This window comes from Nocardia sp. NPDC060249, assembly GCF_042728755.1.
Classification (GTDB): Bacteria; Actinomycetota; Actinomycetes; order Mycobacteriales; family Mycobacteriaceae; genus Nocardia.
Genome location: NZ_JBHXAQ010000013.1, coordinates 56,982 through 111,135 on the forward strand (window position 1 = coordinate 56,982; position 54,154 = coordinate 111,135).

General features: G+C 68.0%; 60 protein-coding genes, 1 pseudogene and 1 riboswitch (2 of these 62 only partly in view). Of the genes and pseudogenes, 36 read left to right on the forward strand and 25 right to left on the reverse strand.

The window, feature by feature from the left end; genetic code table 11:
* A protein-coding gene (locus ACFWFP_RS29940) for a DUF3151 domain-containing protein (protein ID WP_379300579.1) crosses the window boundary here: on the forward strand, positions 1-279 show its 3' portion. The gene continues 156 nt to the left of window position 1, outside the view; 279 of the gene's 435 nt are visible here — the last part of the coding sequence; its start codon lies off the left edge, out of view; the stop codon is at positions 277-279.
* 25 nt (positions 280-304) lie between these two features.
* Positions 305-1,471, forward strand: a complete 1,167-nt coding sequence (locus tag ACFWFP_RS29945; protein WP_379300581.1) for an aromatic acid exporter family protein — start codon at positions 305-307, stop codon at positions 1,469-1,471.
* A gap of 2 nt (positions 1,472-1,473) precedes the next feature.
* Here ACFWFP_RS29945 and ACFWFP_RS29950 read toward each other — a convergent pair whose 3' ends face one another.
* The 3 genes from ACFWFP_RS29950 to ACFWFP_RS29960 are packed head-to-tail and all read right to left on the reverse strand — an operon-like array spanning position 1,474 to position 3,783.
* On the reverse strand, positions 1,474-2,328 hold the full coding sequence (locus ACFWFP_RS29950) for a glycosyltransferase family 2 protein (RefSeq protein ID WP_379300583.1): 855 nt from the start codon (positions 2,326-2,328) through the stop codon (positions 1,474-1,476).
* A gap of 40 nt (positions 2,329-2,368) precedes the next feature.
* A complete protein-coding gene (locus ACFWFP_RS29955; RefSeq protein ID WP_379300585.1) occupies positions 2,369-3,157 on the reverse strand; it encodes a site-2 protease family protein in 789 nt (262 codons plus the stop codon).
* Positions 3,154-3,783 (reverse strand): hypothetical protein, encoded by a 630-nt coding sequence (locus ACFWFP_RS29960; protein WP_379300587.1) that lies wholly within the window; start codon positions 3,781-3,783, stop codon positions 3,154-3,156. Before ACFWFP_RS29960 ends, ACFWFP_RS29955 begins: the two co-directional genes overlap by 4 nt.
* A 266-nt stretch (positions 3,784-4,049) precedes the next feature.
* Here ACFWFP_RS29960 and ACFWFP_RS29965 point away from each other — a divergent pair, with 266 nt between their 5' ends.
* The 3 genes from ACFWFP_RS29965 to ACFWFP_RS29975 all read left to right on the forward strand — a co-directional run bounded on the left by ACFWFP_RS29965 (position 4,050) and on the right by ACFWFP_RS29975 (position 6,807).
* Positions 4,050-5,339 (forward strand): adenylosuccinate synthase, encoded by a 1,290-nt coding sequence (locus ACFWFP_RS29965; RefSeq protein WP_379300589.1) that lies wholly within the window; start codon positions 4,050-4,052, stop codon positions 5,337-5,339.
* Between the two features lie 229 nt (positions 5,340-5,568).
* On the forward strand, positions 5,569-6,450 hold the full coding sequence (locus ACFWFP_RS29970; RefSeq protein WP_379300591.1) for a hypothetical protein: 882 nt from the start codon (positions 5,569-5,571) through the stop codon (positions 6,448-6,450).
* Positions 6,451-6,513: 63 nt separating this feature from the next.
* Positions 6,514-6,807 carry a hypothetical protein gene (locus tag ACFWFP_RS29975; protein ID WP_379300593.1) on the forward strand — a complete coding sequence of 98 codons (294 nt, stop codon included), beginning with the start codon at positions 6,514-6,516 and terminating at the stop codon, positions 6,805-6,807.
* Here ACFWFP_RS29975 and ACFWFP_RS29980 read toward each other — a convergent pair whose 3' ends face one another.
* The 3 genes from ACFWFP_RS29980 to ACFWFP_RS29990 all read right to left on the reverse strand — a co-directional run bounded on the left by ACFWFP_RS29980 (position 6,808) and on the right by ACFWFP_RS29990 (position 8,678).
* Positions 6,808-7,626, reverse strand: a complete 819-nt coding sequence (locus ACFWFP_RS29980; protein WP_379300595.1) for an alpha/beta fold hydrolase — start codon at positions 7,624-7,626, stop codon at positions 6,808-6,810.
* A 187-nt stretch (positions 7,627-7,813) separates the two neighbouring features.
* A complete protein-coding gene (locus ACFWFP_RS29985) occupies positions 7,814-8,377 on the reverse strand; it encodes a methylated-DNA--[protein]-cysteine S-methyltransferase (protein ID WP_379300597.1) in 564 nt (187 codons plus the stop codon).
* 37 nt (positions 8,378-8,414) lie between these two features.
* The gene (locus ACFWFP_RS29990; protein WP_379300599.1) at positions 8,415-8,678 is read right to left on the reverse strand and encodes a hypothetical protein; all 264 of its coding nucleotides are present in this window, start codon (positions 8,676-8,678) and stop codon (positions 8,415-8,417) included.
* A gap of 62 nt (positions 8,679-8,740) precedes the next feature.
* On the opposite strand from ACFWFP_RS29990, the gene ACFWFP_RS29995 reads away from it, so the two are divergent.
* Entirely contained in the window at positions 8,741-10,240 is a 1,500-nt protein-coding gene (locus tag ACFWFP_RS29995; protein ID WP_379300601.1) for a PLP-dependent aminotransferase family protein, read from the forward strand.
* Here the strand turns inward: ACFWFP_RS29995 and ACFWFP_RS30000 are convergent.
* Both ACFWFP_RS30000 and ACFWFP_RS30005 read right to left on the reverse strand, forming a co-directional pair.
* Complete coding sequence (locus tag ACFWFP_RS30000) at positions 10,227-10,598, reverse strand: hypothetical protein (RefSeq protein WP_379300603.1); 372 nt, start codon at positions 10,596-10,598, stop codon at positions 10,227-10,229. The two genes, ACFWFP_RS29995 and ACFWFP_RS30000, sit on opposite strands and share 14 nt — an antisense overlap.
* A 78-nt stretch (positions 10,599-10,676) precedes the next feature.
* The gene (locus tag ACFWFP_RS30005; RefSeq protein WP_379300605.1) at positions 10,677-11,774 is read right to left on the reverse strand and encodes a CaiB/BaiF CoA transferase family protein; all 1,098 of its coding nucleotides are present in this window, start codon (positions 11,772-11,774) and stop codon (positions 10,677-10,679) included.
* A 128-nt stretch (positions 11,775-11,902) separates the two neighbouring features.
* Here ACFWFP_RS30005 and ACFWFP_RS30010 point away from each other — a divergent pair, with 128 nt between their 5' ends.
* On the forward strand, positions 11,903-12,385 hold the full coding sequence (locus tag ACFWFP_RS30010) for a DUF456 domain-containing protein (protein ID WP_379300719.1): 483 nt from the start codon (positions 11,903-11,905) through the stop codon (positions 12,383-12,385).
* Between the two features lie 14 nt (positions 12,386-12,399).
* Here ACFWFP_RS30010 and ACFWFP_RS30015 read toward each other — a convergent pair whose 3' ends face one another.
* Together ACFWFP_RS30015 and ACFWFP_RS30020 are read right to left on the reverse strand one after the other, a co-directional pair.
* On the reverse strand, positions 12,400-13,251 hold the full coding sequence (locus ACFWFP_RS30015) for an amidohydrolase family protein (protein WP_379300721.1): 852 nt from the start codon (positions 13,249-13,251) through the stop codon (positions 12,400-12,402).
* 203 nt (positions 13,252-13,454) lie between these two features.
* Complete coding sequence (locus tag ACFWFP_RS30020) at positions 13,455-14,843, reverse strand: FAD-dependent oxidoreductase (RefSeq protein ID WP_379300607.1); 1,389 nt, start codon at positions 14,841-14,843, stop codon at positions 13,455-13,457.
* Between the two features lie 189 nt (positions 14,844-15,032).
* On the opposite strand from ACFWFP_RS30020, the gene ACFWFP_RS30025 reads away from it, so the two are divergent.
* From ACFWFP_RS30025 to ACFWFP_RS30035, 3 genes are all read left to right on the forward strand, one after another.
* A complete protein-coding gene (locus ACFWFP_RS30025; RefSeq protein ID WP_378996041.1) occupies positions 15,033-15,491 on the forward strand; it encodes a hypothetical protein in 459 nt (152 codons plus the stop codon).
* A gap of 45 nt (positions 15,492-15,536) precedes the next feature.
* Positions 15,537-15,656, forward strand: a riboswitch (SAM riboswitch).
* A gap of 17 nt (positions 15,657-15,673) precedes the next feature.
* Positions 15,674-16,090, forward strand: a complete 417-nt coding sequence (locus ACFWFP_RS30030) for a rhodanese-like domain-containing protein (protein ID WP_067450341.1) — start codon at positions 15,674-15,676, stop codon at positions 16,088-16,090.
* A gap of 10 nt (positions 16,091-16,100) precedes the next feature.
* Positions 16,101-17,309, forward strand: coding sequence for an O-succinylhomoserine sulfhydrylase (locus ACFWFP_RS30035; RefSeq protein WP_379300609.1), 1,209 nt, complete (start codon positions 16,101-16,103; stop codon positions 17,307-17,309).
* A gap of 65 nt (positions 17,310-17,374) precedes the next feature.
* Here the strand turns inward: ACFWFP_RS30035 and ACFWFP_RS30040 are convergent, their stop codons facing one another.
* From ACFWFP_RS30040 to fgd, 4 genes and pseudogenes are all read right to left on the reverse strand, one after another.
* The gene (locus tag ACFWFP_RS30040; protein WP_379300611.1) at positions 17,375-17,776 is read right to left on the reverse strand and encodes a PIN domain-containing protein; all 402 of its coding nucleotides are present in this window, start codon (positions 17,774-17,776) and stop codon (positions 17,375-17,377) included.
* Positions 17,777-17,871: 95 nt separating this feature from the next.
* A pseudogene (locus ACFWFP_RS30045) lies at positions 17,872-18,021 on the reverse strand (type II toxin-antitoxin system Phd/YefM family antitoxin); the annotation flags it as partial.
* A 66-nt stretch (positions 18,022-18,087) separates the two neighbouring features.
* Positions 18,088-18,432, reverse strand: a complete 345-nt coding sequence (locus ACFWFP_RS30050) for a hypothetical protein (RefSeq protein ID WP_379300613.1) — start codon at positions 18,430-18,432, stop codon at positions 18,088-18,090.
* 99 nt (positions 18,433-18,531) lie between these two features.
* Complete coding sequence (gene fgd, locus ACFWFP_RS30055) at positions 18,532-19,542, reverse strand: glucose-6-phosphate dehydrogenase (coenzyme-F420) (protein WP_379300615.1); 1,011 nt, start codon at positions 19,540-19,542, stop codon at positions 18,532-18,534.
* Positions 19,543-19,702: 160 nt separating this feature from the next.
* On the opposite strand from fgd, the gene ACFWFP_RS30060 reads away from it, so the two are divergent.
* The 4 genes from ACFWFP_RS30060 to ACFWFP_RS30075 all read left to right on the forward strand — a co-directional run bounded on the left by ACFWFP_RS30060 (position 19,703) and on the right by ACFWFP_RS30075 (position 22,874).
* On the forward strand, positions 19,703-20,461 hold the full coding sequence (locus ACFWFP_RS30060; protein WP_378996145.1) for an HAD-IIA family hydrolase: 759 nt from the start codon (positions 19,703-19,705) through the stop codon (positions 20,459-20,461).
* Between the two features lie 77 nt (positions 20,462-20,538).
* The gene (locus tag ACFWFP_RS30065) at positions 20,539-21,630 is read left to right on the forward strand and encodes an LLM class flavin-dependent oxidoreductase (RefSeq protein ID WP_379300617.1); all 1,092 of its coding nucleotides are present in this window, start codon (positions 20,539-20,541) and stop codon (positions 21,628-21,630) included.
* A gap of 52 nt (positions 21,631-21,682) precedes the next feature.
* Positions 21,683-22,297, forward strand: a complete 615-nt coding sequence (locus ACFWFP_RS30070; RefSeq protein WP_379300619.1) for an FMN reductase — start codon at positions 21,683-21,685, stop codon at positions 22,295-22,297.
* A gap of 28 nt (positions 22,298-22,325) precedes the next feature.
* The gene (locus ACFWFP_RS30075) at positions 22,326-22,874 is read left to right on the forward strand and encodes a YceI family protein (protein WP_379300621.1); all 549 of its coding nucleotides are present in this window, start codon (positions 22,326-22,328) and stop codon (positions 22,872-22,874) included.
* 62 nt (positions 22,875-22,936) lie between these two features.
* Here ACFWFP_RS30075 and ACFWFP_RS30080 read toward each other — a convergent pair whose 3' ends face one another.
* Entirely contained in the window at positions 22,937-23,386 is a 450-nt protein-coding gene (locus tag ACFWFP_RS30080) for a MarR family winged helix-turn-helix transcriptional regulator (RefSeq protein WP_379300623.1), read from the reverse strand.
* Positions 23,383-24,009 (reverse strand): DJ-1/PfpI family protein, encoded by a 627-nt coding sequence (locus ACFWFP_RS30085; RefSeq protein WP_379300625.1) that lies wholly within the window; start codon positions 24,007-24,009, stop codon positions 23,383-23,385. Before ACFWFP_RS30085 ends, ACFWFP_RS30080 begins: the two co-directional genes overlap by 4 nt.
* A gap of 121 nt (positions 24,010-24,130) precedes the next feature.
* On the opposite strand from ACFWFP_RS30085, the gene ACFWFP_RS30090 reads away from it, so the two are divergent.
* Positions 24,131-24,349, forward strand: a complete 219-nt coding sequence (locus tag ACFWFP_RS30090) for a hypothetical protein (RefSeq protein ID WP_378633666.1) — start codon at positions 24,131-24,133, stop codon at positions 24,347-24,349.
* Positions 24,350-24,361: 12 nt separating this feature from the next.
* Entirely contained in the window at positions 24,362-25,459 is a 1,098-nt protein-coding gene (locus ACFWFP_RS30095; protein WP_062986140.1) for a flotillin family protein, read from the forward strand.
* Between the two features lie 56 nt (positions 25,460-25,515).
* Here the strand turns inward: ACFWFP_RS30095 and ACFWFP_RS30100 are convergent, their stop codons facing one another.
* Positions 25,516-25,938, reverse strand: coding sequence for a Rid family hydrolase (locus tag ACFWFP_RS30100; protein ID WP_379300627.1), 423 nt, complete (start codon positions 25,936-25,938; stop codon positions 25,516-25,518).
* A gap of 94 nt (positions 25,939-26,032) precedes the next feature.
* On the opposite strand from ACFWFP_RS30100, the gene ACFWFP_RS30105 reads away from it, so the two are divergent.
* The gene (locus tag ACFWFP_RS30105; RefSeq protein ID WP_379300629.1) at positions 26,033-26,536 is read left to right on the forward strand and encodes a MarR family winged helix-turn-helix transcriptional regulator; all 504 of its coding nucleotides are present in this window, start codon (positions 26,033-26,035) and stop codon (positions 26,534-26,536) included.
* Between the two features lie 9 nt (positions 26,537-26,545).
* Here the strand turns inward: ACFWFP_RS30105 and ACFWFP_RS30110 are convergent, their stop codons facing one another.
* Positions 26,546-27,052, reverse strand: a complete 507-nt coding sequence (locus tag ACFWFP_RS30110; protein ID WP_379300631.1) for a nitroreductase/quinone reductase family protein — start codon at positions 27,050-27,052, stop codon at positions 26,546-26,548.
* A gap of 74 nt (positions 27,053-27,126) precedes the next feature.
* Between ACFWFP_RS30110 and pta the strand changes: the two genes are divergently transcribed.
* Both pta and ACFWFP_RS30120 read left to right on the forward strand, forming a co-directional pair.
* A complete protein-coding gene (gene pta / locus ACFWFP_RS30115) occupies positions 27,127-29,205 on the forward strand; it encodes a phosphate acetyltransferase (RefSeq protein WP_379300633.1) in 2,079 nt (692 codons plus the stop codon).
* Positions 29,202-30,401: an acetate kinase gene (locus ACFWFP_RS30120; RefSeq protein ID WP_379300634.1), complete on the forward strand. Its 1,200-nt coding sequence runs from the start codon at positions 29,202-29,204 to the stop codon at positions 30,399-30,401. Before pta ends, ACFWFP_RS30120 begins: the two co-directional genes overlap by 4 nt.
* A 2-nt stretch (positions 30,402-30,403) precedes the next feature.
* Here the strand turns inward: ACFWFP_RS30120 and ACFWFP_RS30125 are convergent, their stop codons facing one another.
* The 3 genes from ACFWFP_RS30125 to ACFWFP_RS30135 all read right to left on the reverse strand — a co-directional run bounded on the left by ACFWFP_RS30125 (position 30,404) and on the right by ACFWFP_RS30135 (position 35,726).
* Positions 30,404-32,716 carry a serine/threonine-protein kinase PknG gene (locus ACFWFP_RS30125; RefSeq protein WP_379300723.1) on the reverse strand — a complete coding sequence of 771 codons (2,313 nt, stop codon included), beginning with the start codon at positions 32,714-32,716 and terminating at the stop codon, positions 30,404-30,406.
* 575 nt (positions 32,717-33,291) lie between these two features.
* Positions 33,292-34,248, reverse strand: coding sequence for a glutamate ABC transporter substrate-binding protein (locus ACFWFP_RS30130; RefSeq protein WP_379300636.1), 957 nt, complete (start codon positions 34,246-34,248; stop codon positions 33,292-33,294).
* Entirely contained in the window at positions 34,245-35,726 is a 1,482-nt protein-coding gene (locus tag ACFWFP_RS30135) for a hypothetical protein (protein WP_379300638.1), read from the reverse strand. The genes ACFWFP_RS30130 and ACFWFP_RS30135 overlap by 4 nt, the downstream gene beginning before the upstream one ends.
* Positions 35,727-35,854: 128 nt before the next feature.
* Here ACFWFP_RS30135 and ACFWFP_RS30140 point away from each other — a divergent pair, with 128 nt between their 5' ends.
* Complete coding sequence (locus tag ACFWFP_RS30140; RefSeq protein ID WP_379300640.1) at positions 35,855-36,493, forward strand: NUDIX domain-containing protein; 639 nt, start codon at positions 35,855-35,857, stop codon at positions 36,491-36,493.
* 59 nt (positions 36,494-36,552) lie between these two features.
* Here ACFWFP_RS30140 and thiE read toward each other — a convergent pair whose 3' ends face one another.
* Entirely contained in the window at positions 36,553-37,251 is a 699-nt protein-coding gene (thiE, locus tag ACFWFP_RS30145) for a thiamine phosphate synthase (RefSeq protein WP_379300642.1), read from the reverse strand.
* Positions 37,252-37,329: 78 nt separating this feature from the next.
* On the opposite strand from thiE, the gene thiO reads away from it, so the two are divergent.
* The 6 genes from thiO (at position 37,330) to ACFWFP_RS30175 (ending at position 42,260) form a co-directional block, all read left to right on the forward strand.
* Complete coding sequence (gene thiO, locus ACFWFP_RS30150) at positions 37,330-38,421, forward strand: glycine oxidase ThiO (RefSeq protein WP_379300644.1); 1,092 nt, start codon at positions 37,330-37,332, stop codon at positions 38,419-38,421.
* The gene (thiS, locus tag ACFWFP_RS30155; protein ID WP_379300646.1) at positions 38,418-38,633 is read left to right on the forward strand and encodes a sulfur carrier protein ThiS; all 216 of its coding nucleotides are present in this window, start codon (positions 38,418-38,420) and stop codon (positions 38,631-38,633) included. The genes thiO and thiS overlap by 4 nt, the downstream gene beginning before the upstream one ends.
* Positions 38,626-39,384 (forward strand): thiazole synthase, encoded by a 759-nt coding sequence (locus tag ACFWFP_RS30160; protein ID WP_379300648.1) that lies wholly within the window; start codon positions 38,626-38,628, stop codon positions 39,382-39,384. Before thiS ends, ACFWFP_RS30160 begins: the two co-directional genes overlap by 8 nt.
* 85 nt (positions 39,385-39,469) lie before the next feature.
* Positions 39,470-40,405, forward strand: a complete 936-nt coding sequence (locus ACFWFP_RS30165; protein WP_379300650.1) for an ABC transporter ATP-binding protein — start codon at positions 39,470-39,472, stop codon at positions 40,403-40,405.
* The gene (locus tag ACFWFP_RS30170) at positions 40,405-41,166 is read left to right on the forward strand and encodes an ABC transporter permease (RefSeq protein WP_379300652.1); all 762 of its coding nucleotides are present in this window, start codon (positions 40,405-40,407) and stop codon (positions 41,164-41,166) included. The genes ACFWFP_RS30165 and ACFWFP_RS30170 overlap by 1 nt, the downstream gene beginning before the upstream one ends.
* Before the next feature lie 245 nt (positions 41,167-41,411).
* A complete protein-coding gene (locus ACFWFP_RS30175) occupies positions 41,412-42,260 on the forward strand; it encodes an adenylate/guanylate cyclase domain-containing protein (RefSeq protein ID WP_379300725.1) in 849 nt (282 codons plus the stop codon).
* Here ACFWFP_RS30175 and ACFWFP_RS30180 read toward each other — a convergent pair.
* Positions 42,243-42,581 (reverse strand): hypothetical protein, encoded by a 339-nt coding sequence (locus ACFWFP_RS30180; protein WP_379300654.1) that lies wholly within the window; start codon positions 42,579-42,581, stop codon positions 42,243-42,245. The two genes, ACFWFP_RS30175 and ACFWFP_RS30180, sit on opposite strands and share 18 nt — an antisense overlap.
* A 49-nt stretch (positions 42,582-42,630) precedes the next feature.
* Complete coding sequence (locus ACFWFP_RS30185) at positions 42,631-42,774, reverse strand: hypothetical protein (RefSeq protein WP_379300656.1); 144 nt, start codon at positions 42,772-42,774, stop codon at positions 42,631-42,633.
* Between the two features lie 84 nt (positions 42,775-42,858).
* Between ACFWFP_RS30185 and ACFWFP_RS30190 the strand changes: the two genes are divergently transcribed.
* The 10 genes from ACFWFP_RS30190 (at position 42,859) to ACFWFP_RS30235 (ending at position 53,493) form a co-directional block, all read left to right on the forward strand.
* Complete coding sequence (locus tag ACFWFP_RS30190; protein ID WP_379300658.1) at positions 42,859-44,574, forward strand: acyclic terpene utilization AtuA family protein; 1,716 nt, start codon at positions 42,859-42,861, stop codon at positions 44,572-44,574.
* A complete protein-coding gene (locus ACFWFP_RS30195; RefSeq protein WP_379300660.1) occupies positions 44,571-45,722 on the forward strand; it encodes an acyl-CoA dehydrogenase family protein in 1,152 nt (383 codons plus the stop codon). Before ACFWFP_RS30190 ends, ACFWFP_RS30195 begins: the two co-directional genes overlap by 4 nt.
* Complete coding sequence (locus ACFWFP_RS30200; RefSeq protein WP_379300662.1) at positions 45,719-47,317, forward strand: acyl-CoA carboxylase subunit beta; 1,599 nt, start codon at positions 45,719-45,721, stop codon at positions 47,315-47,317. The genes ACFWFP_RS30195 and ACFWFP_RS30200 overlap by 4 nt, the downstream gene beginning before the upstream one ends.
* An 8-nt stretch (positions 47,318-47,325) precedes the next feature.
* Positions 47,326-49,320, forward strand: coding sequence for an acetyl/propionyl/methylcrotonyl-CoA carboxylase subunit alpha (locus ACFWFP_RS30205; RefSeq protein ID WP_379300664.1), 1,995 nt, complete (start codon positions 47,326-47,328; stop codon positions 49,318-49,320).
* Positions 49,317-50,477 (forward strand): acyl-CoA dehydrogenase family protein, encoded by a 1,161-nt coding sequence (locus tag ACFWFP_RS30210; protein ID WP_379300666.1) that lies wholly within the window; start codon positions 49,317-49,319, stop codon positions 50,475-50,477. The genes ACFWFP_RS30205 and ACFWFP_RS30210 overlap by 4 nt, the downstream gene beginning before the upstream one ends.
* A 61-nt stretch (positions 50,478-50,538) precedes the next feature.
* On the forward strand, positions 50,539-51,321 hold the full coding sequence (locus tag ACFWFP_RS30215; RefSeq protein WP_379300668.1) for an enoyl-CoA hydratase family protein: 783 nt from the start codon (positions 50,539-50,541) through the stop codon (positions 51,319-51,321).
* A 4-nt stretch (positions 51,322-51,325) separates the two neighbouring features.
* Complete coding sequence (locus tag ACFWFP_RS30220) at positions 51,326-51,940, forward strand: TetR/AcrR family transcriptional regulator (RefSeq protein WP_101465384.1); 615 nt, start codon at positions 51,326-51,328, stop codon at positions 51,938-51,940.
* A gap of 70 nt (positions 51,941-52,010) precedes the next feature.
* Entirely contained in the window at positions 52,011-52,217 is a 207-nt protein-coding gene (locus ACFWFP_RS30225) for a DUF2191 domain-containing protein (RefSeq protein ID WP_358104280.1), read from the forward strand.
* A complete protein-coding gene (locus ACFWFP_RS30230; RefSeq protein WP_379300670.1) occupies positions 52,208-52,639 on the forward strand; it encodes a PIN domain-containing protein in 432 nt (143 codons plus the stop codon). Before ACFWFP_RS30225 ends, ACFWFP_RS30230 begins: the two co-directional genes overlap by 10 nt.
* 74 nt (positions 52,640-52,713) lie before the next feature.
* Positions 52,714-53,493 (forward strand): SDR family oxidoreductase, encoded by a 780-nt coding sequence (locus ACFWFP_RS30235; RefSeq protein ID WP_379300672.1) that lies wholly within the window; start codon positions 52,714-52,716, stop codon positions 53,491-53,493.
* A 175-nt stretch (positions 53,494-53,668) separates the two neighbouring features.
* Here the strand turns inward: ACFWFP_RS30235 and ACFWFP_RS30240 are convergent, their stop codons facing one another.
* Positions 53,669-54,154 carry the final stretch of a glycosyltransferase family 39 protein gene (locus ACFWFP_RS30240; RefSeq protein WP_379300674.1) on the reverse strand. It continues 1,602 nt past the right edge of the window, so only the last 486 of its 2,088 coding nucleotides appear in the window; its start codon lies off the right edge, out of view; it ends in the stop codon at positions 53,669-53,671.

Consider the following 54,154-nt stretch of genomic DNA (forward strand, 5'->3'; position numbering starts at 1 on the left):
CTGCGGCGCGCGGGCGGCGAGGTGAATCACGACACCGTCGCGGCGTACGCCTTCGCCCGCACCGGCTACCACCGTGGCCTCGACCTGCTGCGGCGCAACGGCTGGAAGGGTTTCGGCCCCGTCCCGTGGAGCCACGAACCCAACCAGGGGTTCCTGCGCAGCGTCGGCGCGCTGGCGAGCGCGGCGAAGACGATCGGTGAGACCGAGGAGTACGCGCGCTGCCTCGACCTGCTCGAAGACTGCGACCCGCGCGCGGCGAACGAACTCGGCCTGGACTGAGCCAGCGGTCGGGTCCGAGTCGTAGGTGAGCGAACACAAGCCTTTCGTCGCCGTTGCCACTCCGGTCGTCGCGGCCGCCAAGGTCAGCACCGTCGGCCGGTACCGGGCGTCGATCGAGCGCCTGCGGCTCTCGGTCATCCCGATCATCCAGTGCGCGCTCGGCGCCGCGCTGGCGTGGTTCATCGCACACAACCTCGTCGGCCACATCGAACCGTTCTTCGCGCCGACCGCCGCGGTGGTCTCCATCGGTATCTCGTTCGGTGCGCGAGTGCGCCGGTCGGTGGAACTGGTGGTGGGTGTCGCGGTCGGCATCGGCATCGGCGACCTGTTCATCGCCCAGGTCGGGACCGGTGTCTGGCAGGTGGCCCTGGTGGTCGGCGGCGCCATGGCGGTGTCGGTCTTCCTCGGCAGCGGCGCGCTCATGACCATGCAGGCGGCGGGTTCGGCCGTGCTGGTCTCGACCTTGAACCAGGCGCCCGGCGCGGGTCCGAACCGCATGATCGACGCCTTGATCGGCGGACTCGTCGGTGTGGTGATGGTCGCGCTGATCCCCCTGCACCCGGTGCGCCGCGCCCGCGAACACGCCGCCGACGTGCTGTCGGTGATGAGTAAATCGATGATCACCTGCGCCGAGGGCCTGCTCGAACAGAACTCGACGAAGGTGTCCGACTCGCTGTCGGCGGTGCGCGACACCCAGCCCCAGATCGACGCCCTGCGCGACGCGCTCGCGGGCGGCCGTGAGATCAGCCGCATCTCACCGCTGTACTGGAATTCCCGAAAACGTTTGGAACGCATCCACAACGCGGCCGACCCGCTCGACAACGCGGTCCGCAATACCCGTGTGCTGCTTCGCCGTTCGCTCACCCTGGTCCGCGACGACGAGGTCCTCGATCCGCGCTTGATCGACCTGGTCGACCAGCTGGGCCACGCCACCGACGTGGTCCGCAAGATGATGCTGGCCGATCCGGGCGAGCAACCCGATCAGGCCGAAGCCCTCACGTCGTTGCGCAGCGTCGCCAAGGGCGCACGCCCCGAACTCGTGGTCGGGGCGGGCCTGTCGGCGCATGTGGTCTTCGCACAGCTCCGCTCGATCGTGGTGGATCTGATGGTGGTGTGCGGAATGCAGCGCATCTCGGCGATCGCCCTGCTTCCGCCCACCGTGCCCAATCCGTATGTGACGCCCGAGGAGTGACTTCAGTCGCCGACGGGGGAAACGCGCGGGCGCCCCGATTGCAGCGAGAAACGCTTGCGATCGAAATCCCACGCCCGGTAGATCGGCCACTGCGAGGTGTGCATGATCCAGGCGCCGGTGATCACCGCGCGATGGAACGGCACGATGGCGTAGCCCTGATTGGCGATGGTCTGCAGGCCGCGCAACTGGTACTTCCACCACACGTCGGGCGGGGTCTTGCGACGGCGCGCGGAGATCTCGGCCCGCAACGTCGGCAGCTGGTCGATGCGCAGCTTCGCCTTCGACAGGCACAGCGCCAGATCGAGGTCTTCGTGCAGGTCGCGACGGGTGGTGGTGGCGGATCGCACCTGGTCCCACGCCGAGCGCCGGATCGCCATATTGGCGCCGTGCACATTGCCGACGGGCTGGGTCTTGATCATCCCCAGCCGTTCCTGCCCGCCGATCGCGGCCGCGAGGAAGATGCCGATCGGGGAGTCGTGATAGGTGCTGATCCCGGTCACCGCCATGGTGTCCGGGTAGGAGTCGAGGTGGGCGCGCACGGTGGCGCCCCACTCGGGGGAGACGAGGGTGTCGGCGTCGATGCGGCCGAGGTAGTCGCCGCGAGCCTTGTCGAAGCCGGTGTTGCGAGCGAACGCGACGCCGGGTTGCGGCTCGGAGATCAGCTCGATCTTGGGATGTCGGGTGGCGAGTTCGGCGACGATCTCGCGGGTGTTGTCGGTGCTGCCGTTGTCGACGACGACGATCTCATCAATCGTGTCCTGGTCGACAAGGCGCTCGAGGCAAGCGGTGATGCCCGCTGCTTCGTCTAGCGCCGGGATGACGACGGACAGGACAGCGGACGATCCGGTGGAGCTCATACGCAATTTCCGTTCCAGGGTCGATTCCGACCCGCTGGCCTCAACGCCAGAATCGGGTCAACTGGCCACCATAGGCGGCCCACACCTCTGGTACCCCCGATAGTTCGAACAATGCGTAAACACCGTTGAAGAACACCTGACTCAGCGGGGTGAAAAAGATGACAGCGAACAGGATCAACATGCCGTAGGGCTTGAACTGATCGAGCGAGCGCCGTGTCTGGTAGCTCAGCGACGGCTCGATGATCCCGTAGCCGTCCAGGCCAGGCACCGGCAGGATGTTCAGCAGAAACGCCGTGATCTGCAGAAACGCGAGGAAGCTGAGCCCGCACCAGAACGCGGGATGCTCGGCGACCGACCCGAAGGCCCGGATCACGATCAGCAGCACCACCGCGCACAGCGCGTTCGACGCGGGGCCGACCGCGCTCACCAGGCGCTGCACACTCGTGTTGAACCGTGTGGTGTCCACATACACCGCGCCGCCGGGCAGCCCGATCCCGCCGAGCGCGATGAACACCAGCGGCAGGCCGATCGACAGCACCGGGTGGCTGTACTTCAGTGGATTCAGCGTGAGATATCCACGCACCTCCACCTCGTGATCGCCCGCCCGCCACGCCACATACGCGTGGGAGAATTCGTGCAGACACAAGCTGATGATCCAGCCGAACACCACGAGCACGAACACGCCGACCTTGGCGCGCACCGAATCGATATCGGCGTCCCAGGCGAGTGCACCGCCGCCCACGGTGATCAGGACGATCAGCAGGAATACCGGGCTCGGCCGGACCGCGCTGTGCCCGGACCGCCGATCCGAGGGGAAGGAGTAGGTCATCGCACCAATAGCCAGGGTTGTTCGAATCGATAGAAGGTCGAGCGGGGGACGGTGCGTTCGGCGGTGATCCCGTCGCGGGTGACGACCGCCCCCGGCGTCCCGAGCTGGGCGGCGCGACCGGACACCCAGGTGCGCTTGCGCAGGCCCTTGCGCACTCGCGCGCGGACACCGGGCATGGTCATCGTCGGCGAAATCAGCATCGTGGTGACCTTGCCGGTGAACAGCAGCGTGTCGTCGACATAGGCTTCGCCCTCGAGCTTCGCGCCGTCCACGCCGGTGATGCTCGCGCGGCCGACCAGCACGGTGCCGGTGTCGTCGCGGATCAGCGGGGTTTCGATCGCCCGGCCCTCCACCGCTCGTTTCGCGGCGCCGTTGCCGGTTCCGGTCTGATAGACGCGGGAGGCGTAGGTGGTCTCGACCGGGACGAAACCAACTTCGACGTGCAATCGCTCGGTGCGCATCAGATGGGTGAGTACGGCGGCGAGCGAGGCATCGGCGCCGAGCACGATCAGGCGCGGCAGGCTGTCGGCGGCCAGCACCGGAAGCAGCTCGTCGATCACCGCGACATCGGGGACACGCCCGGTCTGGGTGTTGGGTAACGAGGTGAGCGAGATCGGGACCGGCATTTCACCGCATCGGAGAACATGGGTACTCAAACTGCGGTACACCTTCCTCGGTCACGCAAAATCACTGCCGACTGGTAACCGTAACCGATCAGGGCAGGTGCGGTAGGGCGGGGTCGAACCGCTCCGGCGGGGCAGGTCGATAGGACCTGATCAGACGTCGGCTAGACTGTGCCTCCGGCCACCGCCTCAGTGATAGACGCGCCAGCGTCTACGGCAGGTAGCTGCAGTGCCGCGTGTGCTGCCGTCGATCTGTAGGAGACTCCGAAATGCCGGCAATCGTCCTCATCGGTGCCCAATGGGGCGACGAGGGTAAGGGCAAAGCTACAGACCTGCTCGGTGAGCGGTTGCAGTGGGTGGTCCGATACCAGGGCGGCAACAATGCCGGCCACACGGTGGTGCTCCCCAATGGCGACAAGTTCGCGCTGCACTTGATTCCGTCCGGCATCCTCACCCCCGGTGTCAAGAACGTCATCGGCAACGGTGTCGTCGTCGACCCGGGCGTGCTGCTCGAGGAACTGGCCGGTCTGGAAGAGCGCGGAGTCGACACCTCCGGCCTGCTGCTCTCCGCTGACGCGCACCTGATCATGCCGTATCACGTGGCCATCGATAAGGTCACCGAACGCTTCCTCGGCAACCGCAAGATCGGCACCACCGGTCGCGGTATCGGCCCCTGCTACCAGGACAAGGTCGCCCGCGTCGGCGTCCGCGTGGCCGACGTGCTCGACGAGAAGATCCTCACCCAGAAGGTCGAAGCTGCCCTGGAGTTCAAGAACCAGGTGCTGGTCAAGATCTACAACCGCCGCGCGCTCGACCCGCAGCAGGTGGTGGACGAGGTGCTCGAGCAGGCCGAATCGTTCAAGCACCGCATCTCCGATACCCGGCTCGAGCTGAATCTGGCGCTCGAGCGCGGCGACACCGTGCTGCTGGAAGGCTCGCAGGGCACGCTGCTCGACGTCGACCACGGCACCTATCCGTTCGTCACCTCGTCCAACCCGACCTCGGGTGGCGCGGCGGTGGGTTCGGGTATCGGGCCGAACAAGATCGACACGGTGCTCGGCATTCTCAAGTGCTACACCACCCGTGTCGGCTCCGGCCCGTTCCCGACCGAGCTGTTCGACAACTTCGGTGAGTTCCTGGCCAAGAACGGCGGCGAGGTCGGTGTCACCACCGGTCGTGCGCGTCGTTGTGGCTGGTTCGACGCGGTGATCAGCCGGTACGCCACGCGCGTCAACGGGGTCACCGATTACTTCCTCACCAAGCTGGATGTGTTGTCCGGGCTGGATACGGTGCCGATCTGCGTGGCGTACGAGATCGACGGTAAGCGGGTCGAGCAGATGCCGACCACGCAGACCGAGTTCCATCACGCCAAGCCGATCTACGAGGAGCTGCCGGGCTGGTGGGAGGACATCTCCCACGCTCGTAGTTTCGAGGAGCTGCCTGCCAACGCCCAGGCGTATGTGTTGCGGCTGGAGGAGCTGTCGGGCGCGCGGATCTCGTGCATCGGTGTGGGGCCGGGTCGTGATCAGACGATCGTTCGGCATGACGTGCTGGCTTGATGTGAGGCTGGGGAACTAGCTCGAAGGTCCGGTGCCGGTAAGCGGCACCGGACCTTCTGTTTTGTCTCAGCGGACGGCACGACGCCGGCGCCGGCCTGAGCGGTGATGCCTGATAGCTATCGATTTGTGGCATCCGGCCGGCAACCGTTATCGTTCGCGGGCGGCGCGCGGGGACGCGCCGTTTCCTCGGGTGTTAGTGGGTGTCGGCGTGATCCGTCGGTCTGTGAATGTGAGCTCTTCGACGGTGCGGCGGGTTGCTCGGCCGGTGATCGGGGTGGTGCCCATGGCGTTGGCGGTTGCTTGCGCGAGTGTTGCTGTCGCGGTGCCGCAGCCGGGTGTGAACGAGGTCCCGGTGCAGCCGGGTGTCACCACCGAGGCCCCTGTCGATGAGGGTGGGCGTTCGGATCTGGCGAAGTTCGACGGTCCGGATTCGCTCGGGCATCTGACGCCGGAGCGTCCGGAATCTCGCCCGGTGCCGGAGTACACCGCGCCGGCTCCGCCGATCGTCATCGAGGAACTCCATCTTCCGGAGCCGGTCGAGCCGGTGGCCCCGATCGCGCCGCCTGAGCGGACCCTGCGCGTCGGCGACTTCACCAGCCCCGTTCCCGACGAGGTCCCGAACGACATCCTCGATGGTGTGAACGGCACCGCGGCCGACGCCGAAGCCGCGATCGCTACCCAGGGCCGCTCGATCGGCATCAACCCGAGCCGCTCGGACAAGATCGCCGCCGCGACCGTCGGTGGCGCGCTGGCCGGAGCCGCGATCGCGGGTGTTCCGGCTGCTGCCGTCGGCGCGGTGGGCGGCGGCCTCATCGGCGCCGGCATCGGTGCCGGTGTCGGCTTCGCCGTGGGCGCCGCGGGCACCGCGGGCGCGGCCGCGATTCTCGGTGCCGCGGCGGCGGTTCCGACCGCGGGCGCGAGCGCCTTGGCGGCGATCCCCGCGGGCTTTGCCCTGGCGTGGCCGATCGCGGCCGCCAGCACCGGTGCGGGCGCCGCCATCGGCGCCGCGGCGGGTGCGGCTACCGGTGCCGCCGTGCTCGGCGTCCCCGCAGCCGCGGCGGGTGCCGTCGCAGGCGGCGTGCTCGGCAGCGGTTACGGCGCGACTCTCTGACCACCTCCGCATCCGAATGCCGGCGGGGGTAGCGTCGAGAAGGGTTTCGGATGGAGGTGGACGATGACTCTGCGACGTGGGTCAGCCGCGGCGGCTCTGCTGGCGCTGGCGGTCCTGCCCGGATGCGCCGCCCCGGACGCGCCGACGCCCTCGCCCAGCGCCACCCCGGTGCGTTCGGCGCCGCCGCCCGCGCAGACTCTCGCCCCCTCGCAGCAGCGCAACGACCGCATTCGCGGAATGCTCTACACCGTTGGTTGCACCAGTAACAGCTGCGTCCAGGTCTACTTCGCGTGTCTGGACGGCTACCTCACCGGTGAGCCGTGCCAGTTCTTCCGCGATCACCCACCGCCGCCCTGATTACTGTGTGCGGGTGAGGAATTCGCCGGCAGCGGGGGCGAGGACGGAAATCTTGGGGTTGTGACTCACTCCGGGGAGCTCGGCGAATTCCGCGTTCGGGAGCACCGCGGCGGCGGCCTTGGAGCCCTTGATGAGCAGCGGTGCGGTCCGGTCGCCCGCGAGCACGAGCACCGGCACCTCGACACCCGCCCAGTCGGCCGGGTCCAGCTTCTTGCCCTGCATGTACGGCTTCATCACGGCCCAGTCGTGCGCGGTCGAGTTCGACGTCGCCGTCAGCGTCTTCCAGAACGGTGTCACCCGCATCGCCGCCACCATCAGCAACGGCATCCCCATCGCCTTGGTCATGTAGTACCGCACGGTCTTCCCGCGATCGCCCGCGGCGATCATCGGGTGCAGCTTGGCTTCCAGATCCTTCGGCGGCACATGGCCTTTCGTGTCGACCACGAACGGCGGCTCGAAAGCCACCACCTCGGTGACGCCGGGCACGGACTGGGCGGCCAGCAGCGCCAGCGCGGCACCGGAGGACCAGCCGAACAACGCCGCCTTCCCGCCCGCGGCCTCGACCAGCGCCGCGATATCAGCGATCTCGTTGGCCGCGTCGTACACGCCGGGGGAGTCGGTGCTGTCACCGCGTCCGCGCCGGTCGTAGTTGAGCACCGTGAGCCCGTAATCGTCGGCGAGCGCCTGCGCGAGTTCGACCATTGTCGGGAACGCCCGGTAGCTGAAGGCGCCACCGATCAGGATGACGGTCCCGGCGGTCCCCTCACCGATCCGGTCGTAGGCGATCGTGGTGCCGTCGGCCGACGTCACAGTCTGCATGGGGGAATTCCTCTCGATAACGGGCCGCCGCGCTCGACGGTACGCGATCACCTCGACCGCAGGTCCGCGCGGGTTTCGCGGACCCACAGCTGGCGCGAGCCGGGCGAGTCTGATCTTGTTCGTTGAGACGGGGCCCGTCGCGGAAATTCATCGGTGGTGCGCCGGGCCGCTGCCGCCGCGATACCGATCAGAACAGCATCGGTTCGCCGAAACCCGGCGTCCGTTCGATCTCCAGCAGCCGCGCTTTGGTGCCGATCCCGCCCGGCGCCGAGAAGCCGTGCAGCGCGTGATCGGCCGCGAGCACCCGATGGCAGGGGATGATGAGCGGCACCGGGTTGCGCCCCAAGGCTTGTCCGACGGCCTGCGCGGAGCCGGGAGCTCCGATCCGACCGGCGATATCGCCGTAGCTGAGCGTGTGACCCGGGTCGATCTCGCGCGTCACCGCGTACACCGCGCGATGGAATTGCGGCACCCCCCGCAGATCCACCTCGATCCAGCGCAGTGCGTCGACCGCCCCGTCGAGGTGGGCGCGAATCCCCGCGATCGCCTCGACGATCACCGGCCCCGGCGCGCTCTCCGGCACCGGTGACCCGTGGAACGGCCGGGTGATCCGGGCGAGGGTTTCCTCCTCGCTCGCCTCGGGCAGCTGGAACCGGACAACGGCGTCACCGTGCCAGGCGATCGCGCACAGCCCGATAGCGGTGTCGAACAGTGCCGAAACCACCGTCTCGGTCTGCGTCGAGTCACTCATGATCACAGTGTGCGCCGACCCACCGACAAAGACATACTCACGCGGCGAGCGGCCCTCGCTGCGTGTCCGCCGACTGGACATTAAGGCCAGTTTCGTGCAACTGGACTGCGTCGTCGCCGACCTCGTGCGAACGCATCGCATCGAGATCCCGGTAGAGGCGCTGCTCGTCGTAGGTGCCGAATGCCCGGTCATGCGGCAGATATTGGAACGGCCAGAAGGGCAGCTCGCCCTTCTTGGGCGAAAAGTGATAGACCGCCAACCCGAAGGCAACGGCAACGGCGAGGGCAAGGAAAGTGGTCATGTTCGTAAGAATCCCCCCACTGGCCTTGCTGAGAAATATCCACTTAGGGAATACTGGACTTTATGGCGACAAGAGTGATCGGTGCGGCAGGCTTGGCTCGCGACCTCGGCCGGTGGCGTGACCCCGAAACCGACGGCGACGCCGAACGCCGCCCGCACCGGCCCGCCTATCTGGCCTTGGCCGAAGCCATTCGCCTGCTGATCCACGACGGCCGCGCTCCGCTCGGCGTCGCCCTGCCCAGCGAGCGCGATCTGGCCGGAACACTCGGTGTCAGCCGCACCACCATCACCTCCACCTATTCGCTGCTGCGCGAGCACGGCTACCTGATCAGCCGCCAGGGTTCTCGCAGCACCGTCGCTCTGCCGCCCGCGATCCAGCACGACGGCGCCAAGCCCAGCCGCGGCATCATGGCCCTGATGGCGCAGCCGGAACTTCCGACCATCGACATGACCTACGCCGCGATGCCGGCCTCGCCCGAACTGCACGACGCCTATTCGACGGCGCTGCAAGGAATTCCGTCGTATCTCGGCACCCACGGCATGGACCCGGTCGGCATCCTCGCGCTGCGCGAAGCGCTGGCCCGCCGCTACACCGCGCGCGGACTACCGACGGAACCGGAACAGATCCTGGTGACTCTCGGTGCGCAACACGGACTTCGGCTGCTGCTCAACGTGCTCGCCTCACCCGGCGCCCGGGTCCTGATCGAGCACCCCTCCTACCCGAACGCCATCGAAGCCATCCGCGACGTCGGCGCCCGCCCCATCCCGATTCCGCTGCGACCCGAATTCCCCGATGCCGGTTGGGATCTCGAGGGTCTGCGCAGTACTGCACGGCAAACCGCGGCTACCCTGGCCTACCTGGTTCCCGACTTCAACAACCCCACCGGACTGCTGCTCGGCGCCGAGGGTCGCGCCGAACTCGCTGCCATCGCCCGCGACACCAGGATGACCGTCATCGTCGACGAGTCGATGGGCGAGCTGAACCTGTCGGACGCGACGATGCCCCCGCCGGTCGCCGCGTTCGCGAAGGGCTCGGAGATCGTCACCATCGGTTCGGCGTCGAAGTCGTTCTGGGGTGGCCTTCGGGTCGGCTGGATCCGTACCGGTCAGCCGCTGATCACCAAGCTGCTCGGCATCCGCTCCACCGTCGACCTGGGCACCCCGGTGATGGACCAGCTGGCCACCGTCCACCTGCTGGAGAATGCCGAACCCATCCTCGAGCGCCGCCGCGAACAGCTGCGCACCCAGCGCACCGCCCTGCTCGACGCCGTCGCCGAGGACCTCCCGGGCTGGCACATCACCGTCGGTGCGGGCGGCATGTCGGTGTGGGCCCAGCTGCCGAGCCCGGTCTCCACCGCGCTCGCCGCCACCGCGCCCAATCACGGCGTACTACTCGCCGCCGGACCACGTTTCGGCGTCCAGGGCGCGTTCGAACGTTTCGTCCGGCTGCCGTACACCCACCCCGAAGCCGACCTCCGCATCGCCGTCAAATCCATCGCCGCGGCCTACGACGCGCTCACACCCCGCGCCGCCGACCCGCTCCAACCGCTCACCTGCTACTGAACGCGCACGGGTTGTGCCCGGTGGAGGCCGGTTCGGGGCGGACAGTTTCGTATCCCGCCCCGAACATGAACAGCACCGAGGCCACCAATCCCACCGCGGTCAGCGGCACCGCGACGGCGCCGCGTTCGGAGGGGTAGCGAAACAGCAGCACCAGCAAACACAGCAGCGAGACGGCGGCGGCCAGCAGTAGCCCGGTCGCGAGCCCGTTCAGCACGGTCACCATCACCGGCACCGGCGCCGCACTGTGGCAATGGTTTTCGGCGATCTGCGCGGTGCGGGTGTCGAACAATCCCTCGGCCAGGACGAAGCACAGCACCGCCGCGCCGAAGGTGGTGACCGCGATGAGGGCGGCAAGCACCTTCGGTGGGGTTCGGACGGTTCGCAACCTCGGCCTGTCGTCGATAGTGCAGAACTTTACCGACGACAGGCCGCCGAATCAGTCAGCCCAGACCGTTTCGATCGGTGTCGCGATGTTCGGCGGGGGAGTGGGCGTGCCGCCCGGTGTGCGCGAGAAGCGCGGGGCGGGCGCGTGCTGGACCACACCGTCGATGTCGATCAGGCCGGTACGGGCCACGATGTGCGGGTTCTCGGTGGCCTCGGTGAACGTCAGCACCGGTGTGGTGCAGGCGTCGGTGCCGTCGAAGATCGCGGCCCACTCGTCGCGAGTCTTCGTCAGGAACTTGTCGGTGAACAGCTTGCGCAGCTGTTCCTGACCGTTCGGGTCGATCTGCATGGGCAGACCTTCCGGGTCGATCTCCAGCCCGGCCAGCAGTTCGGCGTAGAACTGCGGCTCGATCGCGCCGACGGCCATGTACTTGCCGTCGGAGGTCTCGTAGGTGTCGTAGAAGGCCATGCCGGTATCGAGCAGGTTGGTGCCGCGCTCGTCGGACCACAGTCCGACCCCGCGCATGCCCCAGATCATGTGCGAGAGGGCGAGCGCGCCATCGATCATCGCGGCGTCGATCACCTGGCCCTTACCGGAACTCTGCCGCTCCACCAGCGCGGCGAGCACGCCGAACACCAGGAACATCGAGCCGCCACCGAAGTCGCCGACCATGTTGAGCGGGGGCACCGGCCGCTCGCCCTTGCGCCCGATGGCGTTGAGCACACCGGTCAGCGAGATGTAGTTGATGTCGTGGCCCGCGCGATCGGCGAGCGGGCCGTGCTGGCCCCAGCCGGTCATCCGGCCGTACACCAGGCGCGGGTTGCGGGCCAGCGCGTCGTCCGGCCCGAGGCCCATGCGCTCGGTGACGCCGGGGCGGAAGCCCTCGAGCAGCACGTCGGCCTTCTCGACGAGGTCGAGGATCTTGGCGACGTCGGCGGGGTCCTTCAGATTCGCCTCGACGATCGTTCGCCCACGCCACTGCGGGCGTTCCATGAAGCCGGGCAGCTGGTTCGGGCGCTGCACGCGCACCACGTCGGCGCCGAGGTCGGCCAGCAGTAGCGCGGCGTGCGGACCAGGCCCGATGCCTGCCAACTCGATGACCTTGATGCCCGCAAGGGGCCCCTGCTTGGCGGTGGACTCCGTGCTCACGCGGTGACCTCAGTTCGTCGTCGAACGGTATTGACACTCCGACAATAGCGCTGGGGTGGCGGCTCGGGTAGACCATGGGCGAGAATTCGCACGAGCGCGACTCGGCGCGGCAACGGGAGGACCCGGTAGTGGGTGTGTGGGGTGAGGTCGTTGTCGGCCTTGTCATTCTGGTCGGCATCGTCGGCGTGATCGTACCGATCCTGCCGGGGGTGATCCTCATTTTCGCGGCGATCGCGGTGTGGGCGTTCATGACCGGCGGTGCGACGGCCTGGACGGTGCTGGCAGTCGCGACCGTCGCGCTGGCGCTCTCCGGTGTAGTGAAGTACACCTGGCCGGGTAAGCGGATGCGCGAAGCCGGGGTGTCGAACCGCGCGCTGCTGGCCGGTGCGGTGCTCGGCATCGCCGGCTTCTTCGTGATCCCGATCGTCGGCCTGTTCATCGGCTTCGTCCTCGGTGTGTACCTGGCCGAGCTGTACCGCTTGAAGACCAACAACCTGGCTTGGCCCGCGACGGTGCACGCCCTCGAGGGTGTCGGCCTGTCGATGCTGGTCGAGTTGTTCGGCGCGCTGATCGCCTCCGGTGTGTGGCTCACCGGCGCGATCATCAGCTGAGCCGGCCGCGAGTTCTACTCGATGATCGGCAGCGGACGGGTGTGGTCGTCCGCGCCGGGAAGCTGATTGCGCGGAATCGGGATCGTCGGATTCTCGATGCGGGGTAGCGGCTCCGGTTCGGGGCGACGCACCGCGGGCAGCCGGTAGAACTCGCGGGCATTGTCCTCGAGCACCGCGTGGATATCGGAGCCGACCACCTGCGAGATCAGGTCCACATCGCGCTCCTCGAACGGCCTGCCCGCGCGCGTGCCGGGCAGATCGCTGCCGAACATCAGCGCACCCGGGTTCACCGTGTGGATGCGCCGCAGCGTCTCGGCCACATCCATCTCGACCCGGCCGAACCCCGTCGCCTTCACCCTGGCGCCGCGGTCCACCAGGTCGAGCAGATACGGCAAACCCTCGTCGGACATGCCGAGATGGTCGATCGAGAGCGCGGGCAGCTTCGAGATCACCGGCTGCAGCGAGGCCAGCATCTGACCGTCGATGTAGAGCTCGACGTGCCAGCCCGCCAGTTCGTGGGCACGCAACGCCTGCAATGTCATCTCGGTGATGTCGGCGGCGGCGCGCTTGAGGTTGAACCGCAGGGCGCGAACGCCTGCCCGGCTCAGCTCGAGGATCTCGTCGTCGGTGGCGTCGAGATCCAGCCGGGTCACGCCGACCCAGTCGGGACCGAGCGCGGCCAGTGCTGCCTTCAGGTACGTCTGATCAGCGCCTTGGAAAGACGCGCTGACGACAGCACCGCCGCGAACATCGAAGTGCGCCATGCGCTTTCGATAGTCATCGATCACGTAGGGCTCAGGGAGATAGCCTTCGTTCTCGATCAGCGGAAACCGAGGATCGATAATGTGGACGTGGGCATCGAACACCTGTACAGAATGCCTTATCTTCGGAGCGCTGGCGCGCTCGAGTTCGCGGCCTCGCCGGTCCCGTCGATCAGGCACCGTTGCTTGCTCCTTCGTCGCCTACGCAACGGCACCTGATCGACGGGACGGCCGCGAACCGCCGCTGCGCGGCGGGACCCTCCTCGAGGTCGGGTCGTGCGGGTTGCGCATGGCGTGCTCGCGGCGGTTCAGGCCTTGTTCGGCTCGGAGGCGCGCAGCATGTCTTCGCGCTCCACGACCTTGACGCGCTCACGGCCTTCGGGCTCGCCGAGGGCGCGCTCGTGGGCGTCGAGGCGGTACCAGCCTGCCCAGGTGGTGAACGGGATGCCCTTGCCCTCGAGGAACTCGGTGACGGCGTCGAGCTCGGGCTTCGGCGCGGGGACGAAGCCCTTGGCGTCGTCGAGCAGGCAGGCGATGGTCTCGTTGGCGTCGCCCTTGGTGTGGCCGATGAGGCCGACCGGGCCGCGCTTGATCCAGCCGGTCACGTAGGTGGCGGGCATGAATCGGGCGTCGCCGGCGGCCGAGTCGTCGGCGATCACGCGACCGGCCTCGTTGGGCACCGTGCCCGCCTGATCGTCGAACGGCAGCTGGGTGACGTTCTGCGAGAGGTAGCCCACGGCGCGGTACACGGCCTGGATGTCCCAGTCGGTGAAGTTGCCGGTGCCCTTGACATTGCCGGTGCCGTCGAGCTGAGTGCGTTCGGTCTTGAGGCCGACGACCTTGCCGTCCTCGCCGAGGATCTCGGACGGGGACTCGAAGAAGTGCAGGAACAGCTTGTGCGGGCGGTCGCCGTGGTCGCGGATGGCCCACTGCTCCAGGGTGTTGGCGACCATGTCGACCTGCTTGGAGTTACGGCGCGCGGCTTCGGAGCCTTCGTCGTAGTCGATGTCCTCGGGGTTGACGATGACCTCGATGGTCGGCGAGTGATCGAGTTCGCGCAGCTCGAGGGGGGTGAACTTGGCCTGGGCGGGGCCGCGGCGTCCGAAGACGTGGACCTCGAGAGCCTTGTTCTCCTTGAGCCCGTTGTAGACGTTCGGCGGGATCTCGGTCGGCAGGAGTTCATCGCCGGTCTTGGCGAGCACGCGGGCCACGTCGAGGGCGACGTTGCCGACGCCGAGCACGGCGACCTTCTCGGCCTCGAGGGGCCAGGAGCGGGGGACGTCGGGGTGGCCGTCGTACCAGGACACGAAGTCGGCGGCGCCGTAGGAGCCGTCGAGGTCGATGCCGGGGATGGCCAGGGCACGGTCGGCGTTGGCGCCGGTGGAGAAGATCACCGCGTCGTAGAACTGGCGCAGGTCGTCGAGAGTGATGTCGGTGCCGTAGTCGATGTTGCCGAGCAGGCGGACCTGGTCTTTGTCGAGGACCTTGTGCAGGGCGGTGATGATGCCCTTGATGCGCGGATGGTCGGGGGCGACGCCGTAGCGGATGAGACCGAAGGGCGCGGGCATGCGCTCGTAGAGGTCGATGCTCACGTCGGCATCGGACTTCATCAACGCGTCGGCGGCGTAGATACCGGCCGGTCCCGCACCCACGATCGCAATGCGAAGTGGGCGAGTCGCTGCACTCTGTTCGGTCATTTCTACGCGCACCCTTTGGTCGAGAACTGTTTGACGGCGTCAACTTAGCTTAGGCTAAGTCGGCGATCCGGCTTGCTGGCAGCTGTCATCGAGTTGGCAACAGCACGCAGTCATGGCGATTCTAGCTGCGGCATTGCGGTCACCCGGCGCGCGGTGTAGCTGCCCGCCCGGGTCTGTCAGGATTAGAGCATGAACGAGGAGCAAACAGGCTCGGATGACCAGCCCGTAGTGGTGGATCAGACCGACAAGCGTTCCATCGTCCCGTTCGTCGCGGCCGCGGTGATCGCGATCATCGTGCTCATCGGCATCGTGGCGGGTGGACTGCTCTCACCCGCTGAGAAAAATGTCACAGAGGCCGACCGTCTCGCGGCCGCCGTCACCAACTATATCGACGCGCGCTCGCGCAGCGACCTCCGTCCGCCGACCGGTGTGGCCTGCCCCGGATTCGACGAGGAGAAATCCGGCCTCGGCGAACAGCTCGGTGGCCCGAAATCCACTGTCACGATCGACGGCAAGGGTTTCGAGAACGCCACCGTCAACGGCGACCGCGCCAAGATCGACGCGGCGCTCGTTGTCAACGGCAACCCGGCGGCGAGCAACTGGAAACTGACCCGCGTCGACAGCGCGTGGCTGGTGTGTTCCTTCTGAATCGTTTGACACGATGACCGGTGCCGAGGCAATCTCAGATCGCAAGGTCATGAGTGCCAGCGTCAAGCCCCGGCTCGCTGGTCGGCAACCCTCCTCCGCGGTGGGGTGCTCCGGGTGACGACCTGGCCGTGTGTTCGGGGATTTCCGGCACGGCAAGAGCGGATTCACGCAGGAGGATCGACATGACTTACGCCGGCGACATCACCCCTGAGAAGGCGTGGGAGCTACTCACCGAGCACCCCGGCGCCGTGCTGGTCGACGTGCGCACCGAAGGCGAGTGGGCACACATCGGCATTCCCGACACCAGTTCCATCGAACGCCCGGCCCACTTCATCGAGTGGGTCGACGGCACCGGCACCCGCAATCCCGAGTTCGGCGTGCAGCTCGAGCAGGCGCTCGCCGGTCGCCCCGACGACGCACCCGTGGTGTTCCTGTGTCGCTCCGGTCAGCGTTCCGCGCACGCGGCGAACCTGGCGACCGCGGCGGGCGTGGCACCGTCCTACAACGTGCTCGACGGTTTCGAGGGTGGTCCCGACGCGTTCGGTCAGCGCGGCAGCACCGGTTGGCGCGCTGTCGGCCTGCCGTGGCGTCAGGCATAAGGAGAAAAGCATGATCACGGGTGGTTCGTTCGACAAGCCACTGCCCGAAGGCGTCGGCCCCGGCACGCTCGGCGTGCGTGGCGGTCTGCGCCGTTCCGGCTTCGACGAGACGTCCGAGGCGCTGTACCTGACCTCCGGCTTCGTCTACGAGAACGCCGAAGCCGCCGAGGCCGCGTTCACCGGCGATGTCGAGCACTTCGTCTACTCCCGTTTCGGTAACCCGACCGTGGCCATGTTCGAGGAGCGCATCCGCCTGCTCGACGGCGCCGAAGCGGCGTTCGCGACCGCGTCCGGCATGTCGGCGGTGTTCACCGCGCTCGGCGCCCTGCTGAAGGCGGGCGACCGTCTCGTCGCCGCCCGCAGCCTGTTCGGGTCCTGTTTCGTGGTCTGTAACGAGATCCTGCCGCGCTGGGGCATCGAAACCGTCTTCGTCGACGGTGACGACCTCGACCAGTGGGAGCAGGCCCTCTCCGTCCCGACTCAGGCCGTCTTCTTCGAGACCCCGGCCAACCCGATGCAGACTCTCGTCGATGTCCGCAAGGTCACCGAGCTCGCCCACGCCGCGGGCGCGAAGGTGGTGCTGGACAACGTCTTCGCCACCCCCCTGCTCCAGCGCGGTTTCGAACTCGGGGCCGACGTGGTGGTCTACTCCGGCACCAAACACATCGACGGCCAGGGCCGTGTCCTCGGCGGCGCCATCCTCGGCGCCCAGGACTACATCGACGGCCCCGTCAAAACCCTGATGCGCCACACCGGCCCCGCCCTGAGCCCGTTCAATGCCTGGACCTTGCTCAAGGGCCTGGAAACCATGCCGCTGCGCGTGCGCCATTCCACCGAGTCGGCCCTGCGGGTGGCCGAGTTCCTGGAGACCAAGAATTCGGTCGACTGGGTGAAGTACCCCTTCCTGGAATCGCATCCGCAACACGCGCTGGCCAAGGAGCAGATGACCGGCGGCGGCACAGTCGTCACCTTCGCCCTCACCGGCGACGACGGCAAAAAACGAGCCTTCGAGGTGCTGAACCGCCTGCGCATCATCGACATCTCCAACAACCTCGGCGATGCCAAAACCATGATCACCCACCCCGCCACCACCACCCACCGAGCCATGGGCCCGGAGGGACGCGCGTCGATCGGCTTGTCCGACGGGGTAGTTCGCATCTCGGTAGGCCTGGAAGACCTCGAAGATCTCCTCGGCGACCTCGACCAGGCCCTGAGCTAGTTCGTCCGTTTGCCCCGAGTCGACCTGTCGCAACTCGGCAGGTCGATGTCGGACTCGTGGATCGCCTACCGGACCGGGTCGTAGACCGCGAACCCCAGGTGGCCCGCGACGGTGGCCATGTTCTTGTCGTGCGTCACCACCGTGAGATCGTCCAAACCGCTGCGCAGTGCCGAGGCGAGATGAATCGCGTCGAGTGTCCGGATGTGCGAGATGATCGCTTCGGCTTCGTTCAGCACAGCGTGATCGATCGGAATGATGTCGATGTGGTCGATGATCTGACCTCGGTCGAGCACGGCCAGGCCTTCCCGGCGAAGAACGCGAGTGATCTCGGTGCGCAACAGTCGCGAAGAGACGATCCGGCACTCTTTGTCCGCGGTCGTCTCGTCGAACCACCGTGCGGCTTCGATGGAATGGCCCAACATGATCCGCATTGCCACCGAGGTGTCGAGGTAATAGGCCCTCACCACTCGCCCTTCTCGGACTCGAGGAGCTCGTCGATGGACGCGGCGCTGCGGAGTTCGTGCCGGGCGATGGCGCTCGTGTGTGCCCCGCCGTCGACCGCGCGCCGGATGATCTGGGTCGACGAGACCGCGGGCACGATGTAGCCGACCCGGTGGTTGTGGCGCGTCAACTCGTAGACCTCGCCGGACTCGACGTCGGCGACCATCGCGGACGGATTCTGGCGGAGTTCGCCGACACTGATCGACTTCATGAAATCAGTCTAGCCGAAAATTGTCTACTATTGTCTACAGGCTTACGGCGCCGGCCCTGAACGGATTCACTGCCTTGCGGCGTCCAGAATCGCGATCGCCTCGTCGATCGGAGCGATGACGAAAAGTTCGGTTCCGGCGTCGGTGTCCACGCGCAGACGAGTGCGGAGGCCCCCGCTGAACAGGCCGCCGTCCGGGCTTTGCTGCCCAACGGCGCGCAGTTGGGTCAGGGGCGCTTCCCAGCGCTTGCCGCCGGTGATCGCGTCGAGGTGATTGGGTACGAAGAGCAGCCGGGTCTCGGTCAGGTGGAGGCGTCCGCCGACGGCCCTGCTGCCTTGTGTTCGATTGGCGAGTTTCTGCCAGACAACCTTCTCGGTGGCGCTCAGCGCCGGGCTACCGATCCACAATCCCATGGTTCGTTTCCTTGTGTCGTTCCGGTGTTCGTGACCATGGATCGATATCCGGCCGGGCACCGTTAATGGCGCCCGGCCGGGGATCTGAGCAGACCGGTCTCAGCCGAGCGCGCGCAGGCGGGGGGCCAGGTCTCGTTTGAAGAGGTCGAGGAAGCGGAGTTGGTCTTGGCCGGGGGCGTGGAAGACGAGGTGGTTGAGGCCCGCGTCGAGGTAGGGCTTGATCTTGGCGACGGCTTCGTCGGGGTCGCTGGCGACGATCCACCGTTTGGCGACTTGTTCGATGGGGAGGGCGTCGGCGGCCTTTTCCATTTCGATGGGGTCGGTGATGTCGTGCTTCTGTTCGGGAGTCAGCGAGAGCGGGGCCCAGAAGCGGGTGTTCTGGAGTGCGAGTTCGGGATCGGTGTCGTAGGAGATCTTGATCTCGATCATCTTGTCGATCTCGGCGACATCGCGCTCGACCTTCTCCGCGCCCTCGGCCACCGCGGGCAGCAGCTTCTCGGTGTAGAGATCCATGCCCTTGCCCGAGGTGCAGATGAAGCCGTCGCCCGCGCGACCCGCGTACCGGGCGACCACCGGGCCGCCCGCGGCGATGTAGACGGGGATGCCGCCCTTGGGGACGTCGTAGATGGAGGCGCCGACGGTGTGGTAGTACTCGCCGTCGAAATCGACGCGCTCGCCGGTCCACAATTCGCGCATCATCTTCACCGCTTCACGCAGGCGGGCGAAACGCTCTTTGAAGTCGGGCCATTCGCCCTTGTAGCCGGTGGCGATCTCGTTGAGGGCCTCGCCGGTGCCGACACCGAGCATCACCCGGTTCGGGTACAGGCAGCCCAGCGTGGCGAAGGACTGCGCGATCACCGCCGGGTTGTAGCGAAAGGTCGGGGTGAGTACGGAGGTGCCGAGCTGGATGCGTTCGGTGCGCTCGCCGACGGCCGCCAGCCAGGCCAGTGAGAACGGCGCGTGCCCGCCGTCGTGGCGCCATGGCTGGAAGTGGTCGCTCACGGTGGCGCTGTCGAGGCCGTGTTGCTCGGCGGCGACGCCGAGTTCGACCAGTTCTCGTGGTCCGAACTGTTCTGCCGATGCTTTGTACCCGAGCTTGAGATCGACCATGCCAGCCACTCCTGTCGTCTGTTGACCCCTGCCGACACGACACTAGCGCGCGGCCCGCCATCCGCGCCTATGCCGTTTTCATCACCCACCACGCCGAGTTTTAGCGGACAATTAACTGGTGGCCACCAAGGATGAGCAGATCTTGTCGTACCTGACCGACATGGACGGCGTGCTGGTGCACGAGGATCAACTGATCCCCGGCGCCGACGAGTTCCTCGCCGAACTGCGCGCCAACGAGATCCCGTTCCTCGTGCTGACCAATAACTCGATCCGCACGCCCCGCGACCTCCAGGCCCGCCTGCGCCACACCGGCCTCGACATCCCCGAGGAGTCGATCTGGACCTCGGCGCTGGCCACGGCGACCTTCCTGGACGATCAGCGCCCCAACGGCACCGCGTACGTGGTCGGCGAATCCGGTCTCACCACCGCGCTGCACGAGATCGGCTACGTGCTCACCGACAGCGACCCCGATTACGTGGTCCTCGGCGAAACCCGGACGTACTCCTTCGAGGCGATCACCACCGCGATCCGGCTGGTGGACCGGGGCGCGAAGTTCATCGCGACCAACCCTGATGCCACCGGACCCTCGCGCGACGGCGTCCTGCCCGCCACCGGTTCGGTCGCCGCCCTGATCACCCGCGCCACCGGTAAGGAGCCGTACTACGTCGGCAAGCCGAATCCGCTGATGATGCGCTCGGCCCTGCGTCAGATCGGCGCGCATTCCCAATCGACGGTGATGATCGGCGACCGGATGGACACCGACGTGATCGCGGGCTTGGAGGCGGGCCTGCGCACGGTGTTGGTGACCTCCGGCATCTCGACGAAGTCCTCGGTGGAGGCCTACCCGTTCCGGCCGACCATGGTGGTGGGCTCGGTGGCCGATTTGATCGGCCGCACGCGCCGCCCGTTCGCCGAGTAGTCATGTGATCCGCGTCTCATCGGAATAGGCGCCCGCCTGCCGTGGTTATAGTTGCCATGGCAACCAAAGGAGGGCCCGTGCAGTTCGGAATCTTCAGCGTCGGCGATGTGACCACCGATCCCACCACCGGCCGCACCCCCACCGAGGCCGAGCGGATCAAGGCGATGGTCGCGATCGCGCAGAAGGCCGAGGAAGTGGGTCTCGATGTGTTCGCGATGGGCGAGCACCACAATCGGCCCTTCGTGCCGTCGTCACCGACGACGATGCTCGGCTACATCGCGGGCCGCACCGACAAGATCACGCTGTCCACCTCGACCACACTCATCACCACGAACGACCCGGTCAAGATCGCCGAGGACTTCGCGATGCTGCAGCACCTGGCCGACGGCCGCGTCGACCTGATGCTCGGCCGCGGCAACACCGGCCCGGTCTATCCGTGGTTCGGCAAGGACATCCGCGACGGCATCCCCCTGGCCATCGAGAACTACGCCCTGTTGCACCGGCTGTGGCGTGAAGACGTCGTGAACTGGGAAGGCAAGTTCCGTACGCCGCTGCAGTCGTTCACCTCGACCCCGCGTCCGCTCGACGACGTGCCGCCGTTCGTCTGGCACGGGTCGATCCGTAGCCCGGAGATCGCCGAACAGGCCGCCTACTACGGTGACGGCTTCTTCGCCAACCACATCTTCTGGCCCACTGACCATTTCAAGCGGCTGATCGATCTGTACCGCCGCCGCTACGAGCACTACGGCCACGGCAGCGCCGACCAGGCGATCGTCGGGCTCGGCGGACAAGTGTTCCTGCGCAAGAACTCGCAGGACGCGGTGCGTGAGTTCCGCCCCTACTTCGACAACGCGCCCGTCTACGGGCACGGCCCGTCGCTCGAGGATTTCACCGAGCAGACCCCGCTCACTGTGGGCAGCCCGGAGCAGGTGATCGAGAAGACGCTCACCTTCCGCGAGCACTTCGGCGACTACCAGCGTCAGCTGTTCCTGGTCGACCACGCCGGACTCCCGTTGAAGACGGTGCTCGAGCAGCTCGACCTGCTCGGCGAGGAGGTAATTCCGGTGCTGCGCAAGGAGTTCGCGGCTGGACGCCCGGCCCACGTCCCGGACGCTCCGACGCACGACTCGCTGCTCGCCGCCAAGACCGTGGCGGAGGTCAGTGCGTGACATCCACACCGCGCCGCGCACTCGGCGGCCCGCACACCACGGAGGTGATCTCATGACAACCCGTATCGCCGTGGTGTCGGCAGGGCTTTCGCAGCCTTCGTCGACACGTTTGCTGGCCGATCGACTGGCCGCCGCGGCAGCACGCGAGCTGCGCGCGAAAGGCGCCGAGGTCGAAGTGGACTTCGTCGACCTGCGTGATCACGCGCGCGATCTGGCCGACAACCTGCTCACCGGGTTCCCGGCCCCCGCGCTGCGGGCGGCGATCGACAAGGTCGTCACCGCCGACGGCCTGATCGCCGTGACGCCGATCTTCAGCGCCTCCTACAGCGGCCTGTTCAAGACGTTCTTCGATGTGCTGGAACCGGATTCGCTCGCCGGGATGCCGGTGCTGGCCGGCGCGACCGGCGGCACCGAGCGTCATTCCCTGGCGCTCGAGCACGCGGTGCGCCCGCTGTTCGCCTACCTGCGCTCGATCGTCGTCCCCACCGCGGTCTACGCGGCCTCGACCGATTGGGGCGCGAACGGCGGCGACAAGGCGCTCAACAACCGAATCGACCGCGCCGCAGCCGAATTCGGCGCGCTGCTGCTCGGCACGTCCGCTACCCGACCTACCGACCCCTACACCGATACGACCCCGTTCGAAGACCTTCTCGCAGCACATCGCTGATGCACACCGACCCCCAAGGAGAACACTCATGACCACCGCCATCGCCAAGGGACTCACCGCGGGCACCTGGGCCATCGACCCCACCCACTCCACCGTCGGCTTCTCCGTACGCCACCTGATGGTGAGCAAGGTGCGTGGCCGCTTCACCGACTTCGACGGCGCCCTCGTGATCGCCGAGGACGGCACCGCCACCGCGCACGCCGAGATCCGCGTCGACTCCCTCACCACCGACAACGCTCAGCGCGACGGCCACCTGCGCACCGCCGACTTCTTCCACGCCGAGGAATTCCCGCTGATGACCTTCACGTCCACCGGGTTCCGTGGCGAGGGCAGCGATTTCGTCGTCGACGGTGAGTTCACCGTGCGCGGCAACACCAAGCCGGTCACCCTCGAGGTCGAGTTCGTCGGCGTGAGCCCGGGCATGGGCAACGGCCAGGTCGCCGGTTTCGAAGCCAAGACCGTGGTCTCGCGTCGCGACTTCGGCCTCGACATCGACATGCCGCTGCCCGACGGCGGCGCCGTGATCGGCGACAAGATCACCCTCACCCTCGAGATCGAGGCCGTCCTGCAGGGCTGACCCGTCCCCGAGGTGACGCCCCCATCGCCTGTTCGGTGATGGGGGCGTCGGCCGCTGTGCGGCTAGTCCTCGTCGGCGATGATCGTGTCGAGAGTCGCCGCGAGACGCTGGAGGGTCGCGACCGTCGCGGCGAACTCGGCCGGACCGAGCGCCTCGGCCAGCCGGTGCGCCATGGCCGCGTGCTGCGGATTTATCCGGCGAAGGGCGGTCTCGCCCGCCTCGGTCATCGCGACCAGCTTGGCCCGCTTGTGCGCGGGGTTGGGCCGGTATTCGCACATCCCCTTGCCGACCAGCAGGTCCGCGATCCGCTGCACGCTCTGCCGGGTGATACCCATCGCGCGGGCGATCCCGGCCACCGGCTGCGGCTGGTCCTGCACGGCGGCCATCACCTGCCACCAGGCCACCGAGATTCCGGCAGGCGCGGACAATCCGTCGCCGATGGTCAGGAATTGACCGTTGAGCCGGAAGACGGTGAGGGCGGCGCCGTCGAGCAGGTCCTGTTCGGGGTTCAAGCTGCGTGGATCCCTTCGTATTCGGCGAGCACGGCGTACCCGGCCGGGTCCTTGTGCGCATACAGCTTGTACCAGGCCTCGAGGACCTGCGGTTCGTACAGATCCAGACGCGCGAAGATCTCTCGGGCGAATTCGAACGGCGACATCGCGTCCGCGGTGATCACGTCACGGTCGTTGACCGCAGGCGCCTCGACGTAGTGCCGCGCGCCCGAATATCCGCTGTAGACCAGGAATTCCGCCGCGTTGCTGGTGTGCGCGCGATCGTCGAGCAGGCCCGCGGTGGCCAGTCCGAAGGTCGCGCCGCAGATCGCGGCCACCGGTACCCCGGCATCGACGAACTCTTTCGCCTTGTGCGCGAACGTGATCAGGTCCTCGCCCAGCCACAGGTCCGCGCCGGGCAGGATCAGCATCGCGCTGTCGGCCGGGTCGAGATCGGCGACGGCCAGGTCGGGCGTCACTCGCAGACGGCCCATGGTGGTGATCGGTGCGGTGGTGAGACCGACCGTCGCGACCTCGAATGTTCCGGGCTCCCGGTGCCAGTTGCCGTTGGCGATGTGCGCCGTCGCGGCCCCCACTTCCCAGTCGGCGAGGGTGTCGTAGACGGCTACGTGAACTGTTTTCATTGGCATGACAGTATGTTGTCATATTTGACAGAATGCTGTCAATAAGAATTTTGCTACCGGCTTATAGCCGACCCTCCGTACGCTGACGGCATCCGGTGCGAGACAGGGAGGTTCACCCGCGATGACCGACTCCGTGCAGGGCATGACGGGCACCATCACGTCACCGATTCGGGAGGCGGGCGCACTGGGTGAGGTACTGATCTCGATTCGCGGGGGCACCGAGCTCTACCTCGCCCGAGCCGACGAACCGATCGCCGCCTGGACCACCGTGTTGATCGTCGCGGTCCACCCGGGACGCCTGGTCGACGTGGTCACCTGGATTCCGCTTCCCTCTGAGTGAAAGGGGCCCGCGATGCTGGGCTATCACGTTCCCGATCCCGACGAAGCCATGCTGGTCAGTGGCGCCAAGACCAAAGACGACACCCCGTTCAAGGTGGTCATCGGGCGCGGCACCTGGGTGGTGCCGCTGTTCCGCAAGGTCCGCTACCTGTCGCTGGCCATGTTCGAGTCCGAGATCCGCGAGCGCTGCGTCACCAAGCAAGCCATCCAGCTCGATGTGCGTGCGGTGATCGCGTTCAAGGTCGCCAACGACACCCAGTCGATCGTCAATGCGGCACAACGCTTCCTGTCCGAACAGGAGCAGGAGATGTCGGTGCTCACGGGCCGCATCTTCTCCGGTCACCTGCGCTCGATCGTGGGCTCGATGACCGTCGAGGAGATCATCCGCGAACGTCAGAAGCTGGCCGACGAGGTGCTCATCGCCTCCAAGGTGGAGATGAGCAATATCGGCCTGTGGGTCGACTCGTTCCAGATCCAGTCCATCGACGACGGCAACCTCGGCTACATCAATGCCCTTGCCGCACCGCACAATGCGGCCGTTCAGCGGGACGCCCAGATCGCTCAAGCCCAAGCCGCCCAGCGCTCCGCCGAAGCCGAGCAGGAATCCCTGCGCCGTCGCGCCGAATACGAACGCGAAACCTCGATCCTCAAGGCCGAGTACCAGCGCGACATCGACAAGGCCAATGCCGAAGCGGCACAGGCGGGCCCGCTCGCCGACGCCATCGCCAGGCAGGCCGTCCTGCACGCCCAAGCCGAGCAGGCCCGCAAGAATGCCGAACTCCGCGAACAGCAGCTCCAGGCCGAAGTGGTGAAACCCGCTGAGGCGGAGGCGGAACGAGTCCGCATCCTCGCGGTGGCCGAGGCCGACCGCACCCGCATTCAGGCCGAGGCGGCGGCGTCCAACAACCGCATCGCGCTGGATCAGATGCTCATCGAGCAGCTTCCCGAAATCGTCAAGCAGGCCTCGCACGGCCTTGCGGGCGCCAACCTCACCGTCCTCAACGGCCCCGACGGCGTCGGTGAGCTGCTCAACGGCATGGTCGGCCAGGGTCTGACGGTCTTCAACTCCCTGCAGAAGGCCCTGTCGAACGGCGAGGTCGACAAGGTCTGATCGCCGCCACGGCGTGGGCCGAGCGCTCGAACCGGCGGGGCTGACCGGATACCGGGTCAGTCCTGCTGGTTCACGAGTGCGGTCACCCGGATCTCGACGCGCATGCCGGGGGCGCCGAGGGCGGCGACGCCGATTTGGGTCCAGATCGGTGCGCGCTCGCCCATGCGCTTGCGGAACTGCTCGACCATGACGCGGTTGTGCGCGTCGCCGATCGTGTCCTCGACCGCCGGGATGTGGAAGCTGTCCACGGCGATGACGTCGGCCCAGGTCGCTCCGACCGTCGCGAGCGTGCGCTCCACGTTCTCGAAGGCCTGGACGATTTCTTCCTCGAGGGATTCGGGGAAGGTGATGTCGTCGTTCCAGCCACCCTGGCCGGAGATGTCGACGCGGTCGCCGACGCGGACCGCCTGGCGGTAATGCAGCAGGTCGAAGAGGGTCTGGCCGTATCCGGGGGTGCTGGCGAAGGTGGCGGTGCTCATCGCTACGAACCTTTCGTTTGACTTCAAGTATGAAGTCAAACTAGCACGAAATGACTTCACGTGTGAACTCAATCGGCCTCGCTATGATTACCCGATGACTGCGGCGACCCCAGGATCCGACGGCGCGGACGCCGAGGCGGCGGCGCCGGCGTGGCTGAACGCGGAGGAGAAGGAAGCCTGGACCGGCCTGGTCTCCCTGATCCTGCTGCTGCCGGGCCGTTTGGAGGCGCCGCTGCAGGCAGAGGCGGGGCTGACACTCTTCGAGTACCTAGTGCTGAGCCATCTGTCCGAGGCCCCCGAGCGCCGGATCAGGATGAGCGAGCTGGCCTTCCTGGCGAACGGATCGCTGTCGCGGCTCTCGAACGTCGTCAAGCGGTTCGAGCAGCGAGGCTGGGTGACCCGAGCGCCCGACGCCGACGACGGCCGGTACACGGTCGCCTCGCTCACCGATGCCGGGTACGCGACGGTCGTCGCGGCGGCGCCGACCCATGTGCGCGCGGTCCGCGAACGCTTCCTCGATCAGGTGAGCGCCGCCGACGGGCGAGCCCTGGCCCGGATCGCCGCCAAGCTGCGCGTGCGTCCCGCCGATCTGGCCTGAAACCGGCGGTTACACCCGGCGCAGGGCGAACATCCGCAGGTCGCGGGTGGTGCGATCGCGGTAGGCGGCGTAGGCGCCGGTGATGTCGATGAAGCGGGCGAAGATCGCGTCCTTGTCCGCGTCGGTGACCGGGGTGGCGGTGACCGGGATGCGCTCGCCGGCGATGGCGACGGTGGCGGTCGGATCGGCGAGCAGGTTGCCGGTCCAGGCCGGGTGGTGGTCCTGGCCGAAGTTGGAACCGACCACGTACAGGGTGTCGCCGTCGTGGACGTAGAGCAGCGGCTGGGTGCGCGCGACGCCGGACTTGCGGCCGGTGGTCGTGAGCAGGATCACCGGGGCGCCGATCGGGCCGAGCACGGTGTACTTGGCGTCGGTGCGCTCGAGCAGGGCGCGGTCGAGCGGGGTGATGGTGCGAATCAGCCAGGAACCCGGCTTGGTCGCGGCGAATCGGTTGGCTGCGCGGGACAGGGGATTGGTGCGGGAGCCCCACTGGCGATCCGGGAACTGCGATGTCATGGGGCGGACTATAACGCGACCGATCGGACCCCACCGAACCCCTGAATCGCCGACAATTCACTAAGCTCGCGAGCATGGTCGAACAAGCGCCGTCCACCGTGTACATCGCCTCGCCCGAGGGGGACACCGGAAAATCTACGGTGGCACTGGGTGTCCTCGGCATGCTGTGCGCGACCACCGCACGTGTCGGCGTGTTCCGCCCGATCACCCGCTCCACCGACGAACCCGACTACATCCTCGAACTGCTGCTCGAGCACAGCACTGCCGATATCAGCTACGAGCAGGCCATCGGCGTCACCTACGAGGACGTCCACCGCGACCCCACCGCCGCGATCAGCGACATCGTGATGCGTTTCCACGACGTCGCCAAGGCCTGTGACGCGGTGGTGATCGTCGGTAGCGACTACACCGATGTCGCCAGCCCGAGCGAGCTGCGCTTCAACGCCCGGATCGCGGTGAACCTGGGCGCGCCCGTGCTGCTGGTCGTTCGCGGCGCGGAACGTACGCCCGGCGAGGTCAAGCAACTGGTCGACCTGTGTACCGCCGAGCTCACCGCCGAGCACGCGCATCTGGTCGCGATCGTCGCCAATCGCTGCGCCCCCGACGAGCTCGACGACATCGCCACCGCCCTGGCGGGTGTCGATGTGCCGTCCTGGACGCTGCCCGAAGTACCGCTGCTGATGGCGCCCACCATGGGCGAGCTGTGCGGGGCGATCGACGGCGAAATCTACAGTGGCGACCCGGAATTGCTGCAGCGTGAGGCGTTGCGCATCATGGTCGGCGGCATGACAGCCGAACACATCCTGGAGCGGCTCTCCGACGGTGTGGTGGTGATCGCTCCCGGCGATCGCTCCGACGTGCTGCTCAGCCTGGTTAATGCCCATGAGGCAGAAGGGTTCCCGTCGCTGGCGGGCGTGATCATGAACGGCGGCCTTCGCCCGCATCCGGCCATCGCGCGGCTGATGGAGGGCCTGCATCCCAAGCTGCCGATCCTGGCCACCGAACTGGGCACCTACGACACCGCCAGTGCCGTGCACGGCACCCGCGGCCGGATGTGGGCGGGCAGCCCGCGCAAGGTCGACACCGCGTTCGCGCTGATGGAACAGCGGGTCGACGCGCCGGAACTGTTGCGGCGCATCCAGGTTCCGTCCTCGACCGTCGTGACGCCGCAGATGTTCGAATACCGGCTGATCGAGCGCGCCCGCGCCGATCGCAAACGCATCGTGCTGCCCGAGGGCGACGACGACCGCATCATCCGGGCCGCCGGGCGGGTGCTGCAGCGCAAGATCGCCGACCTCACCATCCTCGGTGACGAGACCTCGGTACGGGCCCGCGCCGCCGAGCTGGGTGTGGATATCGCCGACGCCCAGGTGATGGCGCCGCGCACCTCGGGCTACCTCGACGAATTCGCCGCCGAATACACCGAATTACGCAAGCACAAGGGCATGACGCTCGAGCGTGCGCGCGAAACCATGTCCGACATCTCGTATTTCGGCACCATGATGGTCTACAAGGGAATCGCCGACGGCATGGTCTCCGGTGCCGCGCACACCACCGCGCACACGATCCGCCCCTCGTTCGAGATCATCAAGACGGTGCCCGGCGTCTCCACGGTGTCGAGCGTGTTCCTGATGTGCTTGGCCGATCGTGTTCTCGCCTATGGCGATTGCGCGGTGGTCCCCGATCCCACCTCGGAGCAGCTGGCCGATATCGCGGTGTCCTCGGCGGGCACGGCGGCCCGGTTCGGGATCGACCCCCGGGTAGCGATGCTGTCCTACTCGACGGGCGCGTCCGGTACCGGCGCCGACGTCGACAAGGTTCGCGCCGCCACCGAACTCGTCCGGGAGCGTGCCCCGCAACTGCCGGTGGAAGGCCCGATCCAGTACGACGCGGCGATCGAGCCGGCCGTCGCCAGCGCCAAGCTGCCCGATTCCGAAGTGGCGGGCAAGGCCACGGTTTTCGTCTTCCCCGACCTCAATACCGGCAACAACACCTACAAGGCGGTGCAGCGCAGCGCCGGCGCGGTCGCGATCGGGCCGGTGCTGCAGGGTCTGCGCAAGCCGGTGAACGATCTTTCGCGCGGCGCGTTGGTCGCCGATATCGTCAACACGGTGGCGATCACCGCCATCCAGGCTCAGGGGGATGGCAAGTGAGTGACCTTGTTCTGGTGCTGAACAGCGGCTCCTCGTCGATCAAATATCAACTGCTGCACGCTGTCTCGGCGCAGGTGCTGGCATCCGGTCTCGTCGAGAAGATCGGCGAGTCGCATGGCGGCAGGATCGTGCACGAGGCGGGGCCCGCCAAGCTGGAGTACGGCGGGGCGATACCCGACCACCGAGCCGGATTGCTGCGGGCGTTCGAGATGTTCCGCGAGACCGGCCTCGACCTGACCACGATCGGCATCGGCGCGGTCGGGCACCGGGTGGTGCACGGCGGCGAGGTGTTCTGGGAACCGACCCTGATCACCGACGATGTGCTGCACGCGATCGACGAACTGTCGGTGCTCGCGCCGCTGCACAATCCCGCCAATGTGGTCGGCATCGAGTCGACGCGGGAGCTGCTGCCCGGCATTCCCGAGGTCGCGGTCTTCGACACGGCGTTCTTCCACACCATGCCCGACGCCGCCAAGACCTACGCGATCGACGCGAAACTGGCTGCGGCCCACGGTATTCGCAAGTACGGCTTCCACGGGACCTCGCATCAGTACGTGTCGGAGAAGGCCGCGCAGTTCCTGGGAAAGCCGACCGAAGAGCTGAACCAGATCGTTTTCCACCTGGGCAACGGCGCGTCCGCGTCGTCGATCCGGGGAGGCGTCGCGATCGACACCACCATGGGGATGACCCCGCTCGAAGGTCTGGTGATGGGGACCAGGCCGGGTGATCTGGATCCTGGCGTCACGCCGTATCTCATGCGGGCGGCCGATCTGGACGTGAGTCAGGTGGAGCAACTGCTCAACCGCAGTTCCGGCCTCAAAGGCATGAGCGGGGTCAACGACTTCCGCGAATTGCAGCAGCTCATCGACGGCGGCGACACCCAGGCGAAGCTCGCCTACGACGTCTACATCCACCGTCTGCGCCGCTATCTCGGCGCCTATCTGGTGGAACTGGGCACCGTCGACGACATCATCTTCACCGCCGGTGTGGGGGAGAACAGCCCGGCGGTGCGCGCCGACGCACTGGCGGGGCTGGAGGCGCTCGGCATCGAAATCGACCCGACCCGCAATGCGGCGAGAGCCCCTGGCATCCGCCGAATTTCGCCGGAGTTCGCCCCGGTGACGGTGCTGGTGGTACCCACCAACGAAGAACTGGCCATCGCCCGCGCGGCCCACCGACTGGTCGGCGGGCACTGAGCTCAGAACCAGGACTTGGGCCGTAGCGAGTTGGCCAGATCGACGAGGGCGTAGCGGTGCGTCCGGTCGGGGGCGTTGCGGGCGAGCGAGCGCAGGCCGGATTCGGTACCGTCGCGCAGTTCTCGTTCGGTGAAGGCGCGACCGAACAGCTTGGCGTCCTTGCGTTTCGGTGTGTTCCCGGCCTGTAGCCAGGCCAACGCGGAGCCCTGCACCAGCGTCCGCATCAGGGTGGCGCGGTGCTCGCCGGAGGCGATGGACTGGGCGCGCGAGGCGGCCAGCCGCAGGATCTGCTCGTCGAGTTCGGCAACGGGAGAGCTGGTGAGCAGCAACAGGATCGCCGTGGTCTGGGCGGTGGTGAAGTGGCGGGACGCCGCGGGCACATCGTCGAGGGCATGGACCGCTTCGCCGACTCGTCCGGCCACCGCCAGCTGCCTGGCCAGGCCGAATGCCGCGCTCACCACCGCCCGGTCGGTGCGCCAGACGGTGTCGTAGTACCGTTCGGCGAAGCTTCGCCACTGCTCGGGCGCGTCGGAATGCCAGTGTTGCAGAATGAGTTCCGCAGTGGCGGCCAACGCCAGCTTCGGCGCGATCTCGCCCGGCAGCACCCGCAGCACCGCCTCGAACGAGGCGAAGGCGGCTTCGTAGTCGAGTTCGAGCAGATGCGCCTGACCGGTGAACCAGTCGGTGCGCCAATCGGATTCGTTGGGGACCCGGTCGAGCATGTGCAACACCGCCGCCGACTCGCCCAGTTCCAGCCGGGCTCGCGCCTCGGCGAAGAGCAATTCGCCCGCCAGGGTGTCGGGTGCGTTGTCGGGATCGGCCTCGGCCCGCTCGCGGGAGTCGTGCAGCGCCTCGAGCACTCGCTCCGGTTCGGGGTTGGCGGTGGCGGCCAGCAGCGGCGCCGACGGGTCGGCGGGGTCGATCAGCGGAATCGGCAGTGCGGCCACCACATCGCGGGAATCGAGCAGTGGCGAGCGACCGACACCGTCGAGATAGGCGTCGGTCTGGCTGATCAGTTCCTCGGTCCCGAAGCTGGTGCGCTGTGGACTGAACACTGTGGACAGCTGGGGATGTTCCGTGCCGGTGTCGTAGGCGAGGATCTCGCGCAACACACCGGCCAGCTGCGCCGACATCGCCCGCGCCGACGGAAACCGCTGTGCCGAATCGAGATCGGTGGCGGTGAGCAGGAATCGGTGGAAGAACTCGTAGCGGGCCAGCAGCGGTTCGTCGGCGGGGTCGGGGATGCCGTCGAGGTAGCGGCCGTGTTCGCTGGGCAGCGCCAGCGTGAGCGCGGCGATCGTCCGGCCCACGGTGTAGATGTCGGAGGCGGGCGTCGGCCCGGTGCGGGCGATCTCGGGCGCCTGGAAACCCTTGGTGCCGTACAGGTTTCCGTAGGCGTCGATGGTGGCGACCGCGCCGAGGTCGATCAGCTTCACCTGATCCTCGGTGACCATCACGTTGTCGGGTTTGAGGTCGTTGTAGGTGAGCCCGATCGAATGCAGATGTTCCAGCGCGGGCAGGATCTCCAGCACATACGCGATGGCCTCGGCCAGCGGCATCTGCTCGCCGCGGGGCCTGGCGTCGAGGATGTCGCGCAGCGAATGGCCGCCCACGTACTCCATCACGATGTAGCCGATGGACCCGTCACCCGCGGTGTGCTCGACGAAGTTGTGGATCTTGACGATGCTCGGGTGCGCCACCTCGGCCAGGAACTGGCGCTCGGCCACCGCGACAGCCTGCGCTTCGGCGTCACCCGCGTGCAGCAGGCCCTTGAGCACCACCCACCGGTCGCTCACATTGCGGTCGATGGCCAGATAGATCCAGCCGAGACCGCCGTGCGCGATACACCCCTGGATCTCGTACTGGCCGGCGACCATATCGCCCTCGTGCAGCGACGGCCGGAAATCGTAAGCGGCCCCGCAGGTTTCGCATTCACCGCTGGTCGAGGCGGCTCGCGCCGGCGTCGACCGGCCGACCGGATTGCCGCAGCGCCAGCAGAACCGCCTGCCTTCCGAGACCATCGGATCGGCCAGCACGGCATCTCGCGGGTCGGCCGGGGTGACCGTCGGGATCGGCACCAGCCCGGCGCCGAGCCGTCGCGTCGGCCGCGACCGCGCGGTCCGCACACTGCGCCCCGACCGCGCGGTACTCACCCCGGTCTGTGGCGCGGAGGGCCACGATTCGGACGTCTCTCGTGCGCTGGGCTGCTCGTCGCGCGGGGCTGCCTCGGTCGCCGCGTGTGGCGCGTTCGCCGGAACCCGCTGGGCCGCTTCGGTGGCCGCGTAGGGCGGGGTTCCGGCGGGGCGATGTGCCATTTCGGTGGCCGCGTAGGGCGCGGTCTCGCGGGTGCGCTGGGCTGTCTCGGCCGCCGCGTTCGGCGTGGCCCCGGGGGCGCGTTGCGCGGCCTCGGTCGGGACAGACGCGGCGGGCTCTTGTGCCGCCGGCACGGGTCGGCTCGCTCGCTGCGTCGCGAGATGTTCCTGCGAGGCTTCGAAGTCGGCGGGGGGAACGTCGGCTCGCGGGACGGCGCCGGACGCCTCGGCGCGCCGGGTGGCGTCGGTGGCCGGGGTCTGGTCGCGACTGCTCTCCTGCTGCCTGGCGAACTCCGCGGCCGCCTCGGCGGTGAGTTTGGGCAGTGGCCGCGTCTCGTCGTCGCCGGGCAGCGTCCACCCGCCGGGCAACGTGCCTGGACGGTGGCGCTGGGTCAGCTGGGTCGGCTCGCGCCGTTCCCGGTCCTCCGGCTCAGCGGCGTGGGGTGTCGATTCGGCGGGCGCCGAGTCGGCGTCGTGCCGCGCCTGGGGGTGTGCGGGCGATTCGGCGAGTGCGTGGTTCTCGGGGGCCGAATCGTGTTGCCCTGGTTCGTCACTGGTCGAGTTCGTGCTCATGGCCGTCAGTCCTGGTACTTCGGTGCGGGCGGGCTCGGTGTCTCGCCGAGCGTCGCGAGCCAGCGGCGGTGGATGCGGGTCCAGGTGCCGTCGTTGCGGATGCGGTCCAGGGTGGAGTTGACGAAACGCACCAGGTCGTCGTCGCCCTTGGGGATGCCGATGCCGTACGGTTCGGCGCTGATGCTCCCCCCGACCACCTCGGTGTAGGGGTCTTGGGCGGCCAGGCCGGCCAGGATCGAGTCGTCGGTGCTCACGGCGTCCACCTGGCGCTGTTGCAGCACCACCAGGCAGTCGGCCCAGGTCGGCACCGTCAGGATCGTGGCGGCCGGTTGGTCGCGGCGGATGTGATCGAGCGAGGTGGTGCCGCGCACCACGCACACCCGCTTGCCCGCCAGATCGGCCAGGCCCTCGATGCCCGAACCCTTCACCGCGAGCACCCGCTGATCGGCCCGCAGATACACCGTCGAGAACGCCACCCGCTGACGTCGCTCGCAGGTGATCGTCATCGTCTTCGCGATCAGGTCGACGGTGTGATCCTGTAGTGCCCGCTCACGCTCTTCCGAAGCGAGACTGCGGTATTCGATCAGATCAGGATTGCCGAGCAGGTCGCGGGCGATCTCGCGGGCGATATCGGCGTCGAAGCCGACAATGCGACCGGTGAGGGGATCGCGGAAGCTGAACAGGTTGCTGCCCGCGTCGAGGCCGACGACGAGCCTGCCGCGTGCGCGGATGGCATCGATCGTCGGGCCGGTGGCGGTGCTCGGTCGTAGGCTCGCGGTGGGATCGCCGCACTGCTCGCCGCCGGCGGGCGGCACGGGGGTGTCGGTGCCGATCGGAATGGCCTTGGCCGGCAACGGCGGTTCGGAATAGACGCCCCGCTCGGCGGGCACGGGGGTGCTGTCGGAGCAGCCCGCGAGCAGTCCGGCCAGCATCACCGCCGCGAGCACACGGCCGCGCCTCATCGGTACTCCCGCAGCCGCGGCCACAAGCCGAGCGCCACACACGCCGCCGCTACGATCCCGAGCACGAACGCGCCGGGAGCGAGGAAGGACAGCACATCGATCGCTTGCGAGACCCTGGAGCGCAACGTGTCTCGGGTCACCGCGCCCGCCTTGTCCAGTGCCCGATCGAGTGCGTCGACCTGGGCTGCCGCATCGGCGGCGCTCGGACCGGTCGCCACGGTGGCCGCACCCACGAAATCGCCCCGCTCGAGTGTGTCGTTCATCCGCTGATGGGCCGACTGCCAGCGGGCCAGCGCGGCGCGCGCGTGCGCCACCTCGTCGCGGGCGGGCGCGTCCTCGGGGTAACCGGCCAGCAGCTCGTTGAGCCGGGCGGCGTTCGTGTCGAACGTGCGGTCGTAGTCGCCGGTCGCGTCACGGCGGACCAGCTTCACCATCTCCGCTGATCTGGCCTGCTGCACGAGGATTCGGCTCTCGGCCAAACGCGCCGACGGCACCGCGCCCTCGTCCCGGCAGCGGATCATCGCCACCGCGGAGAGCGAACCGGCCGCCACCGTCCAGATCAGGGTCAGCGCCAGCGCGCCGGTGCCGACCAGCAAGCCCATATTGAAGAACCGGCGCGAGCGCCGCGCCAGCTCCACCTGCACCCAGATCAGCGCGCCGAGCGCCAGCACCAGCAGCGCGATCGCCGTCCACGGTGGCTGCACGTGCCGATACTGCGCGGCGGTGACCGCGTCGAAGCGGTGGTCCTCCAGCTCCTCGGCCATCGGCAGCAGTCGAGTCTGCATCTGATGCGAGGCCTCGCTCAGATAGGCCGCGCCGACGGGATAGCCGTTGCGGTTGTTCACCCGCGCGGTCTCGATCAGCCCGCTGTAGACGGGCAGCCCGGTCGCGATGCCGGTGCGCAGGCGGCGGTCGGTGCCCGACGGATCGGCCGCCTCTTCGTCGGAGACGTGCCCGGCCTGGGTCACCAGTTCGGCGGCGGCCTCACCGATGGCCTGGGTATAGCGGTCGCGCACTGCCTGGGGTTCGAGTCCGCCCGCGATGAACGCGGTGCCCGCGGCGGCGTCGGCGATGGAGAGCGAGGTGTAGAGGTGGTTGGCCGAATGCGCGTCGGGTTCGGTGTCGTCGAGCAGGACGCCGAGAGCTTGCTGACGCTCGCTCACGGTCGTCGAAGTCACCGCGCCCGCGGTGACGCACAGCACCATCAGGACCAATCCGGCGGCAACGAGCCGGCCCGGCGAGGAGTGCGCGAAGCTGCGCAACCGGGCGGGTTGGAACTGCGCGCGCAACGCCCTGACGTCGGGCGCGGGCGGCCGGTCGACCGGCGCGGCCGGGCGGCGCAGCGGCGCCCAGCGCGGTGTCACCGGCGCCGCGCCGGCGGCCTCGGAGTGCTCCGCAGCCGTCTTGGCCTGCGACGACGGGCGAACACGGACGGCCGCCACCTCCGTCGAGGCATTGCGATTCCCCGGTTCGACCATCGTTCACCTCCCGGCGCTGTCCGTGCACACCTACCTGTGCGGAGTTTATTGTGGGCCTACGGGTAGCGCAGCCCCTCACACACCCCCGCAGCGGTTGCTGTTCGGCTGCTCGGAGGAAAGAGTATGGGATGCGCGGCGACGGCGACGGCTGGTTCAAGAGCCCCGATGGGGTCAAGCACTGGGGCAAATTCGGTGCGGCGGGTCTGCTGCTGCGCGCGCCGTTGCCCAGTGGCGGGTCGGCGGTGCTGCTGCAGCACCGGGCGCCGTGGAGTCATCAGGGCGGCACCTGGGCACTGCCCGGTGGGGCGCGCGACTCGCACGAGTCACCCGAGCACGCGGCCGTGCGGGAGGCCGAGGAGGAAGCGGGCATCACCGCTGCCGATCTCCGGGTCCGGGCCGAACGCCTGACCATGACCGCCCCGAGCGGCTGGACCTACATCACCGTCGTCGCCGACGCCGACAAGCCGCTGCCCACGGTCGCCAACAGGGAGAGCGCCGAACTGGCCTGGGTCCCCGAGGACGAGGTCGCCGATCTGCCGTTGCATCCCGGCTTCGCTGCGGCCTGGATCGAACTGCGCGCGGTGCCGTTGCGCGTGCGCCTGGACGCCGACGCCGCGCTCGCGGACGCGCTGCCCCGCACAGTCGAACTGCCCGACCAGGGCTTCTTCTGGCTGCACGCCCGGGGCGACGGCCCCGGCGTCGAAGTCGTTCTCGACGGTGAGCCCACCGCGGGCCCGGTCCTCACCAGGGCCGACATCCTCGGCTGAGTCCTCAGCGACACCTCGCCGACCGGACAGCACGCAGATCCGCCGCGCCGTCGTGGCGCTCACTCAGCGGCGAGTAGCGCTTGCTTCAGCTCGCGAGCCGCGGCTTCCGGATCGGCGGCCGCGGTGATCGCCCGGACGACGACCACACGGCGGGCGCCGGCGGCCAATACCTCCGGGAGTCGCTGCGCGTCGACGCCGCCGATGGCGAACCAGGGGAGCGAGGGATGGGACTCGGCGGTCGAACGGACGAAGTCGACGCCCGCGGCCTGGCGGCCGGGTTTGGTCGGTGTGGTCCAGACCGGGCCGGTGCAGAAGTAGTCGAGGTGGCTGTCGATCGCGGCCAGGCTCGCCTGGTTGCGGTTGTGGGTGGAGCGGCCGATCACCACATCGGGGCCGAGGACGCGTCGCGCGTAGGACGGCGGCAGGTCGCCCTGGCCGAGGTGCAGCACATCGGCGCCCGCGGCCAGCGCGATATCGGCGCGATCGTTCACCGCGAGCAAGGCGCCGTGGCGACGGGTCGCGGCCTTGATCTCGGCGAGCGCACCGAGCTCGGCCTTCGCCTCGAGCGGCCCGAACTCGGCCTCGCCCGGCGATCCCTTGTCCCTGAGCTGCACGATATCGACGCCGCCCGCCAGCGCCGCGTCGACGAATCGGGCCAGATCGCCTTTTTCCCGCCGCGCGTCGGTGCACAGATACAGCAGTGCACTCGACAGGCGCTCCCGTGGCGGGACGGGACGGTTCGGATGGGAGGGCTGCACGTTCACGACGGTAGTCGCGCTACCGTTGGAGTGCGAACGCCGTGGCGGGCGATAGGCGAAAAGACAAGGTGGAACGTGATGCGAACTCTGGCGGTCGTTGGCGGCGGCGCCGTCGGACTCGCCGTCGCGTGGCGGGCCGCCGAGGCGGGCTGGACGGTCACCGTCTACGACCCCGAACCCGCGCGCGGCGCCTCCTTCGTGGCCGGTGGCATGCTCGCTCCGCTGTCGGAAGGCTGGCCGGGGGAGGACCGAGTGCTCGCCTTCGGCGCGGCGGCGCTGGCGCAGTGGCCCGCTTTCGCCGAACGGCTCCGTGCGGTCTCGGGCGGATCGATGTTCGTGGCCGAGGAAACGCTCACCGTCGCCCTCGACAGTGCCGATGTCACGGACCTGCGCACTGTCTCGGACTGGCTGGCCGGTTTCGGTCATGATCTGCGGGTACTCGACCGTGCGGGAGTCCGCGCGCTCGAACCCGCGCTCGCGCGCACCGTCCGCGCCGGTCTGCACGCGAGAACCGAACCCGCCATCGACAATCGGCGCGTCTTGCGTGCGCTCGGATCCGCCTGTGCCGCAGCCGGTGTCGAGATCCGCGCCGAAGCCGTCGGCGCGCTGGACGAGCTACCGCACGACCGGATAGTTCTCGCGGCGGGTGCCCGCTCCGCCGAGCTCTGGCCCGGCCTGCCGGTGCGCCCGGTGAAGGGCGAAATCCTTCGGTTGCGACGCAGGCCCGGCGTCAGCCCGGCGCCGACCAGGGTGATCCGCGCCCGAGTCCACGGCCGGCAGGTCTACCTGGTTCCCCGGCAAGACGGAATCGTCGTCGGTGCAACACAATACGAGGCGGGCTTCGACACCACCGTCACCGTCGGCGGTGTCCGTGACCTGATCGCCGACGCCGAGACCATCCTGCCCGGTATCGCCGAATACGAACTGGCCGAAGCGAACGCGGGCTCGCGGCCGGGAACCCCCGACAACCTGCCGCTGCTCGGTCACCTCGACGATCGTGTCATCGCGGCCACCGGTCACGGCCGCAACGGCATGCTCACCCTCGCGCTCACCGCGGCGGTTGTGCCGGCGCTGCTCGAGGGGCAGACCCCCGCGGTCGTCGAAGCCGCAGCGCCCCAACGTTTTCCGGCATCGCAGATGCCATCTCTGTCGCAAGGAGGAGTTCGATGACCTCGACCATCCCGATCGGTGTCACCGTCAACGGTGTCGACCACGAGTTCCCCGAGCCGCTCAGCGTCCGCGAACTGCTGGCCCGGCTCGAATTGCCCTGCCAGGGTGTGGCATTGGCGGTCGACGGCGCGGTTTTCTCGAAGTCGCGCTGGGACGAGCCGGTCGGCCGTGGCTGGACCATCGAGGTGCTCACGGCGGTGCAGGGTGGCTGAGTCGCCGTTGCGGATCGCCGACAAGGAGTTCGGCTCCCGCCTGATCATGGGCACCGGCGGCGCCGAAAACCTCGCGGTCCTCGAACAGGCGCTGATCGCCTCGGGCACCGAGCTCACCACCGTCGCCATGCGCCGGGTCGACGCCGCGGGCGGCACCGGCGTGCTCGATCTGCTCAAGCGCCTCGACATCACCCTGCTGCCCAACACCGCGGGCTGTCGCACCGCCGCCGAAGCCGTCCTCACCGCCCAGCTGGCCCGCGAGGCCCTCGACACCAACTGGGTCAAGCTCGAGGTGGTCGCCGACGACCGCACGCTGCTGCCGGACCCGTTCGAACTCCTCGACGCCGCCGAGAAGCTTGTCGACGACGGTTTCGTAGTGCTGCCGTACACGACCGACGACCCCGTCCTCGCCCGCCGCCTGGAAGAGGCGGGCTGCGCCGCGGTGATGCCCCTGGGCTCACCGATCGGCACCGGCTTGGGCATCGGCAACCCCCACAACATCGAGATGATCGTCGCCGCCGCGGGGGTCCCGGTGATCCTCGACGCGGGCATCGGCACCGCCAGCGACGCGGCTCTGGCCATGGAACTCGGCTGCTCGGCGGTGCTCCTCGCTACCGCCGTGACCAGGGCGAAAGAGCCCGAAATGATGGCATCGGCCATGGCGGCCGCGGTGCGCGCGGGCTATCTGGCCAGGCACGCGGGCCGTATCCCGCGGCGTTTCTGGGCCCAGGCTTCTTCCCCGGCCGTCTAAGGGTCGAAGGTCATCCTCGAGGATGACCCGACTCGCTACTTCTCGGCGACGCGCGGTGCGGCGATCGTGAGGCAAGCTGGGGCTCATGATCGAGCTGAAGGGCCTGACGAAGCAATTCGGCCAGACCGTCGCGGTGCAGGACCTCACGTTCACCGTCCGGCCAGGACTGGTGACCGGGTTCCTCGGACCCAACGGTGCCGGTAAATCGACGACCATGCGGATGATCCTCGGATTGGACAAGCCGACGGCGGGCAGTGCGCTCATCGACGGTAAGCACTATCAGCAGCTGGAACGCCCGCTCACGCAGGTCGGCGCGCTGCTGGATGCCAAGTGGGTGCATCCGAACCGCTCGGCGCGCGCCCACCTGGAGTGGCTGGCCGCCTCCAACGACATCCCGAAGTCGCGGGTCGAAGAGGTCCTGCGCCTGGTCGGCCTGTCCGAGGTGGCGAACAAGAACGCGGGCGGATTCTCGCTCGGCATGTCCCAGCGCCTCGGCCTGGCGGGCGCGCTGCTCGGCGATCCGAAGGTGCTGTTGTTCGACGAGCCGGTCAACGGCCTCGACCCGGAGGGCATCCTGTGGATCCGCCGGTTCATGCAGCGCCTGGCCGCCGAGGGACGCACGGTGCTCGTGTCGAGCCACCTGCTCTCGGAGATGTCGCAGACCGCCGAGCAGCTCATCGTCATCGGTCGTGGTCAGCTCATGTTCGACGGCACCACCCAGGAGTTCATCGACCGCGCCTCCGAGCAGTCGGTGCGGGTACGCAGTCCGCAGCTGGACCAGCTGCGCAGCCTGCTCACCTCGCACGGCATGACCGTGAAGGAAGACGGCGACGCCGCGCTGATCGTCGCGGGCGTCACCTCCGACGAGGTCGGCAAGGTGGCGGGCACGAACAACGTCACGCTCTACGAGCTGGCACCGCAGCAGGCCTCGCTCGAGGAAGCGTTCATGCGGATGACCGGCGGCGCCGTGGAGTACCACGGTGAAAGCTTCGATCAACAGGCGATGGGAGGTGCGCTCTGATGGGCGTGCTCGCAGCGGAACGAATCAAACTCACCTCCACCCGCTCGCCCTGGTGGTGCTCGGCGGTGGTGGTCGTGCTCGGCATCGGCCTCGCCGTGCTGATCGCCTTGGTCACCAACGCCGACTCCACCGGAGATTCGGGCGAGGGCCCGCCGTTGCTCACCCCGAGCGTGGCGGTGTCGGGTGTGGCCGGCTTCGGCGTCATGGTCTTGATGATCATGGCCGCGTTGACGGTGACCAGCGAATATCGCTTCGGCGTCATCCGCTCCAGCTTCCTCGCGGTCCCGAACCGATCCAAGGTCGTGCTGTCGAAGACCGCGCTGGTCGGTTTCTACTCGGCCGTGCTCACCGGCGTGCTCGCGCTCATCGCGTTCATCGTGGCCAAACTGATCACCGGTGACGACGCTCCCGGTCTCGTGCTCGACGGCAACTGGCGCGCCATCTACAGCGTGCCGATCTACGCGTTCCTGTGCGTCGTGCTCGCCATCGGTGTCGGGGTGCTGGTGCGCCAGTCCGCCGCGGCGATCTCGCTGATCGTGCTGTGGTCGCTGCTGCTGGAGAACCTGCTCGGCGCGTTCGGCAGCTTCGGCCGCACCGTCAAGCCGTTCCTGCCCTTCCAGAACGCGAACCGATTCCTGAGCGTGGAGGAGTACGCGGGCGACTGGCACTGGGGTGTGTGGGGAAGCCTGATCTACTTCGCCGTGTTCGTGGCGATCGTGTTCGCCGGTGCGCTCGTGCTGGTCAACCGCCGCGACGCCTGACAATCCAGCCCGGGCCGCCCTCGTAATGGCCCGGGTCGCGAGGGCCGCGACCTTGTCGGGAGGTCGTGCGACCCGAACCTTCGGGCTTCCGCTGCCCGGTCGCTCGAAGGTAGGACCGCCGGTCCGCTGCGTACACGCAGCGGACCGGCGGTCGTCGTTGGGTGAGATACCCTCGGGGCGTGAGTGAAACGCCTTCTGGCGGGGTGAATCCGCGGCGGCGCGATGCCGCGGACGTGTCCATCCCGTTGGAGCCGATCGTGAGTGAATCCGCCGAGTCCGACGCCGGTGCGCGCGCGAGCGGCAAGCGCGCCCAGATCTCGTCGAAGCTGCAAGCCGCCAACCGCCGGGCCGACCTGATCGGTGCCCTGCGCAGGGCACGGCAACAGCTGCCCGGCGACCCGGCCTTCGGCGATCCGCTGTCGGTGACAGGCCCCGGCGGTGCGCGCGCGGTGGCCCGAGCGGCGGACAAGATCGCCGGCGGCGCCCCGACCGCGGCCAGGGAAATCGGTTTCGGCGCCCTACAGGTGTGGCAGGCGGGGTTGGAGCGGATCGGCCGTGGACGCGGCACCGAGGAGGTGACCATCGTGTTCACCGACCTGGTCGGGTTCTCGAGCTGGTCGCTGTCGGTGGGCGACGAGGGCACCCTGGAACTGCTGCGCAAGGTCGCCAAGGCCATCGAGCCGCCGATCGTCGAGCGTGGCGGTCAGGTGGTCAAGCGGATGGGCGACGGTCTGATGGCGGTGTTCTCCTCGCCCGATCGGGCCGTGCGCGCCGCGCTGGCGGCCCGCCGCAATCTCGCCGGGGTCGAGATCAACGGCTATACCCCGCGCATGCGGGTCGGCCTGCACACCGGCTCGCCCCGGGAGATCGGTGGCGACTGGCTCGGCGTCGACGTCAATATCGCCGCCCGGATGATGGAGGCGGGCGGCAACGGCAACACGATGATTTCCAGCGTCACGCTGGCCGCGCTGCGCCCGGAAACCCTCGAGGAGCTGGGCGTTGTCGCCAAACCCTACAAGCGCAATTTCTGGGCGGCGCCGCTGAGCGGCGTCCCGGAGGACGTCAGGATCTTCCGGCTACACACGACGAGCTGAGCGCTTTTCCAGCCGATCCTGTTCCTTCCAGTACTCGCGGAAGGCCTTCTGGGTCGGGGTGGGCTTGTCGGTCAGCGCCTGCCAGTTCGTCGAACGCACGAAGTCGATGATGAGCAGCACCGGCAGGATGAACGCGTGGAAGAAGATCAGGTAGTCGCCGCCTTCGAACACGAACCACAGGTAGCCCGCGTACCCGAGGAACGCGATACCGAACACCGCGTTGAGCCCGCGCGAGAGCTGGCCGCGGCCGTTGTCGACGTTGGCCATGATGATCATCGCGAGGCCGCTGAGCGCGAGCAGGCCGACATACCAAGTGAACATGTCGGCAAGCCAACAGCCCTCGCCTTGCCCTGACCTTGCGAAAGGCTTACTACTCCAGCCAGAGCGCGGCGCCGAGGCCCGCGAGGACGGCGGCGACGATCAAACCGATCGCCATCGGGCGGTTGTTCTTCCAGGTCGTATACGCGCCGCCGAGCAGGAATCCGGCGAGGGCGAAGAGGAGGACGGACAGCATGGTTCCATCTTGCCCGGTCTCTCGCGCGGAATTAACAAGCACGCATGCTTGCTTTTTTTCTGAACCGCTGCGATCCTGGGTGCCATGAGTGCTCTCTCCGCTGACCCGGACCTGATCCGGATCGGGAATTGTTCCGGGTTCTACGGTGACCGGCTCAGCGCTATGCGCGAGATGCTGGAGGGCGGTCAGCTCGACGTGCTGACCGGCGACTACCTCGCCGAACTCACCATGCTGATCCTGGGCCGCGACCGGATGAAGGATCCGAGCCTCGGCTACGCCAAGACTTTCGTCAAGCAGATCAAGGACTGCCTCGGGCTCGCGCTCGAGAAGAACGTCCAGATCGTCACCAATGCCGGCGGGCTGAATCCGGCCGGGCTGGCCGAGCAGTTGCGCAAGGTCGCCGCCGAGCTCGGGCTCGACGCCAAGATCGCCCATGTCGAAGGCGACGACCTGGTGGCGCGCGCCGGCGAGCTCGACCTCGGTCAGCCGCTCACCGCGAACGCTTATCTCGGCGCGTGGGGGATCGTCGAGTGCCTGAACTCCGGCGCCGACATCGTCGTCACCGGCCGGGTCACCGACGCCTCCGTGATCGTGGGTCCCGCCGCCGCCCACTTCGGTTGGGCCCGTACCGATTACGACGCGCTCGCCGGTGCGGTGGTCGCGGGCCACGTGATCGAGTGCAGCACCCAGGCCACCGGTGGCAACTTCGCCTTCTTCACCGAACTCGGTGACATCGGCCGCCCCGGCTTCCCGATCGCCGAGATCCGTCGCGACGGCTCCTGTGTGATCACCAAGCACGACGGCACCGGCGGCGCGGTCACCGTCGACACCGTCGAAGCCCAGCTCATGTACGAGATCCAGAGCGCGCGCTACGCCGGACCCGATGTGACCACCCGCTTGGACAGCATCGCGCTGAGCCAGGAGGGCAAGGACCGGGTGCTGATCAGCGGCGTCACCGGTGAGGCCCCGCCGCCGCAGCTCAAGGTCTCGCTGAACACTCTCGGCGGCTTCCGCAACGAGATGTCGTTCATTCTCACCGGACTCGACATCGAGGCCAAAGCCGAACTGGCACAACGACAGCTGGAATCCTGGCTGCCAGACAAGCCCGCCGAGCTCACCTGGACCCTGGCCCGTCTCGACCGCCCCGACGCCGAGACCGAAGAGCAGGCCAGCGCGATCCTGCGCTGCGTGGTGCGCGATCCCGATCCGAACAAGGTCGGCCGCGGGTTCTCCAGTGTCGCCGTGGAATTGGCGCTGGCGAGCTACCCCGGCGCCAGCTTCACCGCACTGCCCGGAAACGGCTCGCCGTACGGCGTCTTCACCCCCGGTTTCGTCGACGCGCACGAGGTACCGCACGTCGCCGTCCTGGCCGACGGCACCCGGATCGACATCACGCCCGCCACGGAAACCGTTGTGCTCGAACCCGTTTCCGAGCCCGAGCTGCCCACACCGCTGCCGCCCTCCGAGACCGGCCGCGTGCCGCTCGGCACGATCGCGCTCGCCCGCAGCGGCGACAAGGGCGGCGACGCCAACATCGGCGTGTGGGTGCGCACCGACGACCAGTGGCGCTGGCTCGTGCACACCCTCACCGTCGACAAGCTCCAGGAACTACTCCCCGAGACGGCCGAGCTGACCGTCACCCGCCACGTGCTGCCCAATCTGCGCGCGGTCAACTTCATCATTTCCGGGCTGCTGGGCAAGGGCGTCGCCTACCAGGCGCGTTTCGACCCGCAGGCCAAGGGGCTCGGCGAATGGCTGCGCTCCCGCCACATCGATATGCCGACGGAGCTGTTCGCATGACATCAGTTTGGGAAACGCCGGAGCGAAAAGAGCTGCGCGCCACCGTGCGTGGGTTCGTCGAGCGGGAGATCCTGCCCGACCTCGATGCCTGGGAGCGGGCCGGCGAACTGCCGCGTGAGCTGCACAAGAAGGCGGGCGAACTCGGGTTGCTCGGCATCGAGTACCCCGAATCGGCGGGCGGCGAGGGCGGCAACGCCATCGACTCGGTGATCGTGGGTGAGGAGATCCATATCGCCGGTGCGTCCGGCGGGCTGTGGGCTTCGCTGCTGACCTGTGGCATCGCGTTGCCGCACATGATCGCCTCGGGAAACCAGGCGCAGATCGACCAGTGGGCCAAGCCGACGCTGGCCGGTGACCTGATCGGCTCGCTGGCCATCACCGAGCCCGGCGGCGGCTCCGATGTCGGCCACCTCACCACCACCGCCGTGCGCGACGGTGAGGACTTCGTCATCAACGGCGCCAAGACGTTCATCACCTCGGGCTGTCGCGCCGACTTCGTCGTCACCGCGGTGCGCACGGGTGGCCCGGGCGCGGCGGGCGTTTCGCTGATCCTGGTGCCGAAGAGCACGCCCGGCTTCACCGTCAGCCGCAAGCTGGAGAAGATGGGCTGGCTGGCCTCCGATACCGCCGAGCTGTCGTACGTGGACGTGCGCGTGCCCGCGTCGAACCTGGTCGGCGCCGAGAACAGCGGCTTCGCGCAGATCGCCGCCGCGTTCGTCAGCGAGCGGGTCGGCCTCGCGGTGCAGGCGTATTCGCTGGCCCAGCGCGCGCTTGATCTCACCGTGCAGTGGTGCCGTGATCGCGAGACCTTCGGCCGTCCGCTGATCAGCCGCCAGAAGGTGCAGATGACGCTTACCGATATGGCTCAGCGCGTTGATATTTCGCGCACGTACACGCGTGCGCTGGTCGAGCGCTATGTGGCCGGGGACGAGAACCTGATCGCCCAGGTCTGCTTCGCCAAGAACAACGCCGTCGAAACGGCCGAATGGGTGGCCAATCAGGCCGTGCAGCTGCACGGCGGGATGGGCTACATGCGCGAGGCCGAGGTCGAGCGCATCTACCGCGATGTTCGCATCATCGGCATCGGCGGCGGCACCAACGAGATCCTGACCATGCTGGCGTCGAAAGTATTGGGGTACCAGTCGTGACGACCTTCCGTTCCCTCATCGACACCGCCTCGCCCGAGTACGCCGCGGCCGCCGAGGCGATGTCCACCAAGCTCACCGAGGTCGAGGCGGAGTTCGCCAAGGCCATCGCCGGTGGCGGCCCGGAGAAGGTGGCCAGGCACCACAAGCGCGGCAAGCTGACCGCCCGTGAGCGCATCGAACTGCTGCTCGACGAGGACTCGCCGTTCCTCGAGCTGTGCCCACTCGCCGCGTGGGGCAGCGACTTCCACGTCGGCGCGTCGACGATCGCCGGTATCGGCCTCGTCGAGGGGGTCGAGTGCATGATCGTGGCGCCCGACCCGACGGTGCGCGGCGGTACCTCGAACCCGTGGACACTGCGTAAGACACTGCGCATCAACGACATCGTCCGGGAGAACCGGCTGCCGGTGATCTCGCTGGTCGAGTCCGGCGGTGCGGACCTGCCGACGCAGAAGGAAGTGTTCATCCCGGGTGGCGCGATGTTCCGCGACCTCACCCAGGCGTCGGCGGCCGGAATCCCCACCATCTCGCTGGTTTTCGGCAATTCCACCGCCGGCGGTGCCTACATTCCCGGCATGTCCGACTACGTGGTGATGGTCAAGGAGGCCGCGAAGGTCTTCCTCGCGGGCCCGCCCCTGGTGAAGATGGCCACCGGCGAGGACTCCGACGACGAAACCCTCGGCGGCGCCGAGATGCACGCCCGCACCTCGGGTCTGGCCGACTACATGGCCGCCGACGAGCAGGACGCGATCCGCCTCGGCCGCAACATCGTTCGTCGCCTGAACTGGAAGAAGCAGGGCCCCGAGCCGCGCGCCGAGGTGATCTCGCCGATCTACGATCCCGAGGAACTGCTCGGGATCGTGCCCTCGGACCTGAAGATCCCGTTCGATCCCCGCGAGGTCATCGCCCGCGTGGTCGACGGTTCCGACTTCGACGAGTTCAAGCCGCTCTACGGTTCGAGCCTGGTCACCGGCTGGGCGGAGATCAACGGCTACCCGATCGGCATCCTCGCCAACGCGCGCGGCGTGCTGTTCTCCGAGGAATCGCAGAAGGCCACCCAGTTCATCCAGCTGGCGAACAAGAAGAACACGCCACTGCTGTTCCTGCACAACACCACCGGCTACATGGTCGGCAAGGAGTACGAGCACGGCGGCATCATCAAGCACGGCGCGATGATGATCAACGCGGTCGCCAACTCCACGGTGCCGCACATCTCGCTGCTGGTCGGCGCCTCCTACGGCGCCGGGCACTACGGCATGTGCGGGCGCGCGTTCAACCCGCGTTTCCTGTTCGCCTGGCCGAGCGCGAAATCCGCCGTCATGGGTGGGGCGCAGCTGGGCGGCGTGCTCACCATCGTGCAGCGCGGCGCGGCCGAGTCCAAGGGCCTGCCGTTCGACGAGGAGGCCGCCGCCGGTCTCGCCGCGATGGTCGAGGCCCAGATCGAGGCCGAGGCCATGCCGATGTTCTTGTCGGGCAGGCTGTTCGACGACGGCATCATCGACCCCCGCGACACCCGCACCGTGCTGGGAATGGCTCTGTCGGCCATTCACACAGCCCCGATCAAGGGCGCCGAGGGCTTCGGCGTCTTCCGAATGTGAGCCGCGACATGACGATTACGAATGTGCTCGTTGCCAATCGTGGTGAGATCGCTCGCCGCGTGTTCGCCACCTGCCGTCGGATGGGTATCGGTACTACCGCGGTGTATTCCGATGCTGATGCCGCGTCGCCGCATGTGTCCGAGGCCGACGCGGCCATCCGGCTGCCCGGCAACACGCCGGCCGAGACCTACCTGCGCGGTGAGCTGATCATCGAGGCCGCGCTGTCGGCCGGTGCCGATGCGATCCACCCCGGCTACGGATTCCTCTCCGAGAACGCCGAATTCGCGCGGTCCGTGCTCGACGCGGGTCTGGTCTGGATCGGTCCGCCGATCGCGGCGATCGAGCAGATGGGCTCCAAGGTCGAGTCCAAGAAGATGATGGATGCCGCCGGTGTCCCCGTCCTCGCCGAGCTCGACCCCGCCGAGGTCACCGACGCGCACCTGCCCGTGCTGATCAAGGCATCCGCCGGTGGTGGTGGACGCGGTATGCGCGTGGTGCGCGAGCTCGCCGAGTTGCAGGATCAGATCGCCGGTGCCCGGCGCGAGGCCGAGTCGGCCTTCGGCGATCCGACGGTGTTCTGCGAGCGGTACCTCGAGACCGGCCGCCACATCGAAGTCCAGGTCATGTCGGACACTTTCGGCAAGACCTGGGCGGTGGGCGAGCGTGAGTGCTCGATCCAGCGTCGTCATCAGAAAGTTGTCGAGGAAGCACCGTCGCCGCTGGTCGAGAAGCTCGACGGCATGCGTGAGCGGCTGTTCGAGGCGGCGCGCCTGGCGGCCGAGGCGATCGGGTACGAAGGCGCGGGCACCGTCGAGTTCCTAGCCGACGAGAAGGGCGACTTCTTCTTCCTGGAGATGAATACCCGTCTCCAGGTGGAACATCCGGTCACCGAGCAGACCACCGGCCTCGACCTGGTCCGCCTGCAATTGCAGGTGGCATCTGGTCTGCCGCTGCCCGCGACCCAGCCCGCCCAGCGTGGTCACTCCATCGAGGTTCGCCTCTACGCCGAGGACCCCGCGCACGACTGGCAGCCGCAGAGCGGTCCGGTGCACAAGATCGAGATCCCGTTCACCGCCGGTGAATTCACCGTTCTCGATCAGCCCGGTGTCCGGCTGGACACCGGTGTCGTCGATGATTCGGTGGTCGGCGTCCACTACGACCCGATGCTCGCCAAGGTGATCTCCTACGCCGAGACCCGCGCCGAGGCAGCGCATCTGCTCGCCACCGCGCTCCAGCGCGCCAAGATCCACGGCCTGGTCACCAACCGCGACCTGCTCGTGCGCGTGCTGCGTCACCCGGCGTTCCTCGCCGGTGACACCGACACCGCCTTCTTCGCCACCCACGACCTGGCCGTGCTGTCGGCGCCGCTGGTGTCGGAGGCCGACGAGGCGCTCTCGATCGTGGCCGCGGCACTGGCCGATTCGGCGGTCAATCGCGGCGCCTCGCGCCTGGCCGGACTCACCCCGAGCGGCTGGCGCAACCTGTCCTCACTGCCGCAGACCAAGTCCTACGACAGCCGCACCACCGGCACGCACGAGGTGCGGTACCGCTTCACCCGCACCGGTGTGGCGGTCGAGGGCCACGACCGCCTCGAGCTGATCTCGGTCGCGCCCGATCGTGTCGTCCTCGGTGTCCCGGGTGCACGTGGTTCGGTGCGTCGGCAGTTCGAGATCGCCCGCTACGGCGATCTGGTCGCGATCGACTCCCCGCTCGGCCCGGTGGCCGTGCGCAGACTGCCCCGCTTCACCGACCCGTCCGAGCAGGTGGCGGCCGGTTCGCTGCTCGCGCCGATGCCCGGCAGCGTGATCCGGCTCGGCGCCGCCGAAGGCGACCACGTCAGGCAGGGGCAGCCCATTCTGTGGCTGGAGGCGATGAAGATGGAACACACCATCGCGGCCCCGGCGACCGGCATTCTCAGTGCACTCAACGTGACCGTCGGCCAGCAGGTCGAGGTCGGAACCGTCCTCGCCGTCGTCGAGGAAGAAGAGCAGGAGCAGGCATGAGCTTCATCGAAACCGAAGAGCAGAAGGCGCTGCGCGCGGCGGTCGCCGCGCTGGCGAGCAAGTACAACTACCGCGACTACGTGCTGCCGCTCTCGCGCAAGAACGAGCCGCTCACCGAACTGTGGGACGAGGCGGGCAAGCTCGGCTTCCTCGGTGTGAACCTGCCGGAGGAGTACGGCGGCGGTGGTGCGGGCATGTACGAGCTGGCGCTGGTGCAGGAGGAGCTGGCGGCGCAGGGCGCCGGGCTGCTGCTGATGGTCGTCTCGCCGGCGATCTGCGGCACCATCATCACCAAGTACGGCACCGACGCGCAGAAGCAGAACTGGCTGACCAAGCTGGCCGACGGCTCGTCGAAGATGGTCTTCGCGATCACCGAGCCCGACGCGGGCTCCAATTCGCACCAGATCACCACCACCGCCCGCCGCGACGGCGGCGACTGGATCCTCAACGGCCGCAAGATCTTCATCTCCGGCGTCGACCAGGCCGAGGCCATCCTGGTGGTCTCGCGCACCGAGGATCACAAGACCGGCAAGCTCAAGCCCGCGCTGTTCATCGTGCCGGTGGACGCGCCCGGTCTGGTGAAGAACGTCCAGGAAATGGACGTCATCGAGCCGGACAACCAGTTCACGCTGTTCTTCGACGACGTGCGCCTGCCCGCCGACGCCCTCGTCGGTTCGGAGGACGCGGCCATCGCCCAGCTGTTCGCCGGACTGAATCCCGAGCGCATCATGGGCGCGGCCATGGCGGTCGGCCTCGGTCGCTACGCCATCGACCGGGCCGTGGAGTATGCCAAGGAGCGCACGGTCTGGAAGACCGCGATCGGTGCGCACCAGGGCATTTCGCATCCGCTGGCGCAGGTCAAGATCGAGCTGGAACTGGCCAAGCTGATGATGCAGAAGGCCGCGACGCTCTACGACACCGGCGATGAGTTCGGCGCGGCCGAGGCAGCCAACATGGCCAAGTACGCCGCTGCGGAGGCCAGTATCAAAGCGCTGGACCAGTCGATTCAGACGCACGGTGGGTCGGGTCTGACGCGTGAGGTGGGGCTGGCTGCCATGCTGCAGGCCGCGCGTATCTCGCGCATCGCACCGGTCAGCCGGGAGATGATCTTGAACTTCGTCGCCCAGCATTCGCTCGGCCTGCCGCGCTCGTACTAGGCACCACGGTGGTCGCCCCGGAACTGGGGCGACCACCCCTACCGGATGAACAGGAGTCCCGATGAGTGACGCGACGGAAGCACCGTTCGTCCGCTACGAGGTCGTCGACGGTTTCGCCACGTTGACCTTCGACTCGCCGCACAACCGGAATGCGCTCTCGTCCAAGCTCGTTCGTGAGCTGCTCGCCGGATTCGACGCCGCGGCAACCGATCCGGCTGTGCGCGGCATCGTCCTGGCCCACACCGGTGACACCTTCTGCGCGGGTGCCGACCTCAAGGAGGCGAGCAACGCCGATCCCGCGGTGGCGGCCGATGAGCGCACCCGCGTGATGATCGATGTGCTGCGCGGGATTCTCGCCTCGCCCAAGCCGGTGATCGCGCAGATCGACGGCAATGTCCGGGCTGGTGGCATGGGGATCATCGGGGCCTGCGATCTCGTCGTCGCGGGGCCGAGTAGCAGTTTCGCGCTCACCGAGGTGCGCATCGGGATGGCGCCGTTCATGATCTCGCTCACGCTGGTGCCGCGGCTGGACCAGCGGGCCGCGAGCCGCTACTTCCTGACCGGTGAGAAGTTCGACGCCGTGACCGCGCAGGAGATCGGTCTGGTCACCGTGGCCGCGCAGGACGCCGCCGCGGAGGTGAAACGCCTGAGTGGCGAGCTGCGCAAGGGGTCGCCGCAGGGGCTGGCCGAGTCCAAGAAACTGGTCAACGCGGCCGTGCTGGCCACCTTCGACGCCGAGGCCGAAGCACTCGCCAAGAGGTCAGCGAGCTTCTTCGGTACCCCCGAGGTGATCGAGGGCATGACGGCCTTCTTCCAGAAGCGTCCGCCCAGCTGGGCACAATAGTCCGATGGCGACACCCCACGAACCCAAGCAGGACCGCAGCCGGGCCACCCGGCAGCGGCTGCTGGAGGCGACCATCGACTGCCTGGCCGAAACCGGCTGGGCAGCCGCCACCGTGTCGGTGGTCGCCGAGCGGGCCGGGGTGTCGCGCGGCGCCGCCCAGCACCATTTCCCCACCCGCGAGGACCTGATCACCGCCGCGCTCGAGTTCATGTTCGAGTTCCGGATGGACCAGGCCAAGGCCGAAGCCGAAACGGTGAACGCGGTCGCCCAGGGGGAAGGCCGTACGCGCGCCGTCGTCTCCGCGCTGGTCGAGTCCTACACCACCCCGTTCTTCAAAGCCGCGCTCCAGGTCTGGACCCACGCCGCCGCCGACCCGGCCCTGCGCGAACGCATCCTGCCCCTGGAAGCCCGGTTCGGCCGCATCTCCCATCGCCGCGCCATCGAAGCCCTCGGCGTCGACGACTCCGACCCGGTCACCCACCATCTCGTCCAGGCCACCCTCGACCTGGCCCGCGGCCTCGGCCTGGCCGACGTCCTCACCGACGACTCCGCCCGCCGCAAACTCATCGTCGACCAGTGGGCCGCGACCCTGCACACCGCCCTGAATCTGTCCCACTGAACCCTTGTGACCTGGTCGTTTCTGGGTATATAGTGCGGCCATGGGGGAATATATATCGAGGGACTGTGCGATGACCAAACGCCTGATCGAGATCGACGACGAGCTACTCGAGTCCGCGCAAGACGCGCTCGGGACCACCGGCGTCTCCGATACCGTTCGTGCGGCTCTCCACTCGGCAGCGGTCACGGCGGCCCGAGCCCGCCATGTCGAGTGGCTCATCAACGGGGGGCTGGCAGAGATGGCCGATAAAGATCGGCGCGACGACGTATGGCGGTGACAGCGCGATACCTGGTCGATACCAGTGCACTCGCGCGGATGCCTCGTCCGGAGGTTGCCGGTTACCTCGTTCCGCTCATCGACGCGGGAGTCGTCGCCACCTGTGCCGCGATCGACGCCGAGATCCTCTACAGCGCGCGCAATCCTGTCGAGTACGAACAACTCCGATCAGATCGGCGCGCGCTGTTCGAGTATCTACCGACCAACGACGAACACTGGCAGAGCGCGTTCGCGATTCAGCGCGAATTGGCGCGCTCCGGCCGCCACCGCGCGGTCGGTATTCACGATCTACTCGCGTCGGTGCTCGCGATCGAACATCGCCTCGTTCTTTTCCACTACGACTCCGATTTCGAGACGGTCGCCTCGGTGGTGGACCTCAATCACCGCTGGGTCGCGCCTCGGGGGAGTCTCGAGACGTCGTGACCGGGTGATGTCACACTCCGGTCGCCCACCTCGTCGACTCTGTGAACGCGGAAGAAGCGACGAAGGAGTGGATCATGGTGGAGCAGAAGAAGATCGCGGTGGCGGGGGCGACCGGGCGGTTGGGGCGGCATGTGGTGGAGGTGCTGGTCGAGCGCGGGTACGACGTTGTCGCCTTCTCGCGGGCCGACGGTGTCGACATCGAGACCGGTGCGGGTCTCGACGAGGCGTTGACCGGCGTCGACATCGTGATCGACGCGTCGAGCACGCCCTCGGCCGATCAGCAGGTGGCGACCGAGTTCTTCACCGCTTCCGCCCGGAATCTGCACGCGGCGGGGGAGCGGGCCGGGGTCGAGCGGCTGGTCGTGGTGTCCATCATCGGGATCGACGGCTCGCTCGCCGGGTACAACGCCGCCAAGCTCGCCCATGAACAGGAACTGCTCAAAGGCGCTCTGCCGGTACAGATTCTGCGTGCGGCGCAGTTCCACGAACTCGTCGAGGTGATGGTCGGGTGGGGTACGCAGGATGCCGTCGCCTACGTTCCTGGCATGCGCACCCAGCTGGTCGCCGCGCGAACAGTCGCCGAGGCGCTGGTCGATCTCGCCGCGAATCCGATTGCCGCCGAGGATATTCCGTTCCCGGAGATCGCAGGACCGCGGCCGGAGACCATGGCCGGTGCGGCCACCGTCCTGGTCGAGGCCCGCGGCGATGCGCTGCAGATCATCGAAACCTCCGACCCCGCCAACCCCGACCGCGAGCAATTCGAGAACGGCACCCTCCTGCCGTCTGCGCACGCCACCCTGGCCGGTCCCTCCTTCGCCGAGTGGCTCGCCGGCACGGTGCCCGCCGCCCGCTGACGCGGCTTACCCGGGTGGCTCCTGCGAATGCCACTACGCCCGCTCTTCGACGCGGCCGACGTCGGGCCGAGCAGCGGCGGTGGTGACCGCATGGTGGGCGACATATGGGCGACCACTCAAGGCTGGGCCCGGCGGATCGGGGTGGTCCGCCGGGCCCAGCCTGACGTCGCGACGGCTACGACTTCGGTTGGGTGAGGTCGTAGAGCGTTACTCCGTCGACCGTCGTGGCCGAGTAGTTCGCCGTCACCCAGGCGGTGATCGCCGAGCTGGTCGATGCGCTGTTCCCACCGGGGCCGCCGCGCCCACCACCGACGAAGTAGTGGATCTTTCCGTCGGCCACGTACTGCTGGAACTGTTCGAGGGTAGGTGACGGGTCGCTGCCGTTGAACCCACCGATCGGCATCACCGGCAGTTCGGTGGCGAGCTGATACCCGGCGGCGCTGTTGGAACCGACCGCCGCCGCGACCCAGGTGTAGTCGGTGCCGTTCGACTCGAGCAGGGTGACGATCTGATCGCTCGGCCGTGATCCGCCCAGCAATCCACCCGCGCCACCCATGCGCTGGTCACCGCCGTTCGAACCCCGTGCGGAACCGTCCGGCATCGCCGTGCCGTCTTGCCCCTGCGCGCCGGCGTCCGACGGCATGCCGGTCGGCGCACCCGT

Coding starts and splice junctions, on each gene's coding strand:
- ACFWFP_RS29950 (WP_379300583.1), bottom strand. CDS start 2,328: ATGAGCTCCACCGGATCGTCCGCTGTCCTGTCCGTCGTCATCCCGGCG.
- ACFWFP_RS29955 (WP_379300585.1), bottom strand. CDS start 3,157: ATGACCTACTCCTTCCCCTCGGATCGGCGGTCCGGGCACAGCGCGGTC.
- ACFWFP_RS29960 (WP_379300587.1), bottom strand. CDS start 3,783: ATGCCGGTCCCGATCTCGCTCACCTCGTTACCCAACACCCAGACCGGG.
- ACFWFP_RS29965 (WP_379300589.1), top strand. CDS start 4,050: ATGCCGGCAATCGTCCTCATCGGTGCCCAATGGGGCGACGAGGGTAAG.
- ACFWFP_RS29975 (WP_379300593.1), top strand. CDS start 6,514: ATGACTCTGCGACGTGGGTCAGCCGCGGCGGCTCTGCTGGCGCTGGCG.
- ACFWFP_RS29980 (WP_379300595.1), bottom strand. CDS start 7,626: ATGCAGACTGTGACGTCGGCCGACGGCACCACGATCGCCTACGACCGG.
- ACFWFP_RS29985 (WP_379300597.1), bottom strand. CDS start 8,377: ATGAGTGACTCGACGCAGACCGAGACGGTGGTTTCGGCACTGTTCGAC.
- ACFWFP_RS29990 (WP_379300599.1), bottom strand. CDS start 8,678: ATGACCACTTTCCTTGCCCTCGCCGTTGCCGTTGCCTTCGGGTTGGCG.
- ACFWFP_RS29995 (WP_379300601.1), top strand. CDS start 8,741: ATGGCGACAAGAGTGATCGGTGCGGCAGGCTTGGCTCGCGACCTCGGC.
- ACFWFP_RS30020 (WP_379300607.1), bottom strand. CDS start 14,843: ATGACCGAACAGAGTGCAGCGACTCGCCCACTTCGCATTGCGATCGTG.
- ACFWFP_RS30025 (WP_378996041.1), top strand. CDS start 15,033: ATGAACGAGGAGCAAACAGGCTCGGATGACCAGCCCGTAGTGGTGGAT.
- ACFWFP_RS30030 (WP_067450341.1), top strand. CDS start 15,674: ATGACTTACGCCGGCGACATCACCCCTGAGAAGGCGTGGGAGCTACTC.
- ACFWFP_RS30035 (WP_379300609.1), top strand. CDS start 16,101: ATGATCACGGGTGGTTCGTTCGACAAGCCACTGCCCGAAGGCGTCGGC.
- ACFWFP_RS30050 (WP_379300613.1), bottom strand. CDS start 18,432: ATGGGATTGTGGATCGGTAGCCCGGCGCTGAGCGCCACCGAGAAGGTT.
- fgd (WP_379300615.1), bottom strand. CDS start 19,542: ATGGTCGATCTCAAGCTCGGGTACAAAGCATCGGCAGAACAGTTCGGA.
- ACFWFP_RS30060 (WP_378996145.1), top strand. CDS start 19,703: ATGGACGGCGTGCTGGTGCACGAGGATCAACTGATCCCCGGCGCCGAC.
- ACFWFP_RS30070 (WP_379300619.1), top strand. CDS start 21,683: ATGACAACCCGTATCGCCGTGGTGTCGGCAGGGCTTTCGCAGCCTTCG.
- ACFWFP_RS30075 (WP_379300621.1), top strand. CDS start 22,326: ATGACCACCGCCATCGCCAAGGGACTCACCGCGGGCACCTGGGCCATC.
- ACFWFP_RS30085 (WP_379300625.1), bottom strand. CDS start 24,009: ATGAAAACAGTTCACGTAGCCGTCTACGACACCCTCGCCGACTGGGAA.
- ACFWFP_RS30090 (WP_378633666.1), top strand. CDS start 24,131: ATGACCGACTCCGTGCAGGGCATGACGGGCACCATCACGTCACCGATT.
- ACFWFP_RS30095 (WP_062986140.1), top strand. CDS start 24,362: ATGCTGGGCTATCACGTTCCCGATCCCGACGAAGCCATGCTGGTCAGT.
- ACFWFP_RS30100 (WP_379300627.1), bottom strand. CDS start 25,938: ATGAGCACCGCCACCTTCGCCAGCACCCCCGGATACGGCCAGACCCTC.
- ACFWFP_RS30105 (WP_379300629.1), top strand. CDS start 26,033: ATGACTGCGGCGACCCCAGGATCCGACGGCGCGGACGCCGAGGCGGCG.
- ACFWFP_RS30110 (WP_379300631.1), bottom strand. CDS start 27,052: ATGACATCGCAGTTCCCGGATCGCCAGTGGGGCTCCCGCACCAATCCC.
- pta (WP_379300633.1), top strand. CDS start 27,127: ATGGTCGAACAAGCGCCGTCCACCGTGTACATCGCCTCGCCCGAGGGG.
- ACFWFP_RS30125 (WP_379300723.1), bottom strand. CDS start 32,716: ATGGCACATCGCCCCGCCGGAACCCCGCCCTACGCGGCCACCGAAGCG.
- ACFWFP_RS30130 (WP_379300636.1), bottom strand. CDS start 34,248: ATGAGGCGCGGCCGTGTGCTCGCGGCGGTGATGCTGGCCGGACTGCTC.
- ACFWFP_RS30135 (WP_379300638.1), bottom strand. CDS start 35,726: ATGGTCGAACCGGGGAATCGCAATGCCTCGACGGAGGTGGCGGCCGTC.
- ACFWFP_RS30140 (WP_379300640.1), top strand. CDS start 35,855: ATGCGCGGCGACGGCGACGGCTGGTTCAAGAGCCCCGATGGGGTCAAG.
- thiO (WP_379300644.1), top strand. CDS start 37,330: ATGCGAACTCTGGCGGTCGTTGGCGGCGGCGCCGTCGGACTCGCCGTC.
- thiS (WP_379300646.1), top strand. CDS start 38,418: ATGACCTCGACCATCCCGATCGGTGTCACCGTCAACGGTGTCGACCAC.
- ACFWFP_RS30165 (WP_379300650.1), top strand. CDS start 39,470: ATGATCGAGCTGAAGGGCCTGACGAAGCAATTCGGCCAGACCGTCGCG.
- ACFWFP_RS30170 (WP_379300652.1), top strand. CDS start 40,405: ATGGGCGTGCTCGCAGCGGAACGAATCAAACTCACCTCCACCCGCTCG.
- ACFWFP_RS30180 (WP_379300654.1), bottom strand. CDS start 42,581: ATGTTCACTTGGTATGTCGGCCTGCTCGCGCTCAGCGGCCTCGCGATG.
- ACFWFP_RS30185 (WP_379300656.1), bottom strand. CDS start 42,774: ATGCTGTCCGTCCTCCTCTTCGCCCTCGCCGGATTCCTGCTCGGCGGC.
- ACFWFP_RS30190 (WP_379300658.1), top strand. CDS start 42,859: ATGAGTGCTCTCTCCGCTGACCCGGACCTGATCCGGATCGGGAATTGT.
- ACFWFP_RS30195 (WP_379300660.1), top strand. CDS start 44,571: ATGACATCAGTTTGGGAAACGCCGGAGCGAAAAGAGCTGCGCGCCACC.
- ACFWFP_RS30205 (WP_379300664.1), top strand. CDS start 47,326: ATGACGATTACGAATGTGCTCGTTGCCAATCGTGGTGAGATCGCTCGC.
- ACFWFP_RS30210 (WP_379300666.1), top strand. CDS start 49,317: ATGAGCTTCATCGAAACCGAAGAGCAGAAGGCGCTGCGCGCGGCGGTC.
- ACFWFP_RS30215 (WP_379300668.1), top strand. CDS start 50,539: ATGAGTGACGCGACGGAAGCACCGTTCGTCCGCTACGAGGTCGTCGAC.
- ACFWFP_RS30220 (WP_101465384.1), top strand. CDS start 51,326: ATGGCGACACCCCACGAACCCAAGCAGGACCGCAGCCGGGCCACCCGG.
- ACFWFP_RS30225 (WP_358104280.1), top strand. CDS start 52,011: ATGACCAAACGCCTGATCGAGATCGACGACGAGCTACTCGAGTCCGCG.
- ACFWFP_RS30230 (WP_379300670.1), top strand. CDS start 52,208: ATGGCGGTGACAGCGCGATACCTGGTCGATACCAGTGCACTCGCGCGG.
- ACFWFP_RS30235 (WP_379300672.1), top strand. CDS start 52,714: ATGGTGGAGCAGAAGAAGATCGCGGTGGCGGGGGCGACCGGGCGGTTG.